This window comes from Bacillus sp. X1(2014), assembly GCF_007678255.1.
Map to the genome: position 1 here is coordinate 115,343 of NZ_VEED01000005.1, position 57,671 is coordinate 173,013.

Consider the following 57,671-nt stretch of genomic DNA (forward strand, 5'->3'; position numbering starts at 1 on the left):
GAATCTCACACTCGGGAGAAACACCTGAGGTTATTAAAGTCATGGCACTCGCGAAAGAACGTGGAGTGAACACGATAAGTTTAACGAAATATGGGCAATCAACGGTCTCTGCTCTAGCAGATATTAAGTTGTTTACTGCTGATTCTGGAGAGGCTCCTTTCCGAAGTGCAGCAACTTCCTCACGCCTGGCGCAGTTATATATCATGGATATTTTGTTTTTATCGATGGCCACCGTCCAATATGAGGATACGATTCAATCCATTGATAAAACAAGAGAAGCGATCCGGTTTATCAAACAAGGGAAATAGCCATTTTTGGGAGGTGATGTGAACACTTTCCATTCGCTGACCTTAGGGAAATTAGTTCACTTTTACAAATAAACAACGGAGAGAGGGGAATGAACATGGCTGGAGAGAACAAAATTTTAGCAGAAAAGATTCTTGAAGAATTAGGCGGACCAGCAAATATTGAAAATTACACGCATTGTATGACGAGACTTCGTGTGACACCAAAGGATAACTCGATTGTCAACCAAGCGGCCATAAAGAAAATTGAAGGAGTCATGGGAGTGGTGGAGGAAGAAACCCTCCAAATTATCCTTGGCCCTGGAAAAGTAAATAGAGTCACAGAAGAGTTTGGCAGATTAATAGAAGATGCTGGCGGGATCGATTTGAAAGAAAAGGCAGCGAGCAAAAAGGCAGAAATCAACCAAAAGAATGCGACACCGTTTAAGTTGTTTTTACGAAAAATCTCTAGTATTTTCATTCCATTAATCCCGGCACTTGTTGCCTCCGGATTGATTACAGGAATCACCAAAGCGATCGTCCAAGCGGGCTGGTTAGCAGCAGATTCTCAACTGGCGACCATCTTGTCGGTTATTGGAAGCGGTTTATTTGGGTACCTTGGCATCTTAGTTGGTACCAATGCAGCGAAAGAGTTCAGCGGTTCACCCGCACTCGGGGCAATTGCCGGTATTTTAATCATTAACCCAGCGGTAGCAGGGATAAAATTGTTTGATACCGCCTTACTTCCTGGTCGCGGCGGCTTAATCGGCGTATTATTTGCCGCTATCTTTATTGCCCTTGTCGAAAAACGCGTTCGTCGTTATGTTCCACAATCGCTTGACCTATTTATCACGCCAACGGTTGCTTTATTGATTACTGGTATTGTAACTTATCTTGTCTTTATGCCGCTTGGTGGTTTTGTTTCAGATGCGATTACAAAAGGATTAACTTCACTGCTTGATGTGGGTGGTGTCGTGGCTGGATTTGTTCTTGGGGCCACCTTCCTGCCGCTCGTTGTCACTGGTTTACATCAAGGATTAACACCGATTCATCTCGAGTTAATTAATACACTTGGAAATGACCCGCTTCTGCCAATCTTGGCTATGGGTGGTGCCGCACAAGTTGGAGCAGCATTTGCAATTTACGCTAAAACAAAGAAAAAACGTTTAAAAAGAGCGATTGGCGGGGGGCTGCCTGCCGGAATTCTCGGAATTGGCGAACCGCTCATTTTCGGGGTAACCTTACCATTAGGCCGTCCATTCTTAACGGCTTGCTTAGGTGCAGGTGTCGGCGGTGCGTTCCAGGCTGTCTTCCATGTGGCAACCTTCGCGGTTGGGGTTTCTGGTTTACCGCTGGCATTTTTAGTAGTAACAGGGCAAGTTCTGCTGTATCTGCTTGGTGTGTTAATCTCTTATGGAGCTGGATTCTTGTTCACTTATTTATTCGGCTTCAATGATGACATGGCCGGTGAGTTTGATTGATCGGTATTAGTTTCTATTTAAATGACCCTTTAGCAGAAGAACGGATTAGATTTGCTGGAAAAATGAATGTGAGGCGGGCATTTACATCGCTTCACATCCCTGAAGAGTCTGGGGATCTAGCGGGCCGTGCGAAAATGCTGCTGCATGCAGCAAAAGAAGCTGGAATCGAAGTTTATGCAGATGTATCGGCACGAACACCTGCCCATTTAGGATTGGATAGTTTATTTTCGTTAAAATCCTTAGGCGTTATCGGTTTGCGGCTGGATGACTTTTTTACGAATGAGACAATTTTGGAACTGGCTAAGGACTTCAAACTTGCGCTTAATGCCAGCATTATGTTTGAGGAAGATGTGCGGGTGCTGCTTGAAGGCGGGTTACAGGCTAGTCAGCTGCTGGCATGGCATAATTTCTATCCAAGACGCGAAACGGGATTAGCTTATTCATTTTTTCAAGAGCAAAATGAGCTGTTTAAACGCTATGGTATTCCGGTAAGTGCGTATATTCCAGGAGATGGTGAAAAGCGCGGCCCTTTGTATGAAGGGCTGCCAACCTTAGAAGATCATCGTGAAGTTGATCCATATCGGGCTGCGCTGGAGTTGTTCCGAGCAGGGCTAGAGGATGTCTATATTGGCGACCCCGAGGTTAGTGAAGACCTGCTTAAGCGACTAAATGATTTGGACTGTCATCAGCGTGTTTCGGTTCGAATTGAAGGGTTCCAAGATGGAGAATTCCGGCTCCGCCCTGATTTTTCCCGTGACGTGATAAGGCTTATGGATACGAGAAGCTCTGATTCGGTGGTCGCTGCGAATGCGGTAGCGCGGCCGCTGGGGACGATTACTAGAGATAATGACCGCTATGGACGCTATCGTGGAGAGGTACAAATTACGCTTCATGACCTTCCACCCGATGAGCGAGTCAATGTGGTCGGAAGGGTCGTGGAAGCGGATTTGCCGTTGCTTTCCGTACTGCAGCCTGGTCAACTTGTAAAGTTGATTCGGCCTTGATTCTCGTGTTTGTCGACTTAAGTCCAAGGGCTTTCCCTAACGGGTTCTAATACCTGTCACAAAACCTTAATTAACTCTTAAATGAATAAAAATATGTACAACAAATTGCATCGCGTATTGCGGTGCTTTTTTAATACTCCAACAAAAAAAGCGCAGTTCTATTAACTTTAACTCTTGCATCCGTTATTTCAAGAAGCGGGGATATGCTCAATCAAAATTAATGTCACCTTGTTGTTTTGCCTTTTTCTTAATGACCCAAGCTTGAAAATCTGCCTTTTATTATTTTACCAGAACAAAAAATTACATATATATACCATATTCTGGGGATGATAATGGAAACATTTTGATAATGGAGAAAAAAAATGAAATTCATTTACCTTGCTTTAGAAAAATTCATGAAAAGGGATATTCAACCAGTTGCTTCAAATCAGGACTCTATATCCTTTAAAGAGGTATTCCATACAATCGATGAAAATATTTCTTTTTTTAAATATACATTTTCTGATTCAGCAGATTTAATGATTATGGAATTACATGAAGGAAATAATCGGGGGATTTTGGTTTTCTTAGATACGATGGCAGATAAGGATAAGATTCAAAGAGATATTGTAAAACCAATGATGGAAGCGGAGGCGGAGGGTGCCCAGTTCGAACGTGTACTTCCTTCTAACTTTCTTAAATCAGATAACTTATTCAAAGCTCAAGAAGCACTTTTAAATGGATCCTGTATCATGTTCTTGGATGGTGCCAAAGAATTCTACCTGGTGGAAGTTGGCCTCTCCAAAGAGAGGACCATTATGGAACCTAGTAATGAACAGGTCATTCAGGGATCTCATGAAGGTTTTATCGAAAACCTTTCAACCAATCTTCATTTAATTAGGAAATCGTGTAGAACCATAAACCTTACCATGGAATATTTAACATTGGGTGACCAGATTCAATCCAAAATAGCCATGGTTTATATGAAAGACCTTGCCGATCATGAAATGATCAACGAATTCAAATGGAGGATCCATCATATTTCAATGGATTATATACCCAGTACTGGAGCTCTTCAGGAATTGATCGAAGATTCCACATGGTCACCCTTTCCTCAGATTTTAAGTACAGAGAGAATAGATCGTGTAGTAGGTCATTTGAATGAAGGAAGAGTGGCGGTGTTGATGGAAGGGTATCCTGCTGGTTTAATTATTCCCGTTACTTTTTTTGCATTTTTCCATTCACCTGATGATTATAACTCACGCTGGATGATCGGAACCTTTATCCGTTCCCTGAGACTCGTAAGCATTTTCATTGCGGTTAATTTACCTGCTATTTATATTGCGGTGATTGGTTTTCATTTTGAAGTACTGCCGGATGATTTAGTTCTCCCGGTTGTAAGTTCAATCAAAAATATACCTTTTCCTCCGCTAATTGAAGCACTTGTCATGGAGTTGACCATTGAACTAATTCGTGAAGCGGGGGTACGCCTTCCATCAAGAATTGGCCAAACCATCGGTATTGTCGGTGGTTTGGTTATTGGTGATGCGGTTGTCCGTGCAGGTCTCATTTCGAATACCATGATTGTGGTTGTAGCGATTACGGCCATTGCAGCCTACAGCATCCCGACCACTGAAATGAGTGATGCCGTACGATTTTTGCGTTTTCCCCATATGATTTTGGCGTCAACCTTTGGATTTGTAGGGATAGTTTTTGGGTTTATGTTTACTTTAGCTCATTTATGCAGGTTAGAATCATTTGGTACAGCCTACTTTGCACCTTGGGCACCATTTCGATTAAAAGACATTAAAGATACGTTTGTCCGTTTGCCCCTATGGAAATTTAATACACGCCCGCTTGATTCAAAACCGAACGTCCTGAAAAAGCAATCTTTGGCAAGGGGCTGGGAAAGTAATGAAACAAAACAAGAATAGAATTACGAACAAACAGCTTGTCTTTATGATTATCCAGGCCCAAATTGGTGTAGGAATCTTATCGTTGCCCCATGATGTTGCATTGGTAGCCAAACAGGATGGCTGGATTTCCACTCTAATAGCAGGAGTCATCTCACAGGCGATTATTTTTGCCCATTGGGGACTAAGCAAAAGATTTCCTTCGCTATCCTTGTACCAAATACTACCAAAATTACTAGGGAAAGTTGTCGGGAAGCTACTCATTCTCTGTTATGCACTCTATTTTATGGTTACAGGGAGCTTAGTTTTAGCAAGATATAGTGATATCCTGGATAAATGGATCTTACCCCGTACCCCTAATTGGATTACAATGGTTTTAATCCTCATCACCTGCATTTACATCGTCAGTGCCGGTTTAACCAGTATTGCGAGATTTTATGTATTGGTATCCCCCATTCTGTTTGTATTATTCGTGTTGATTGTGTATGCAATGAAGGATGCGAACTTCCTGTATATCTTTCCAGTAGGGGACCATAGCATTCTAACGATATTGAAAGGTTCAAAAGAAGCTGCTTTCTCTATGTTGGGCTTTGAACTGTTTCTTTTTATCCATCCCTATGTGCAAGCTTCCGGAAAAGAGAAGCTGATCGCCATGACAACAGCGAACATTTTTGTCACCTTCTTTTATACCTTTTTAGTGTTTGCAGCCCTTGTCTATTTCGAGCCCAGTATGGATATCGCTCTGACTCCAGAGCCATTATTATATATGATTAAAGCCTATTCGTTTCAAGTTCTCGAAAGGACGGATTTATTTTTCTTATCGCTCTGGCTAGTAGTCGTTGCAACTTCGATTGCGAACTGGCTATTATTATCCTCAATGGGGTTGGCCAGTCTTTTTAGAAAAAAAAACTATGCCCACTTACTGCCAATTGTTGCAGGATTCTATTTAATCTTGGCTCTTCTTCCTGACCAAGGAAGAGACTTTGAACATTTTAATCACTTTCTTGGGCCGACGCACTATATTTTTATTGGGGTCATACCTGTACTTCTACTCATTCTCTCGTGGGTTTTGTCGAAAAAAGAAGTGGTGAATAAGCCATGAAAAGCAAAAAGCCTATCCTTGTACTTTTATGTTTATTACTTACTGGATGCTGGGACCAGCACCTGTTGAAAAATGCGGTTCTGGTACAAATATTAAGTTTAGATTTGACAGATAACGAGGATCTGTTGTTAGGGGTTTCCATCCCCATTATCGAGGAGGCCGCAGGGGGACCGCAAGCTTTGGTAAAAAGTGAAACATTCTCTGCAAAAGGTCATACACCAAGGGATAGCCGACGTAAAATCGACCGAGAAATATCTGGAATATTAGATACATCTAAAAATAAACTGATTCTGTTTGGCGAACAAATGGCTGCTTCAGGTATTTATCCACCGTTAGATGTTATTTGGAGAGATCCCCGAAATTCATTGGGGGCGGCACTTGGGGTGGTGGAGGGTGAAGCGGTTAATCTGCTTAATATTAGACCGAAACATGAGACAAACGTGAGCGAATATATACAAGACGCTCTTACAAGCGCAGAAGAAAACTCCATTATTCCGAATCAAACCATCCAGACACTCGCTTCAGAAATGCTTGATCCTGGAGAAGATATCGTCCTTCCTTACCTAAAAATAAATAACAAGAAAAGCGCTGTAGTGGTCGGCTTAGCACTCATGAATGAAAAAAAATATGTGCGAAGTATTTCACCACAGGATTCAACCCTCCTTCTTTTATTGAATAACAAAAAGGGAAAATACGCGCGATTTACAAAACAGGTAAATAACGATGAGGAGCAGAAATTAAAAAACTATATTACATTTAATGTTCACAAAATGAAAAGAAAATTAAAAGTACAAGTAAAAAATGGAGAGGTTTCTGTTTATATACATTTACATTTAAAGATAAACGTAGAAGAATATCCCAAAGGGGATGTTCCGAAGGAAATAGATCAACTAAACAAGGCTTTATCGAAGGAGCTTACAAAAGAAGCAAATCAAGTCGTTACAAAATTACAGCAGTCGAACTGTGATGTTTTTGGAATTGGAAGGAGACTGATTGCGCTTCACCCCAAAACTTGGGACATGCTGGATAAGAAGGATTATTTTAAAAATATAAAGTTTAAAACAAATGTGAAAGTTGAAATCATCAAAAACGGAATTGTCTTGTAATGTAAGTAATCAAACATGGGCGCTAAGAAAGTGAGTAGCGGAAGCTTCAAAATAGCCTTACTGTGTTAACAGTAGGGCTTTCCCAGTGCTCCATTGGAAGTTATTCAGAGTTTACTCGGTGATGAGTAAATTGAAACTACAAGAAAAAGAAATATTTCTCTAAGCAGCAAAAAAGATTAGGAATCCCACCTAATCTTTCATTATTGCCTATTTATTTTCCATCAGCCATTTTGTAACAATCTCTGATTTTTCTTCATCTAATAGATTTCCAGGCATTTTTTTCGTGCCTTCATTGACGATTTTCAGGACTTCCGCTTCTGAATATTTATTTTTCATATGTGTGACTGCCGGACCGACAGCCCCCTGTAATTTATCGCCGTGACAAGCGGCACAACTATCTTTATAGATTGATTCTCCGTCCATAGCCGTACTTGTTTTACCCGATGAACAGCCAGTTAATAATATAAGCACTAATGCAGTAATAGCCCAAAGTCGTTTCACGATGTCTCCTCCAAACACATGTTAATAGTGGAAATGCTCCATAAATCTATCTTAATAGAGTTTGAGTGGGAAAATTCACCTTAAATATGAACAAAAATGTAAACTTCGGCGTTGTAATGGACAAATCGCTGGAATGATAGGTCATCATGGAATTAGCAGGCGCTTTAAAAGGAAAAAATATTTCCTATGTCGAAATAATTGAAGTGTAATTATTGAAACTGGGGGGAACGAGGATGGCAGGTAGCAAGGGAATTGTAGCAGACGATTTATATCGATTAAAGTCAGTGGTGAACCCACAGTTATCACCTGATGGTCGGTCATTTGTTTATGTACAGACCACGATAGATCAAGAGAATGACGAATATCAATCACAGCTCTTTTTTCAAACGCTTGAAAAAGGCGCGGAGTCTGTTCAATGGACGTTTGGAAAAGGAAAGAATACTACCCCCCGCTGGTCACCTGATGGGACTAAGCTTGCATTTGTCTCCAATCGGAGCGGAAAGAATCAACTATATGTGTTGAGTGTAAACGGTGGTGAGGCACAGCAAGTAACCTTTCTGCCAAGTGGAGCGAGCAATCCTGTCTGGTCTCCGGATGGAATGAAGCTGGCTTTCAACACTTCCTTACCATCTACTAAAACGATTTTCGATCCAGAGGAGAAGAAACAAGAGAGACCCGTGCCGCTGGAAGTGACGAAAATGAGATATAAGTCGGATGGCGAAGGATTTTGGCAGGGGCAATTTAAACAAGTGGTTGTAGTGAATGTTGGTTCTGGTGAATTAAGGCAACTTACCACTGGGGCATATGATGTAAGTTTATATTGCTGGTCACCGGATGGGAAGTACCTTGCTGTAGGGGCAGATGTAGCCGAAGTGGCTGATTTATCATTTAAGAATGATATTTATCTATTAAATATAGAAAAGAAAGAACTCACTCCTGTAACGAATGGAACCGGCTATTTTGGAAACGTGTCTTGGTCCCAAGATGGAAAATACCTTGCGATGATAGGGCATGAGCGAGAATATCAAAATGCCACACTCTCAAAAATCTGGCTTTATCAAATTAATACAGGCACATTTACATGTTTTACACCTGACTTGGATGTTCCTGTCGGTGATTATATGGTGGTTGACTTTCAACAAGGTGCATCTTCCCCAGGGTTAATTTGGGATGGGAACAGCCAAGGTTTTTATTTTATTACCTCAGAGCAGGGAAGTACGAATATTTACTTTGGTCAACTGAAAGATGGGATAAAGCCAGTTCTTGTCGGCGAGCAGCATGTTTATGGATTGTCCGTTGATTCGAAATCAGGACAAGCGATTGCAGCAATCAGTACCCCGACAGAAATTGGTGATTTATACTTATTAGCATTAAATGGGGAGCGGCCGCTTGAGAAGCTGACTACAGCGAACAATATCCAAGACGTGGTTCTCTCTAAACCGGAACCAATTGAATATGAAGGAGCAAATGGAAGGAAGATTCATGGCTGGCTCTTGAAGCCGGTTGGTTTTGAGGCGGGGAAGAAATATCCATTACTACTTGAAATTCATGGCGGTCCTCATGCGATGTATGGGAATACGTTCATGAATGAGTTTCAAATTTTGGCAGCGGAAGGGTACACGGTGTTGTACGTGAATCCACGCGGCAGTCATGGATATGGGCAGGATTTTGTCAATGCAGTACGCGGTGATTACGGTGGGGGCGATTATCAAGATTTAATGCTCGCTGTGGATTATGTGCTAGCAGAATTTGATTTTATTGATGAAAACCGTCTTGGGGTCACTGGAGGGAGTTACGGCGGCTTTATGACGAATTGGATTGTCGGGCATACCAATCGTTTTAAAGCAGCTGTAACACAGCGTTCGATTTCGAACTGGATTAGTTTTTATGGAGTCAGTGATATAGGCTATTATTTCACGGAATGGCAGATTGATGGGGATTTCCGCGATGTGGATAAACTGTGGAAACATTCCCCGCTTGCTTATGTAGAGAACGTAGAGACGCCATTATTAATCCTTCATAGCGAAAAAGATTATCGTTGCCCGATTGAGCAGGCGGAACAACTATTTATTTCTTTGAAGAGATTGGGGAAAGAAACCAGATTTGTCCGTTTCCCTGAGGAAAACCATGAGTTATCCAGAAGTGGCAAGCCAAGCTTACGTAAAAGCCGGTTAAATTACATTGTGGAGTGGTTCAGGGAGGAGATTTAATGATATTAGATGATCCCATTCGGAGGATATGAAAATGTTAATAGACAAAATAATAAATTTCGAAAATAATTTTGCAGAGATTCAATCGAAGGTAATAGAAAAACCTTATGGTAGAATCTTTTATGATCAAAATAATCCTTTATCTTATGATAGTAATCATGCATTCATCCATGAGGATTCCGACTATGAATTCGCGATTAAGGATATTGTGACTTTTTATCAATCAATAGATATCATTCCACGAGTGTATACATTCGCAAAAAATGAAAGTTCAGTTGGTCAATATTTAGAAAGTAAGGGATTTAAGAAATCACTAGATGAAATTTGTTTCTTTGTCCAAAAAAATAAAAAAAGAATAGATATTCCTCAGACCCTTCATTTTAAAAGGTTACATCGTATAGATGAAACCATAAATGAATTACTCAGCTCTGATCAAGAACAAGGTGAATGGGGGTTTAAATCACTGTTAAAGTCGATTGATAACGAAAATTTTTATTTGTTTGGTGGATTCGCTGATGAAGAATTAGTTTGTATAGCTTCCTTATATAGCAAAAATGATATTTCTAGAGTAAATGATGTATTTACTAAAAAAGATCAAAGAGGAAAAGGATACGGCAGCCAATTAATCAACTTTATGACTGATTTTAATGATAAGACACTAAACACAACCAGTTATTTATATGCCCACAATCCAAATGCAATAAAAGTATATAATAAAGCTGGATATGAAGAAATAAATGCAATTGTTAGAGGTTGTTACTGGTTAGAATAATACCCGTTCCACTCCTGCCCAAAAGTTTGATAGAAATTCAATAAAGTGAGGTTTATAAATGATTTTCACCTATGCTATTTCACAAGAGAACCAGTTGATAAAAGATGTAAAGATGGAGGACTTAAGGTCAGATCGATTCAAATTTTATTGGGTGGATTTTGAGGAACCAACTGATGAGGAAACAAAGTTGTTAAGTGAATTTTTCCACTTTCATCCCTTAGCGATTGAGGATTGTCTACATTTTATCCAGCGCCCCAATATGAATTATTATGGTGAAGTACTTTTCTTTGTTTTACATTCATTAGGTAAAACAATAAGGTGCGAGGAGATAGATGTTTTTGTTGGAGAAAACTATGTCGTTTCTTTTCATAAGGAAAAGGAAGAGGCGATAGACGTGGTAAAGCAAAAATTATTTGCTAGTAAGGAAATGGAAATGGTTGGACCGTTATATGTTCTTCATCGCATTATAGATGAATTAGTAGATTGCTATTTTCCGATTTTGCATCAAATTGAGGACAAACTAAATGAATATGAAGAGAAGGAATCAAGCAGCAAAAGAATTATCGAAGAGGTTTATGAGATTCGCAGAGATCTGATTCGTTTGCGGAAAACGATCATTCCGATGAGAGATTTGTTATACCGAATGATAAACTCTAAGCGGATTCAGGACACAAAGCAAATTCACCATTATTTTGCTGATATCTACGATCACTTGCTGAAGTTAACGGACATGGTTGCTTATAATCAAGACGTTACTTCTGATATGAGGGAGAATTATATGTCCATCCAATCCAATCGAATGAATTCCATCATGATGACACTTACAGTTATAACAACCATTTTTATGCCACTTACATTTATTGTGGGCGTATACGGAATGAATTTTGATCATATGCCAGAGTTACATTGGAAATACGGCTATTTTTTCACTCTAGCGGTTATGGCGATCATAGTAACTGTAATGATTTTATGGTTTTACAAAAAAGGCTGGTTATTTAAAAAGTAACCATCAACCAAACAGCTGATAAAATTCTGAAATATTGAAATGGTTAGCTTGAAAGGCAGAGAGTTGATATCTCTCTGCCTTTTTTTATGCACTTTTTAATTTAGTAGATACCTTGTGTAGGCAAAACTCTTTTTTTTGGGAGCTCCTTTTTTTGTTTAAATTTTCTTTTTCAGGTAATCCTTTCGATACCAAGCAGGTGAAACGTTCATCACCGAAGTAAATACGCGTGTAAAGTAATGTACGGATCCAAAACCGGTAACATCAGCGATTTCTTTAATCGGAAGGCTTGTCATTTCAAGCAGACGGGCCGCCTCTTTTACCCTTTCCTTGCGAATAAAAGTGGAGAAACTTTCACACAGTTCATTGGAAAACAGCCTTGATAAATGACGACTGGATATGTGAAGGTAGTCGGCGACATCTTCTAGCTTCAAGGGTTCTGATAAATTATCACGAATAAATAGTTTTGCTTGATATAAATGGGTTGGGGAACTATTCGAAAACATCTTTTCAGGACTTCGGTTTTGCTGATTTGCTTCGGAAAATAAAGAATTAAAGGATAGTATAAGTGTGTGTGCCATATTTGTAATGAAGATAAAATCTTCCGCCCTGCTGTTTGACGTGTAATCTACCAATGCCCTCCAGATTAGGGCCGTTGGGGAATCATCCGCCACACTGACACAAATCCTATTGGTTTTCGCCAGTTGATTATACTTGCGGATGGCCTCATCAAATGATTTTTCATGTAAAATCTCAAATGCGACAAATACAAGAAACAAGCCTGTTTCACTTAATATTTGGTGATGAATGTTTGGACGAGATAAAAATAATGTCCCTTTCTTTAACGGATATTGTTCATCCAAGTCTTTATAAAGTCCTTCTCCATTTAGTACGTAACACACTTCAAAAAAAGAATGCCTATGTATGGGATTGTTGAAATGTTTCGGGTTGACTCCCCAATAATTCACCTTAAAGGCAATTTCTTCTCCAAGCGGCCCCAGGGCATATTGATTTAAAATACCTTCACTGTGTTTACATGATTGGACGATCAATAATATCCCCCCAATGTCCTCATAAGACAAAAAAACAGCCTAATTTGATAAAGACAGAAATCTATTATTTTCTTAAAATTATAACAATTATACGATCAACCTTAAAGGAGGATATGGAATGATTACTGTAAAGGATGCAGAATTTTACAAAGAAAATGGATACTTGCTTGCTAAAGGGGTTTTTTCGAAAGAGGAAGTAGAGATTATGAAGACGGCGGTAGAACGCATTATTCAACGGGCAGCCAATACAAAACATGATCGTAACCATGCATGGCAAGGGGAGTACATCCCGGCAAACGAGTTAAAGAAACTGGTGTTAAAAGGGTTTCATGATGTTCATTATCATGATGCATCCTTTTCCAGGGCCGTCATCCATCCGAATATGGTGTCGATTTTGCAAAAGCTGATCGGACCGAACGTTCAATTACATCATTCCAAAATGCTGGTTAAGCCACCTGAAAAGGGAGCAGCATTTCCCATGCATCAGGATCATCCCTATTTTCCTCATGAAAGTCATACCATGTTGGCTGCTAGTGTTCATCTTGATGATGCAGACTTGGAAAACGGATGCCTGAGGGTCATCCCAAAATCTCATAAAGAAGGTCCCATCTCTCATGTAGGTCGTCACTACTTAAATCATAAGGAATATCCGATTTCCATAGGGACCCCGTGCCCTGCCGAAGCAGGCGACGTTTTGTTTTTTAATTATTTAACTATACACGGTTCTGATAGTAATCGAAGTGACCGGCCGCGTAGAAACGTATTATTCCAATATCGTGATCCAATGGATAAACCGACTGCCGATGTACATGTAAACTGGGGGCAGGGCTTGATGGTCTGTGGAGAAAATCCAACCTTCCGTGATTATCATGCTGATTTTGCCTCAAAAGTAGTGAATTGATGTAGAAAGTTAAAAACGGAAATTAACTAGGAAAGCGTAAAGAATCCCTAAGGGTCTTTACGCTTTTTTATTGTTAAAAAACTGCCACAATCTAGTGACATTTGAAACAGTCAAATTCCGACATTTCCTTTATGATATACGGTATACAGATAATAAATAATGAGTAATTATGCATAAACCATTGAGAGGAGTCCTCTATGAGAAATCAAGGCCTAAAGTCGGATTTAAGTTTGTTTATTCAAACCTTTAAATCCGTTCTGCTCAATCTGCCTGTGCCTTGCTCTATTCTTGATCTTGAAGGTACAATTGTCTTTTCAAATGATGCAATGATCCAGTTAACTGGGTATCAACGTGAAAAAGATTTCAAAAGGAGTTTTCTCTCTCAATTAGATGATAAATATATCGATAAAACAATCGAGCACTTTCAAACCGTCCTAACGGGAGAAAGCCCTCAGTTTCTGTTAGAAATCAGGCATTAGAACGGGAAAAATATTCCGGTAACTATCGTCTCGATCCCGCTTGAGATCCGTGGATTGGTTCTAGGAATATGCAGCTATATTTTGGACCGTTCCAATAAAGGGGCTGTTTTCCGTCAACTCTATGATCCGAGCAAGTGGGATCGTATTTTTAACGAAATTGATATTTGTTTATGGTCTATTGATGCAAAAACGATGGAGACCATTCAAATATCCTCATCCTGCCAGCGCATTTTGGGTTATTCCGAGGAGGAATTTATCCAGAACCCTTGTTTGTGGATGGAAGTTATCCATCCGCATGATAAAACGGACGTCCTAGCGCAACTGAATTTATTGGAAAAGGGGCAGTCTGCTAAACTTGAATACCGGATTCGCACCTTTCATGGGATGGAGAAATGGGTTTTTGATTATATCGTACCCATTTTTGATGAGCAATCCAATGGCCCTGTGAGATTTGATCGTGTTGTGATGGATATTAGTCAGCGGAAAAGAAACGAGGAAGAATTAACCTATTTAGCCTTTCATGATCCATTAACGGGCTTGCCGAATCGCAGGAAATTTGATGAACAGCTTTGTACAGCCATTATAGAAGCGAAGCGAAATAACCAGTTTGCAGGGATCTTATTTATCGATATTGATCGATTCAAGGATATCAATGATTCACTGGGGCACAAAATGGGTGATCGATTGATTAAAATCATCGCGTATCGGTTAAAAAGTCATATTCGTGCTGAAGATGTCATTTCACGTCAAGGTGGAGATGAATTTGTCATTTTATTAAAAAATCTGCCGAATGCACAAGTGATTGGTGAAATAGCCGCAAAAATAAGCAAAGTGGTTGAAGAGCCGATCAGACTGCTTGAACATGAGTACAGGATAAGCGTCAGTATTGGAACAAGTATTTTTCCGGATCATGGTAATGATGGCGATGTACTCATGATGAGAGCCGATCAGGCGATGTATCTGGCAAAGGAGAATAGGACGGGCATTCAGCAATATCAACTAGGTATGTCTACTAGTCTGTCTCGAAAAATGCTCCTTGAACAATATCTTCATCAGGCTATTGAAAAAAATGAGTTGTATTTAGAATATCAGCCCATTTTTGATGTATATACCAAGAAGGCTATCGGTTTGGAAGCCCTCCTCCGTTGGGAGCATCCTGTCTTGGGAAGTATTTCACCAGGTGAATTTATCCAGATTGCTGAGGAATCCGACCTGATTATTAAACTGAGCAATTGGGTTTTGGCGGCGGTTTGCAGACAGCGCCGGTTATGGCTGGATAAGAATTTACCGCCTTTTTATATATCTATTAATGTTCCTGCTCGGCAAATCCATCAGGAAGATTTTATTGAAACGATTAAACATTCATTAGAAAGGTATGACTTACCGCCTGAATTAATAAAAATTGAAATAACCGAAAGAACGGCGATGACAAATGTCGAGAGAACTTTGAAAACAATTCAAGAATTACAAGAATATGAGGTTGATATCATTCTTGATGATTTTGGAATTGGTTATTCATCAATAAGTTATCTTGTTCAATATCCATTTAATACGATCAAGATTGATAAATCGTTTATCCAGGGTTTAGAACATAAAAACCAAAAGTCCATTTGCCGGGCGCTGGTGGCCATGGGCAGAAACCTGGGGATGAATGTGGTCGCTGAAGGTGTCGAGACCATGGAGCAATACCATTATCTATGCAGTATTGGCTGCCATAAAATGCAAGGATACTATTTTAGCAGACCCACTTCTGTCGAGCTGGTGGAGAAGTTTTTTTAAACAGGGATTTCCCGCATATGCATTTTATAGAGCGGGTAAGTCCTTGTTTTCATCTGTATAAATCTGGAACTTTTTTCATAAAGTGTTTTAAAGGGGTGTGATCAGAATGAACTATACGAAATCAATAATTAGCGGACTCGTTGCGCTGGTGATTATCGTGGTTGGCTTTTTTTCTGGTACTACCGTGGATTCTGGATATCGAGGGGTTTTGTTACAATTAGGTGCCGTTAAACCGACGATTCTAACGGAAGGATTTCATTTTAAGATTCCATTCATTCAAACCGTACAGCCGATTGAAGTCCGAGTCCAAAAAGAAGAAAGTTCACAAACAGCGGCCTCAAAGGATCTGCAAATGGTCACTGCGATGGTGGCTGTTAACTATTCTGCTGATCCGGAAGCCGTGAATAAGCTTTATCAAGAGATCGGCTTGGATTATCGCACCCGAATCGTTGACCCAGCCATTGCCGAATCACTAAAGGCAATTACCGCCCAGTACACCGCAGAAGAATTAATCTCAAAACGGCCGGAAGTATCGGCGAAAGTGAAGGATATGCTCGCTGGTAAATTAACAAAATATTATATGATTCTTGAAGATATTAATATCAAAGAATTTGCCTTTAGTGATGAATTCAATAAGGCGATTGAATCGAAACAAACCGCCGAACAAAATGCATTACGTGCAAAAAGAGATCTTGAACGAGTCAGAATCGAAGCCGAGCAGAAAGTGGCTCAGGCGGGTGCAGAAGCAGAAGCTTTACGATTGAAAAAACAAGAAGTAACCGAGGAACTGATCCAATTAAAACAAATCGAAGTCCAAGAAAAGGCGTTGGAAAAATGGGATGGACACCTGCCAAGTGTTACAGGTGGAGCTACTCCGTTTATAGATGTAGAGGGACTTTCGAAAAAATAATTTAATTTAGTAACACCCATTACTTTCATTTGTTTTCATATAAAGTTTCTTATATAATTATCCTATTCAATAGGCGATGGAGTTCGCCATAAACCGTCTTTTTGACTAATGGCTCCTACTAGTGATTGCATTACTGGTAGGAGTCTGTTTTATTTTATAGAGAAATTTTATAAGGGGTCGTTTGATATGACTATTTTCGCGGTTGGGATAGGCGGCTTTTTTGGAGCAATCCTTCGTTATTTGATAGGGAAATTGATTTCTCCAACCAATGGATTCCCATTCGGTACCTTGACCATTAATCTATTGGGCTGCCTATTTCTTGCGTGGTTTTTTACCATTATAGTAAATCGAAGGGATATTAATCCGAATTTAAAATTAGCGATTGGAACAGGATTTACAGGTGCCTTTACCACGTTTTCAACCTTTTCCGTTGAAACATTGAATTTAATTAAAAATCATCAGATGAATGTGGCCTTGCTCTATGTACTTTTAAGCGTTTTAGGAGGAATCACTCTGGCCTTAATTGGTGTAAAATTGGCTGGATTTCAGTCCGAAAATCAACGGAGTAGAGGAGCGAGATAATGCTATTTGTCGGTATTGGGGGCATATTTGGTGCAATTTTGAGATTTCAGCTGGGGAAATGGATTACGAGCAAGACAACATACAAATTCCCACTTGCCACATGGATCATTAATATTAGTGGTTCTTTTGTACTTGGGCTTCTGGCTGTTTTACATCTAGGTAAGGGAATGCCCGAATGGTTATGGTTGTTGTGTGGAACAGGTTTTCTCGGAGCATATACCACCTTTTCCACCTTCGGTTACGAAACGATCCAAATGTTGCAGAAGTGGGAAATTAAACATGCCGTATTTTATGTAAGTACTTCGGTCCTTTTAGGTATTCTTTTTGCGTGGATAGGAAGTATAGTCGGCACCCATGTTTGATGTGTTTACAAGAGATGAAAGACACCGGTAAAAGAAAAGCTTTAGAAAAAAAGAAAGAGTTTTTCCAAGCTGCGGTAAACTCTCTCTTTAGTTGTGGATTTAATTAGGTTCAACATGGACATGTACATCATAAACATGATGCTCTTTAATCAATACATTTTCAACCTTGGTTGCAATATCATGGGCTCCACGAATATCTAAATCAGAATTTACCAGAATCACAATATCCACTACTACGTTATTACCGTAATTGCGAGCTTTAATGTCTTTAACCCCTTTAACCCCGTGACAATCAATGATCGTTTCTTTATATGTCTCTATTTGTTTTTCATCAAATCCATCGGTCAAATGATGGGAAGCATCCCTAAAAATCTCCCAACCTGTCTTACAGATGAGTAATCCAACGATTATCGCCGTAATCGGGTCGAGCCATGGAAGATTGAACTGGGCACCAACGATTCCTATAAAGGTACCGACACTGACCCATGCATCTGAAAGATTATCTTTTGCTGCTGCCATAACAGATTGGCTATTAATTTTTCTAGCTAATTTTTTATTATATCGATAAACCAAATACATAACCAGAGCACAAAAGAGACCGGTCCATGCAGAAACTAAATCTGGGGTTTCATTTCTTCCATAAAAAAGACTCGAAATCGCTTCGTATGTTACTTGTATTCCCACAGCAATCATAATAAATGAAGCGACCATGGAGGCAACTGTTTCAGCTTTCCAGTGCCCATAAGGATGATCATCATCGGGCGGCCGCTGTGATAATTTAAGACCAATCAATACAGCTATTGATGCAATAATATCTGTGACATTATTTAAACCGTCTGCTTTTAAGGCTTCAGAGTTAGCTATAAAACCGACTGATAATTTTATTGAAGATAAGACTATGTAAGCAATAATGCTTATAATCGCTCCACGTTCTCCTCTTCTCAAATCCAAATATCCCTGTTCGTTCATATTTCAATCCCCCGCCATTCTTCTATTTTTATTATGGGATAAAAATAACTAGTGGGTCTAGAGAAACCTTTTGTCATCCTTCAAACTAAGTAATGGCAGTGAAAAAAAGTTTCACTAGGGAAACTAGCAATATCTCTTATCCTTTCACTACAACCTTTAAAAAATTAACTATATTGCCCTGTCCAAAAAAGTTATTTTGCATAATTTATTTTGTGAGAAATGTTTTTAGGGGATGATCATTTGAATGAAATGAGCAATATGCAGCCTTCTAACCTCTGCAGGCAATTTGCTGATATCCTTGGTGCTACACCGTCTGTTATTAATGGAGTTTGTACAGCGACTAAATCTCGGACAAACCTCCACCCAGTTGTGTTGGGGCGTAGAGCAGAATCGTTTATGTTTGTGCCACAAGCATTTTCGTTTGAGAATATTGATAGCGAGGGAAGAGCATTGTGTCTTGGGGAAACTGTTATTCTTCAAGAGGAGATTAATCCTTTTATTTCCCGTTTACGGGCAAACGGGATTATTGTAACGGCTCTCCACAATCATTGGCTATTTGATGTACCACGCTTGATGTATATCCATTTTGAATCAATCGATGAACCACTTTCTTTTGCAAGAAAAGTTAGAAATGCTCTTGAAGTTTTGACTACTCGAAATGTGGGAAGGGTTCTAAATGGTAGAGCACGTGTAAATAGTCAAGCAGAAGAGTTGTGCGAAGAATTTCATAGAATCCTTGATGGTATGCATACGTTCGAAAATGGGATCTGTATGATTATGAGATCGCGAACAAATATTATGCCGCAAATTTTGGGGAGACGAACTAGGTCTTTCCTAGCTATTCCTCAGATGTTTACATTTGAGTCTTTAACCTCATCTGGTAGAGCACTTTGTAGTGGTGAAACAGTTATTTTGCAAGAAGAGATTAACCCGTTCATTGACAGGCTCCGTGAACACAATATTATTGTGACCGCTTTTCATAATCACTGGCTATTTGAAAATCCGAGATTGATGTATATTCATTTTGAAAAGATAGATAATCCAGTAAGGTTTGCACTAGCTGTTCGAGATGCTTTACAGGTATTAACAAATGAAGAAGTAAGACCTTCTTAATTGTTTGTTTTTAAGAATAACAATTACACTTAACTTAAAAAAGCCCGTTAAGGGCTTTTTTGTTTGAACTATCCCTCATTAGTGTTTATGTTCCATCCATGGATTTCCTATCATTGCATCAGAGATTTTGAAATAAAATATGGAACCATCTTGTGGAAAGGTGATCGTTTTTACTATTTTTGAAATTAGTGAATATTTTGTTACATATATTAATTTTTATTGACATTGATAATCATTCTCTATTATAATTGAAAATGTGAATGATAATCATTATCAAATAGAACGACAAAACAAACAAAACAAAACCGGGGGAAAACAAAATGTCGATTAGATTTAAAATGCTAGCAGCCTTGGCAGCCCTTTCATTAATATTAGGGGCTTGCGGAAAAGCAGAAGAAACAGAAAGCAAACCAAAAGTGGAGAACAAGGAAAAAGCTTCTGAGAAGAAAGAAGTTGAGGAAAAAGAGGAAGCAGCGTATGCTGATGTTTTTACAGAAGCATTAACAGAGCTTGATAAAGCTAAAGAAGGTAAAGAAGTTGATTTTGATAAAGTTACTTCGTTATATAATGAAAATTTAAAAGAGTTGGTTAAAAGCCGAGACTCAGAATTTGAAGATACAATTGATGATAAAATCACAACAGCACTTACTGCTGGTAAAGACGGAACTATGGATAAAGTTGTAGTTAGACAAATTTTTGATAAATTAATGCAAAAAGTATTTTATACATCAGTTAAACACGATTTTACAGAAGTAACAGAACTATGGGGTAACACGGACGAAGTTAAAGGTGAACTTGAAGAAGCAAAAGAGTACTATGCAATCCTAAAGACAACTGTTGAAAAGCGTGATGCAGCGTATGGAACAAACCTTGTTAGTGTTATTGATGGCGGATTTAACGAAATTGATGAGGCCGTAAAAAATAATGATCTACTTAGCTTTAACTTAGGAAAACAAGTTGTTGATAAAACGTTAATGAAAACATTCTATCTTGCAACTGGGGCTCTTCCTAATGGATATGCTACAAAGACAGCTGCTGAAGCAAAAGTGGATGCTGTGGCTGCTAAGGTAGAGCAGGCAGAAGGCTGGGCATTCTTCCAATCTTTATACGGATATTTCAGTAAGAATGCTGCAGATGAAACTGCCTTTATCGATAAATCATTTTCACTTGAATCAGATGTAAAAGCTTTAGATCCAGCTGCTGTAAATAAAGCATTTGTTCGCGGCTTTGCAAAAATTGCGATGGGTGAATATGAGGAAAGTAAAGAACTAATTGGCAAAGATGATAAAGCCGTTGTTACTGGTTTAGAAGGTGCATTATTTATTGACATTATCGGTGAAGATATCAAGACCCTTCTGGGTGAAGATGCTTATAAATCACTCAATGAAAAAGCACAGAAATATGTTGAAACTGCAAAAGCGAAAGATAAAGCGGCTGGTGAAGCGCAAGTGAAAGAACTTATTTCCACTCTGAATACAATCGTAGAAAAAGCGAAATAATGCAGAGGAAAAACCTTGTTCTAGTGACGCAAGGTTTTTCCTTTTTTCTTGTATATGAGAGAATAGGACTTAATGAACTATTTAGAGGTGTTTCTGATTGAAAATAATCGTAACTGGAGGGGCCGGATTTATTGGTTCCCATCTTACTAGAAGATTGATAAAAGAAGGACACGAAGTACTAATCCTTGACGTACTTCACCCGTATTACTCAATTGAGAGAAAAAAGCGCCATCTTGAATTTGTTAGTGAAGCAGGGAAGTTTCATTTTTATCAAGAAAGCCTTATACATAATGAAGATAAAGTCAGAGAAATATTTATTTCTTTCAAACCGGAAATAGTCATTCACTTAGCCGCTATTCCAGGAGTACCTCACTCTATTGCTGCTCCGAATGAGTATGTAGATTACGATATCAAAGCGACGATTAATGCTCTTCGTTTTGCTGGGGAATCCAATGTAAAACAGTTTATTTTCGCATCTTCGTCATCGGTTTACGGTGAACAAAAAAATGTTCCTCTTAAAGAGGAGATGGCAACTGGACGAGTTGTTTCTCCTTATGCAGCGGCCAAGTTTGGTGCGGAAGCGTTTTGTCATGCTTATTCTTCCTTATTTGACTATAAAGTCTCAATCCTTCGCTTTTTTACAGTATATGGACCATGGGGCAGACCGGATATGGCGATTACAGGGTTTATCAAAAAGCTGATCGATAAAAAGGAAATTACCCTTTTTGGAAATAGGACGGCGAGGGATTATACCTATATTGATGATTGTATTGCTGGAATCATTAGTGCTTTTAACCAACAGGAAAAAGTGGGCACATTTAATATTGGCTCTGGGAGTCCTATTTTCCTTGAAGAACTAGTAGATCACCTCAGGCTGTATTTTCCGGATATAGCAGTAAGGCAGGCTGAATTTCGCCAAGGTGATGTTCATTCCACTTGGGCAGATACTTCAAAGGCAAGGGAGCAGCTTGGATTTCAACCATCTGTTTCTTTTTCAGAAGGCCTTTCCAAGACGATAGAATGGGCAAAAAAACATGAGTCAGAAATCAGTTAATCGTTTACTGATAAGGCTAATGGGGTTGATTCTGGCAGGGATATTTATTGTTCTATCACTGCGCTATTTGCATGTTGAAAAGTTATTTAATGCAATGCAGGAGTTTTTTGTAGGAAACCCTTTTATGATTGTAGCTGTGACGATTTCTTACCTATTATCTTTTATTCTAAGAGCTGAAGCATGGAGATTATATTTAGGAAAGAAAGTAAGATTCTATAGCTGCCTGCAGGGGGTGCTCCTAAGCCTTTTCGTGAATCATATTACTCCAATTAAGGTGGGGGATGCAGTTAGAATTGGCGTTCTATCCTGGAGGGAAAAAAACATAAGTCCGGAAATTTCAGCCCATTCTGTTATTGTCCTTCGAGCAATAGATATGTTTTTTCTCCTCATGTTTTCATTTATTGGACTCGTTGCCTTTTCAAGGCCATTTGTCTTTCGTTATTCACTAGGTTTGTTGTTTATTTTAGTAATAATGATTTTAATTGGATCCTTTTTCGTCAAAAAACATCGTCCGCGGTTTGTGGAAAAGCATATACAATTAGTAAAAACAAGCTTAGCTGGAAAGAATTTTGTTTTAATTATGCTCTTCATTGCGTTTAGTTGGGCACTTGAAGGAGCTGTTGTCTGGAGTGTAACCGCATCGATAGGTAATGGTCTGCCGCTTTACAAGGCCATTTGGGTTAACTCGATCACGGTAGGGGGACAGATTTTTCAGATTACGCCTGGTGGAATTTCAACCTATGAATCCGTCATGACTGCTGCACTAGCAAGTTTTCATTATCCAATCAAAGATGGGTATATGGTGGCACTTATAAGCCATAGTTATAAATTTATTTTTTCCTATCTAGTTGGATGCCTATTATTAATCCATTCACCGGTAACGAAAATAAGACAAATAAGAGAGATATTATTAAGGAGGGGAAGACCTGAATGAAAAAAGCATCATCATTTGAAAAATTTGCCGCCAGGTGCTGGAACCTTTTAAACGAGGGAAAGCCATTTACACCGATTTTTACCATTGGAATCATGCTGATCTATTCCATTTCAAAGCTTGGCAATCCTTCATTTTTAGGAGATCTAGCCCTTGGGTTCCTCGCAATCCTGCCAATGCTGATTATTTACTATTTGTTCGATTACCCATTATTCTTAAGAAATTATTTATGGATTCCATTTACGGTATATCTTATTATCTGGGATCAAGTGAATCTCAGTTTGCTGCTTACAGCAGTGGGATTATATTTCTTCTTTACCGTGTTTTTTTGGGGAACGTTTTATTATCATCTGCGAATTGGTACTTCATGGCTTAATTTTACACGTTTCTGGAAGCTTGTGCTAAAAAATAGCGATTCAACAAGCGGAAATGCCCAAGAGCAATTGCCTAAGTTTCTTTTATTATTGTCTCTTTGGAATTTAGTCACTTCGGAGCCGTCATGGACTGGCAGTGAAGTTGGAGTACTAATCCTTTTTTATGCAGGTATCCTTTTATTCTCATGGATTCTCCATAAAAACCTATTTGATTGGAAGCCGAAAATTATTCCAACCTATACGTCAAATATAGAGGAGCGGACATCTGCCATTAATGAAAAAGTGATTGTTATGGTCATAGATGGTATGCGGAAAGAACGCTTTGAAGAAGCCAATACGCCGTTTCTCGACTTTTTGAGGAAAAATGGTACAGAGTATACGAATATGGAAACCGTTTATCCTGCACGAACCGTTGTATGCTTTTCCTCTATGTTTACAGGAACGTATCCCTTTGAACATGGTATAAAGTCGAATATGGTTTGGAAGCTTGGGATTAAAGTCGAAAGTGTTTTTGATAGTCTTCGAAAAGTAGGGAAAAAGGGTTCTTTATTAGCTGTAGCGCATCTCGTCGATTCCTTTGGTAAGGATGTTGAGACATTTACTGCTGTTATGAAAAATAATTTAGTGGATCGCGGCATTATTGAACGAGCTAAAAATATCATGGAAGAGCAGGATCCAGACCTACAAATTGTTCAATTAATAAGTACAGACCAAACTGGACACAGCCGTGGTGTTTTATATGATGAATATATTCAAAAGATTGAAGAAGCCGATTCCCTGGTAGAAGAATATTTTCATTGGTTAAAGGATAGAGGAAAGCTTGAAAATTACACGTTTATTGTTTGTGCTGATCATGGTCAGGCAGATGGTATCGGCGGGCATGGGCATTTGGATGAAGGTGAAAGATTTGTTCCCTTTTTCATGTATGGCCCTTCTATCGAGAAAGGAAAGAGTGTGGAGGAGAAGCATAGTTTAGTATCCCTCGCATCTACCATCTCTTACTTACTGGGTGCACCATTCCCTGATAAATCCCGAGGCCCAGTATTAATTGATGCAGTAAGGAAGGATGTTATTGATTATGAAGCACCAAAAAGTAATAGTTTTTCTGCCAGCATATAACGAAGAAGACTCAATTACAGAGGTCATTCGAAAAATACCCAGAAATTTCAATTCCCATGTGTGTGTAGAGGTTCTAGTGGTAAATGATGGTTCTAGTGATCGGACTGAAGAACTATCGTGGGCAGCGGGAGCAAATTATGTTCACACGTTTGATAAAAATCGAGGATTAGGGGCAGCAGTGAGAAAAGGGCTGGAACTGTGTGTTTTATATGGAGCAGATATTGGTGTTATGATTGATGCCGATAATGAATACCCAGCTGAACAAATTCCGGAATTAATTGAACCCATCTTATTGGGAACTTTTGATTATGTGATGGGATCCCGTTTTCTTGGATCGATTGATGGTATGAAATGGAACAGAAGAATCGGAAATTACTGTTTTACCTTTCTACAAGCGCTTCTTCTCCGGAAATGGATCTATGATGGTCAATCTGGTATGAGAGCATTTTCTAGACAGGCCATGGAGGAAGCAGAAATTATCCATGATTACAATTATGCCCAAGTGGTCACATTAAATTTAATTCGAAAAGGGTTTCGTATGCAGGAAATTCCCATTCGATATCAGGTTCGTAAAACAGGTGAATCATTTATTAAGTTTCGTTCTTATATGACCTCGGTCTTACCGGCTATTTTAAAAGAAATGAGAAGGCCAGTGAAAAAAGTACACACTACAAAGCAGACCTATAGGACGCAAGGCGGCAGGGTGTTTCCTATCTTAGATAGAAAACAGGATTAATTTGTCAGATAAGTATGATAAATATGTGACATTCTTCATTGCTATATTGACAGCGAGGATGATAATCATTATCATTAACCACAGGAGGGAATTTAGATGAAAAAACTCTCAGTTTTATTTTTTATTGTAGCAATAATTGTTAACAGCCTTTCCATTAGTGATGCCCATGCTTACTCATATGGTGACCCGAATGAAGAAAAGGTTGCTGAAGTATATAAGGAAATGGTCACTAAGCTTGATGAGACCCCTCCGAATTTCACATCTGCTAAAAAGCTTTTTGAAACCGTTAAAGAAGAAATCGATATGCATATGGGTCCTGAGCCTGCAAAGTTGATTTTGAAAAATATCGAAGCAGAAGATAAAAAAGCTACTTTAGAAAATATGGAAAAACTTCTTGTTTTAAATATTGCCAGACGTTTGGAAAGTATTGAGAATAACTTTAAGGAATATGACACAACGAAGCGACTACTTGCGAAAGGATTTGCTACATACGAAGCTATATCCCCGAAGGTTGAAGCTGAAAACCCTGATAATGATAAAAAAATCCGAACTGATTTTGATCAGGCTCTGGTAGCATTGGGGAACCCTGGCTTGTTTGGGGTAGGAAAAAAAGAAGCAAATTTAGAGGCCTTTAAGGAAAATAAAGCAGAAATTCTAGATAGCTTAAAATCAGAATTTAAATTAAAAAGTCTTGAAGTAGGGCATTTTTCTGAAAGTGCCACAGAACAACAAAGCACTGGGAAAAAGGATTGGACGGATATATCAAATATCCGTAACTGGATCCCGCTAATTTTAATAGTAGGAGTTATTATCGCTGTTATTATCTTTGTGATCCGCAAAAGAAGAAAGTAAACGAAGGCACCATGGGGGAGGAGAAGGACTGTGGAAATTCAGGCATTGTTAATCACATTCCGGGAAGTGTTAGAGGCCTTATTAATTGTAGGAATCATTACAACCTATCTTAAAAGAGTAGATCATAAGCAGTACACAAAATATGTTTGGATGGGGGCAGGTCTTGCCGTATTGGCAAGTATCGGAGTAGCCCTATTATTCCAAATTGTATTTACAGGTTTTGCAGCCATGGGAAGCGAAATGTATCTAAAAATAGGAATTATGCTTGTATCTACAGTTTTACTTACCCAAATGGTTTTCTGGATGGCTAGTCACAGTCGTGATATAAAAGGGAATATGGAAGGAAAAATGAATAAGTTTATTTCCGCTGGAAATGTTGTGGGTATGGTCGTCCATTCCTTTCTTGTTGTTCTACGAGAAGGTGTGGAAACGGTATTCTTCTTTGCCGCCATTACTGGAGGAAACATCGGTGCCGCCATGGAAGGCTGGGGTGCGATTACAGGTGTAGTCATAGCTGTTATCGTTTCCTATTTGTTCTTTAAAGGAACAATGAGGATTCCATTAAGCAGCTTCTTTAAATTAACAGGAGCTTTTATTATTCTTATTTCAGCCGGACTGTTGGTTCAAGCTATATCCATGATGCAGGATATTAACATCATTGGAAGTGTCCTGCCGCATGTGTATGATCTTACCTGGTTTTTGCCGGAGCATCCTATTGATTATACTCATTATCTTCGTGATACTGGGACAGCACCCATACTTTCAGGAGATATTGGAGTTTTCTTGAAAGCATTATTTGGTTATTCATCAATGCCTTCGCTTGAAGAAGTTCTGGCATATATCGGATACTTTGTAGCCATTTTTCTGCTAACCTCCTCCAAACCAGTAGCAAGTCAGCGGAAAAAAGAAAATGCTTCACAGAATGGCCACATTCTTAAGACACAAGTTAAATAACCCTTAAACAAAAAGTACAAGGCTTTTGCCTTGTACTTTTTCTCTGAAAAGGAGTGTGAATGAATGAAATTATCTAATCCGTTAAAAAAAAGCCTAATAGGATTAAGTATTACAGCTATAATGATTGTTTTTCTATCACAGCTTCTTTATGTAAATCCTTATACTTCCTCATGGGACCAGGTTGATTTTTCTCTTGCTGTTACAAGATTTGATTTAATGGCTATGCAGCCGCATTTCCCTGGTTATCCTTTGTTTATTTTAGGAGGCAAATTCATTCATCTATTTGTGAATGATCCATCAGAGGCACTGACTATGTTTAACATTCTTTTTTATGCCAGTTCTGTGTTTCCAATTTATAAATTATGCAGGAGCTTTTTAAGCGGCAGTTATTCATGGCTATCGGCTGCAATCATTTATTCTAGCAGTTTTTGCATCGTCATGGTTAACCAGCCAATGTCTGAAGGGGCGGCACTTGCCGCCTTTTGGTGGTATTTGTGGAGTTTGTTTTTTGCTTTTAAGAAGACGAATTCAACATTTATTTTGATCCCCTTAGCCATGTTAAGCCTTATGCTGGGAATTCGCCTTTCTTATCTGCCATTTTCCATCGGTATTCTTTTTCTTTTTTACCTTAAAGTTAAAGATAAAACGATTTCCAAAGTAGATTTAATTTATTACTGTCTGTTTGGCATCGCCTTTCAGGCCTGTTGGATCGTTGCTCTTATTGTTTCAGAAGGTAGTTTGATTGGTTTTATTAAGCTATCATTGGCCTTTACATCGGGGCATTTTAATGATTGGGGCGGTGCAATAGAAACATCCAAAATAAGTTTTTTGGAGAGGCTGACGAAATTCTCATGGGGGAATATTGTCTGGACTGGCATCGCTGGCAAATCTATTATCACTGTAGTTATTTTTATTTATTTTCTGATGTTTATCCTATTTCGCAGCTATAAAAAGCAGGAACCAAAACCTAATCACCCCATTATGAATCTACTTTACCTAATGTTTTCCTGCTATTTTGTTTGGGGATTGCTTGGACAAAACATTGAAAAGGCTCGGCACGTACTTCCATTAATCATTCTGTTAATTTTCTTCATTTGTATCAATCTTTTTTCAAAAAGGGCATCATATCTGATACTAGGACTAGCGTTAATCCTCTTAGGTCATCAAGTTTGGAAAGATGTTGTATTATTAAAAGCAGAAGGAACAGAAAGTCCAGCTATCTATAAGATGGATGAATATATATCGAAAATGGATCAGCCTGTGATTCTTTATACATGGGAAGAAACAAGGGTACTCCAGTATTTAAATGCATCTTATACACATAAAAGACTCGAAACGTTTGATTTTTTTAAGTCAGATTCAAAATATTACAGTGGAAGAACGATACTTCTAACGGATAAAGTAGTAAAAGGATTCCTCACACAAGGTCATTCATTGGATGGCAAAATAATAAAAGTAGCAAGCTTTCAATCAAATGAACTTTTTGATCCAGTTTATCATGATATTACTTTATTTAAATGGATAGGAAATGAAGCAGTCCATTAAGAATTAGAAGATATTCATAAAGGAAGGGAAAAATGCTTTGAAAAAAATAGCCATTGCTGGTACAGGGTATGTTGGACTTGTCACAGGGGTGTGTTTAGCGGAGATCGGCCATGATGTCATTTGTGTGGATCGTGACCCTCAAAAAATAAATACACTTCTTAAAGGCGAAGCAACCTTCTATGAACCGGGATTAGAAGAGTTAATGAAAAACAATCTCGAGGCAGGCAGACTTTCGTTTACAACTAGTCCCTTTATCGGTTATCAGGATGCAGATATCATCATGATCACAGTTGGAACACCAAATGATAAAAATGGTTCTCTTGATTTACAATATATTGAACAGATTTCAAAAGAAATTGGCAGAACGATAACTAGAAATAATATTCTAATTGTAACGAAAAGCACGGTACCATTAGGAACAAATGAGAAAATTAAAGAGTGGATTCAGTCTGAATTGCGTTCACCCTATTGTTTTCATTTAGCTGCCAATCCAGAATTCCTTAGGCAGGGTGCTGCCGTTTATGATACTTTCCATGGAGACCGTATCATAATCGGATCCGACAGCAAGGAAGCGATCCATACATTGGAAGAGTTATATAAACCATTGCACATTCCTATTATTAAAACAGATACAAAAAGTGCGGAATTGATTAAAATTGCCTCCAATTCATTTTTAGCCTTAAAAATTGGCTATGTAAATGCTCTTTCTGGTATTTGTGAACAAATAGGTGGAAATATTGAAGAAATCAGCCGAGGGATGGGGATGGATACAAGAATTGGAACCTCATTTCTAAATGCTGGAGTAGGTTTTGGAGGCTCTTGTCTGCCAAAAGATACGAAGGAACTTATTCATTTAGCAAATGAAGTTGGAGAACCAATAAGACTTTTAGATGAGGTTATGGAAATTAATAAAAGGCAAGAATTAAGGCTAATCGACAAAGCATTAGATCGGTTTAAAAGCTTAAAGGGAAAAAAGGTCGCACTGTTAGGGCTATCATTCAAGCCTAATACTGACGATGTCCGTGAGTCTGTTTCTATCAAGTTGGCAAAAAGGTTGGTGATGGAGGGAGCAATCGTCACTGCCTATGATCCTGTTGCAATAATCAATGCAAAAAGAGAAATTGGAGAAATAATTTCATATTCTGATACATTGGAGCAAGCATTGATGAATGCGGATCTTGCGTTCATTGGAACGGAATGGGAAGAGATTAAAAATATTCCTATAAATATGTTTTCTGAATGGATGACAGAGCCAGTTATTTTTGATGGCAGAAATTGCTTTCAGCTTGATGCTATGAAAGGCTTCCCTGTTGAATACCATTCAATCGGGCGACCATGTGTGATTGGGAAAGAGAACATAATAAAAACATTCGGTTTCGGCCTTGGATAGAGATAAGGCTTGCATTGAAAAATTAAAGATTTTACACTACAATATGTAATGGAAGGGAGGATGTTAAATGACAGTCAATAATTTTCGTTTTGACCAAGAAGGGCTTAATCGTTTTTTCGGTCCGCTAGAATCTAAAATAATGGACATTCTATGGGACGGCAATGAAAAGAGTATAAAGGACGTTCAACAAAAATTAGAAAACGAAAAACCCCTCAACTTTAATACGGTCATGACCGTTATGAACCGTCTTGTCGATAAAAACATCCTTACGAAAAGATTGGAAGGAAGAACATCTCTCTTTAAACCAATAAAGACCAAAGAGGATTTTATTAGCGACCAATCAAAAAAACTAACAGATAACCTTTTGGACGAATTTGGCGGATTAGTGGTTAATCATATGCTCGATTCTTTAAATGAAGTGGATGATCATTTACTTCTGAAACTGGAACAAAAAATTGAACAATTAAAAAAGGGCCGAAAGTAATATGATCTGGAAACATAAATCAACTGCCGTTTTAGGATTAGCCCTTTTCTTTGCGATTATTTTGTTTGTTCAAATGGCTATGTTTCTAGTTAATATCTTATTTGGCCCATTAGAGCTATTTAATATCTTTAATTTTTGCATTAGCTTATTTGAAAAAGGTACGTTTGCCTACTATGCCATCTTAATAATTGTGAATGCGTATATTTTCTATACAGTTTTCATGATTTGTAAAAAGGTCGTACAGCAAATCCTTGTTTTACATTCATTTCAAAATAAAATTCAACTACTTATGAATAAAGATAAATCCAAACAATTGAATCAAATCTTTAACAGAAAAAATGATGATATCCTTGTGATCAATCACAAAGATCCGTTGGCATTTACATTTGGGTTTTCGAACCCAGTAATTGTCCTTTCTACAACACTAATTGAAATGTTAGATGCAAAGGAATTAGAAGCAGTCATTTACCATGAGACTTCGCACCAAAGGTATTATGATGGAATTAAGGTATTTATTTTACAAATGATCTCAGAATCGATATGGTATATCCCTCTTACGAGATGGTCCTATCAGAATTATCGGATTATGATTGAACTAGTTGCAGATGAGTATGCGATTAATCGAATGGGTTCAGAACTTGGATTAGGCAGTGCTCTTTTAAAGTTAATTAAGAAGCAGCTGAAGGTTAATTCAAATCTAACTCCAGCTATAGTCCATTTTGCAGATAGTACAATCGATTATAGGCTTCAGCAATTGATTAATCCGCAGCAATCAATTCCGGTTAAAGTAGAGACACGAACAATTGTCATCTCTTTAAATGTATTTATTTTAATATTATTGCTATTAGTTATTGCCTAATAAGGATTGGAGGTTAAGTCCAATCCTTTATTTAATTAAGTAGTTAATAGATTAATTGATAGAGAAGTATTATCACTTGACCATTTGCAACAGCTTACACTACAATGAGTAGTGTTAAATGGGTTTTTTTGTGTAAATGAGTGAATTTTTTACTCTTTTACACTACGATTTGTAGTGGTGAATAAACGAATGTTGAAAGGAGAAAGTAAATTGAAAAAATCAGAAGCAGGGACACTCATTCTAAGGATATTTTTAGGGTTATCTTTTTTTATTCATGGATTTTCAAAGTTTCAAAGTGGCATCGAAAATACTGTAGGTTGGTTTGATAGTATAGGAATTCCAGGTTTTATGGGGTACATAGTCGCTATTATTGAATTAGTTGGGGGTTTGTTGTTAACCATCGGATTTGGAACACGATATATTGCGGCCCTTTTTGTTTTCATCATGATAGGAGCTATTTTAAAAGTAAAATTAGCAGCCGGTTTCATGGGGAATGGACAAGGCGCTGGGTTTGAATTGGATCTTGCCTTTGCGGTCATGGCAGTATTTCTATTCCTAAATTCAAAATCTGCTCTTTCGCTTGATTCGAAATTATTCTCAAAAAATCCACAATAATGATTTTAATACTTAGAGAAATTAGAGGGTGAATAGATGTCTCCAGGAAAAAGGAAAACAACAAAACCGAATAATCAATCATCTAAATTTATTTTCTGGGTGATTGGGTTAATCGCAGTTTGTCTCGTCGGGTTAATTTTTTTATCAAATACGGCTAAAAAAGAAGCAATGGACTATGAGGGACAGCCATTTTTAGGGGAAAAGTCAGCCCCTGTAAAAATCGTTGAATTTGGTGATTATAAATGCCCTTATTGCAAAAATTTTAATGATACACTACTTCCAAATATCGAAAAGGATTTTATCGATACAGGAAAAGCTTCGTTTTATTTTATGAATTATTCGTTTATCAATGTTGATTCTACTCGTTCTGCCAAATTTGCAGAAACCGTCTTTAAGGAACTAGGAAATGAAACGTTTTGGAAGTTTCATGAACTGTTATATAAAAAACAGCCTGATGATACGAAAGCGGAGCAAATGGATATCTATACGGAAGCCTTTCTTAAGGACACTTTAAGTGAAATTGTTTCTGAAGCTGAGGTAAAACGAGTGGTCAATGCCTTTGATAATGACCAATCAAAAGAGGCTTGGGAGAAAGATATGAGTGCTGCTAATAAGTTAAGTATTACAAGCACCCCTTCCATTTTTATTAATGGTGTGAAATTTGAAGGGAACACCTATGACGATTTCAAGAAAAGGGTAAACGAAGCAGCAACTGAAGAGTGATTTCTAAATCTGAAATAATTACCTAAAAAGAAGTTACAGTTGAACCATATTTGAAAATACAAATGAATTCAGGAATACATCAAAATAGGTGGTACATCGTCTTATCGATGAACCACCTCGTATTATTTTATTTATTTTCCTTATCGTGATCATCATCCATGATACCTTTTGTTGACTGTTTAAATTCTTTAAGAGTAGATCCCAATGCACGACCGAGCTCAGGCAGTTTTTTCGGCCCAAAAACAATTAATGCAATCATAAATATCAATAAGGCACCACCGATTCCTATGTTTGCCACCTTGACGCCTCCTAATTATTTTACGAAAAAAGCCGTAAAATACATGATTAATAGTCCAAGTGTAAATCCAGTAAAATTCATCCATGATACAACTGGTTCCTTATTCTTTTTTTGTTCTTCGATCAGCATTTTGGAGATAACAAATATTACCTGTAAAATGGCACCCGCACCAATTCCTAAAAATATTGCCCCCCAAATTGGTGAAAAGATAAAACCTCCAAACCATGTTCCCAAAATGGCGGGTGCACCAGCAATCGTTCCTAATAATACAAATGAACTAAATTTTGGTTTGCTTTTTAATAATGGAGCAGCAATCCCAATCCCCTCAGTAATATTATGCAAGGTAAAACCGATTACTAAAAAAGTACCCAATGCAGCTTCCCCGAGGGCAAAGGAAGAACCAATAGCCAATCCTTCACCAAAATTATGAAGACCAATTCCTGTTGCCATCAATAATGAAATCCCCAGCGGTGAATAACCCGTTCGTTTTTGTCTTTGATGTTGATATTGATCAAATCCAACTAGTAAAAGAAAAGAAAGGACCGTACAAATTATCACAATCATGTTGCCCTGGAATACAGACGGTGCTTCAGCTCCTATTTCAAATCCATCAAATAACGTGCCAAAAAATAAGAATAATAGAAGTCCTACTGTGAGGGCAAGAATGGAATTAATCCAGCTTTTTTTCAAACGTTTCATAAATGGATACCACAATAATCCTAGAGTAATCGGTACAATTCCGACATAGAAGCCAATAAATCCGTAGTTCAACACATTATCCCATGAAAATTCGGGAGTTAATGTGGCTGCATCAATCACGGCTTCCGTTATGATACCATTCTCCGAAATTAATAGAATTGTATGGGGGTCACCTTCAACCCATGGATAATTAATTGTTACTTTTCCATCTTCAAACCTATTCAGTGTGGAATCTGGAGTCATCGAAAAATTCCATACAGAATCATCCACAATCACTTGAGATATGGTCAATTTTTCTGGGCCGGTATTGCTGACATTTAACTCAAATCCTGATGGTACAATTTTTGTTTGTTCCACATTTAGCACTTCAATTGGAGCAGCAGGATCTCGTTCTACTCCAGCCCCATTTTTAAATACCCAACCCAACACAAGCACTAATAGAACAAGTGGAATAAGACCTGTAATCACCCATTTTGATTTCATGGTTTTCACTCCTTTCTATTCAACCTCAAAGAATCCCATCCAGCCTAGTTCCGCAAATTCACTGACATGAGCGTGAAACATATATTTTCCCTTGTATGGAAAACGAACTTCAATAATCCCGCGTTCCCCTTGGCACTGCATGATGGTATCCGTAAATTGACTTGGGTTGTCATTTCTACCTGTTGGTATATACGTAAAATAGTTTGCATGTAGATGGAAAGAGTTTAGTAAGTCAAATTCGGTTAAATTGCTTAAATAGATACGGACAAGTTCATCCTTCTTGATCTTTATTGGATGATTCATAAAGGCAAAAGCGTACCCATTCACCGTATAAAATTCGTTTGCTCCATCTAAATCCAAATCAAAGGCATTCATGACCATATTTAATTCAAGTGCTGGTTCCCTTGGTGTTTTTGGATCAATAATAAAATTTCCATATAAGCCTTTATGAATATGTCGTCGTAAAGGTAAAACATGGCAATGGTAAAGTTGTAATCCATACGGTTTTGCTTCAAATTCATACGTAAAGGATTCACCTGGAGCGATAGGGTCCAATCCATCCATTTCTGGTGGGTGAATACCATGAAAATGAATCGAGTGAGGATGACTCCCACCGTTAAAAAAATGAAATCGTAAAAGATCTCCTTCGGTACAGCGAAATGTTGGGCCAGGAATCGTGCCATTATAGGTCCAACCAGGGAACTTAATCGCCTTTGCAATTTCTATTTCTTTATCAACTGCAACGATTTGATATTCACGCAAAGTACGACCGTCTAATTGTTTTGTAGTTTTTCCATAATCAAACTCGGTTAAGAGACGTTTAGCCATTTTATAACCTTCTGTTTTCGTAGAATCATACATGTTTGAGTGATTTGCAGAATGATTATGGTGACTTGATGATGTATGATCCTCAGCATGGACTACTTTAGAAAAAGGTGCAACTTTATTTAAATAAATACTTCCTGCCATTCCTATTGCACCCGTCGTTCCGATCTTTAAAATATCCCTTCGAGAAATCTTATTGTCTGACATGCTTTTACCTCCTCCTAAAAAGTTTACCTGATGCAACTTTATTGTCCTTGTCAATACTTTATGTTACGGACATTCTTCTTGTCAATACAGAATTCGAAAAACATTCAAATAATTATTTGACCATTTAAACGAATTTACATATACTGATAATCAAATGGGCGTTTGAATAAGGAGGTTAATTTTTTTGAAAGAAAATGATATATGTGAAGTTACCTGCGTGGATGGAGAAAAGGTAAAAAGGGTTAAAGAATCTGTTTCTAAGCAAAATACAATGGCAGTTTCACAAATATTTAAAGCGTTATCTGATGACACTAGAATAAAGATTGCTTATTCGTTAAGTGAGGAAGAGGAATTATGCGTATGTGATGTAGCAAATATTGTGGGATGTACTACGGCAACTGCCTCTCACCATTTGCGGCTTCTTCGTAATTTAGGATTAGCGAAATATCGAAAAGAGGGAAAATTAGTTTTCTATTCATTGGATGATGATCATGTAAAACAATTGATTCAAATTGCATTTGAGCATCAAAAGGAGGTGAAATCATGAGTGACTCTTTGGAAAAATCCAATGAAAAAACCGTGTACCGTGTGCAAGGATTCACCTGAGCAGGCTGTGCGACAAAGTTCGAAAAGAACGTACAGCACCTGGATGGTGTTGCTAATGCGAGTGTAAATTTTGGTGCTTCTAAACTTACCGTTTATGGCGAAACGACAATAGAGGAAATAGAAAAAGCAGGGGCGTTTGAGAATATAAAAGTCATCCCTGAGAAAGAGCGTTTTGATGAGAAAAAAGAACCGTTCCTGAAACAATATTCAACGGTTATCGCCTCATTTGTTTTCTTGCTTATTGGATGGGTTTCATCACAAACTAATGGTGAAGAAAGTATTTCTTCGATACTGCCCTATGGGGCTGCCATCTTAGTAGGTGGTTATCGTCTTTTCACCACGGGATTGAAAAACTTATTTCGACTTGAATTTGATATGAGAACCTTAATGACAATAGCTGTTATCGGAGCAGCGATTATCGGTGAGTGGGGAGAAGGTGCAACGGTTGTCATCCTGTTCGCTATTAGTGAGGTTCTAGAGTCTTACTCGATGGATAAAGCGAGACAATCCATTCGTTCCTTAATGGATATTGCTCCGAAAGAGGCCTTAATTCGTAGGGGGAATAAAGAGTTTACAGTAGAAGTAGACGATATTCGAATTGGTGATATTTTAATCGTAAAGCCTGGACAGAAAATCGCTATGGATGGAATGGTTGTAAAAGGATTATCGTCTGTGAATCAAGCTGCGATTACTGGAGAATCTGTTCCAGTTTCCAAAACTGTGGATGATGAAGTATTTGCTGGAACTCTTAATGAAGAAGGACTTCTTGAAGTCAAAGTTACCAAACATGTGGACGATACTACGATTGCAAAAATCATTCATTTGGTGGAAGAGGCTCAAGCAGAAAAGGCCCCGTCACAAGCATTTGTTGATCGGTTTGCGAAATATTATACGCCTGTCATCATGTTGATTTCGCTTTTAGTAGCCGTACTGCCACCTTTATTATTTGAAGGGGATTGGAGTAAATGGATCTATCAGGGTCTGGCCGTTTTAGTGGTAGGTTGTCCTTGTGCACTCGTTATTTCCACTCCTGTGTCGATTGTAACAGCTATTGGGAATGCGGCAAGAAATGGTGTCTTAATCAAAGGTGGGATTCATTTAGAGGAAATGGGAGCACTTAAAGCCATTGCCTTTGATAAGACAGGGACTTTAACAGAAGGAATTCCTGTTGTAACCGATTATCTTCCACAAGAGAATGCAAATCCGAATGAACTTCTTTCCATTATCGCTGCATTAGAAAATGGTTCACAACATCCTTTAGCTTCAGCAATCATGAAAAAGGCTGAACAAGAACAATTACCTTATCAAGACCTTGCTATTGAAGACTTCTTTTCCATTACAGGTAAAGGCATAAAAGGTAGAGTTAAGGATCAAATATATTATGTGGGAAGCCCTAATTTATTCGATGAACTCTTAACCAATGGAATACCAGCAAATCTTAAGGAGTCGATAACTGAACTCCAAAATAAAGGGAAAACAGTTATGGTGACTGGGACTGATTCAGAAATATTAGCCCTACTAGCAGTTGCAGATGAAGTGAGAGGAAACAGCCGATCAGTTATTCAGAAACTTCACTCATTAGGTATTCAAAAAACGATCATGTTAACGGGCGATAATAACGGGACGGCAAATGCAATTGGCCAACAGGTAGGGGTTTCTGATATTCAGGCTGATCTTTTACCTCAAGATAAACTTGCCTTTATTAAAGAATTAAGAAATAAATACGACCGTGTGGCCATGGTTGGGGACGGTGTGAATGATGCACCAGCTCTTGCAGCATCGACTGTCGGTATTGCTATGGGAGGTGCTGGAACGGATACGGCTCTCGAAACAGCCGATATTGCTTTAATGGCTGATGATTTAGGAAAACTGCCATTTACGTTAAACCTAAGCAGAAAAGCCTTATTTATTATCAAACAAAACATCACGTTTTCATTAGGAATTAAACTCTTCGCACTATTATTAGTGATCCCAGGCTGGTTAACCCTATGGATTGCGATATTTGCAGATATGGGAGCGACACTTATTGTGACGCTTAATGGTTTACGACTTCTCAGGATAAAAGACAAATAAGCTATGGCTTCCCAACAGTTTGGGAAGCCATTTTTTGATTTTAATGCTGGTCCTTCATAGTTTGTAAGTTTTTTATTAAGAGGATATTAAATAAAACAAGACAAAATGACTACGGAAAATCGATAAAATTTACCGTTGATTGGAAAAAATATAGTTTACTCATTTGAATTTTTATCTCTATTTAGTTCTAAATTACTGTTATTGATTTACCATCTATTGGTCGCCCTATTATTTTACTATTTACAATCTTCACAATCTATTAATAAACACCCTTTATAATCAGAGTCGTATTTAAGAAATGTAAAATCTGAGGGGGAAGAAATCATGACAAATGAGAAAACTTTGGACGAATTAATTAGGAATTTTACCGAACGAAATTTGAAAAAGAATGTAGATCGTCGCAGCTTTCTTTATGGCGCTGGTAAGATTGCAGGACTGTCCCTCGGGTTGGCCATTGCTCAGTCAATGGGAGGATTTAAAGTTGATGCGGCTCCGAATTTTAGCGAATATCCTTTTACACTTGGTGTCGCTTCTGGAGATCCGTTATCTGATAGTGTCGTTTTATGGACAAGGTTGGCTCCGGATCCGTTAAATGGCGGAGGGATGCCATCTCATATCGTTCCAGTCAATTGGGAACTTGCAACAGATGAAAACTTCCGAAAAGTAATCAAACGAGGAACAGAACATGCCTCGCCTAACCTCGCACATTCTGTCCATGTAGAAGTGAGCGGGCTGAAGGCGAACACTGTGTATTTTTACCGATTTAAGACCGGAAATGAACTAAGCCCTGTTGGAAAAACAAAAACCCTTCCAGCAGCAGGTGCCAGCGTAGCAAGCATGACGTTCGCATTCGCTTCCTGTCAGCAATATGAACACGGCTATTATACGGCGTACAAGCATATGGCGAAAGAGGATCTCGATCTTGTGTTCCACGTCGGCGATTATATATATGAATACGGTACGAATGAGTATCTTTCTGCAACGGGCAATGTCCGTGCACACAAAGGAGATGAAATTATCACGCTTGAAGATTACCGTACACGTCATGCCCAATATCGTTCAGATGAACACCTAAGGGCTGCACACGCTGCATTCCCGTGGGTGGTTACATGGGATGACCATGAAGTGGAAAACAATTACGCAAATGTCATTCCAGAAAAGGACCAGTCTGTTGAAGAGTTTATCAAGCGCCGTGCCGCTGCTTACCAGGCATATTACGAGCACATGCCGCTCCGCATGTCGTCATTGCCTCACGATGGCGGGATGCAATTATACAGGGATTTCACTTATGGTGATTTGGCGAACTTCTATGTTCTTGATACACGCCAGTACCGGGATGACCAGGCGAATGGTGATGGTACGAAAGCTCATACACCGGAATCATTAGATCCAAAGCGTACACTTCTCGGTGCTGAGCAAGAACAATGGTTGGTTAACAATCTAGGAAATTCAAAATCTCATTGGAACGTCCTTGCCCAGCAGATTTTCTTTGCACAGCGCAAATCTGGAACCAGCACGACTCCAAAATTCAGCATGGATTCATGGGACGGCTATCCGGCACAACGCCAGCGTGTCACAGATTTTATTGCTGGCAAGAACATGGACAACATTATCGTTATTACGGGAGATGTCCATGCAAGCTGGGCTTCTAACCTGACGACTGATTACAACAATCCAGCCGCTCCGATTTTTGGAGCAGAGTTTGTGGGAACATCGATTACAACAGGAGGAAATGGATCGGATTGGCGTGCAGACACAGCCAAATCTTTAGCGGACAACCCGCATATTAAATTCTTTAATAATTACCGCGGCTACGTTCGATGCCAGGTCACACCAGAACAATGGCGTGCAGATTACCGTGTTGTTCCGTTCGTAACCGAGCCGGGAGCTGATATTTCGACACGAGCATCATTTGTTTATAAGAAAGATCAGACAGGGATCAAGGAAATAGCCGCTACTACGGTGCCTATGGGTGTCAAAATGTCTGAAGAAGTCGAAGAAGACCGGCACAGAGCCCACGCACGAGCGCATGAAAAGCAAATGGAGAAAAGGCGCAAACGCGGAGCCGTAACTAATTAATTTAGTTAAAAGGCTTGGTTTAAAGACATTATCGAATCACCCCTACTGACATTTAGAGGAGATGAACTTATATGCTTTCCAATATTGGTATTCCAGGGTTAATTTTAGTACTCGTCATTGCTCTAATTATTTTCGGGCCATCAAAGTTGCCGGAAATCGGTCGGGCATTTGGTCGTACCTTAACCGAATTCAAAGGAGCTGCAAAGGAATTAGTATCTGATGATCACAAAGAGGAAGAGAAAAAACCTGCGCTTTCCGCTGTGAGAAAGGAAAACTAATAGAAAGGAGAGCAGGCGGACTGCCCGTCAGCTCTCTTTCTATGTGTGCGGAGGAATGTTGGAGCAATTTTCACCTAACCACGTAAGAATAAAAGGAGGTTTCTAGTATGGACACCAAAGAGATGCATCTGAAAGATCATTTAGAGGAGTTTCGCCGGCGTTTAATTATGACGGTACTGGCTTTTGTTACTTTTCTGATCGCCAATTTTATTTTTGTCCAGGACATTTATAAGTGGCTTGTGAAGGATCTGGATGGAAAACTGGCTATCCTTGGTCCGAGTGATATCCTCTGGGTCTACATGATGATCGCGGCAGTATTTGCAGTAGCTGCAACTATTCCAGTAGCTGCCTACCAGACGTGGCGCTTTGTGGTACCTGCGTTGAATCGTGAAGAAAGTAAGGTGACTTTAAGGTTTATCCCTGGGTTATTCCTGTTATTTATAGGAGGGATTTCATTTGGGTATTTCGTGCTGTTTCCGATTGTGCTCGGATTTTTAACGAGCCTTTCAGCAGGACAATTTGAAACGATGTTCACAGCTGAAAAATATTTTCGGTTCATGATCAGCCTAACACTGCCATTTGGCTTTCTGTTTGAAATGCCGCTCGTGGTGATGTTTTTAACAAGATTAGGTATTCTCAATCCAATTAGGCTAGCCAAGGCGAGGAAACTCTCCTATTTTGGTCTAATTGTTGTATCCATTCTGATCACTCCGCCTGATTTTATTTCAGATTTTCTGGTGATGATTCCATTGATTCTACTATATGAAGTGAGCGTATCCTTGTCTAAGATTGTTTACAGGAAGAAATTGCTGCTTGAAATGGCTCTACAGAACGATGGTCTAGCGGAAAGCGGATGATTCACGACAAATCAACAGTGAAAAGAATTAGTATAGTTTTAAAATACTTAAGGATGATACCGAAATGGTTTCATTCTTTTATTTATGACTGAAATAATCAGTTAATCATTTCTGAAAAGGGTACGAATAAAGAATACTTTGATGTGTTTATGATGGGTACAAAGAAATTGAAAATCTGTGGGTTTTGATTCAAAATGATGATGTTATAATGAATAGAATGTGTAGAAAATATTGGCTATCAAGAAAGGATATACAAAATGAAAAAGTTGCTTTTCTTACTAGTTGGCATGTTGGTAATGCTTCCTTCCATTGCCAGCGCCCATACTGAATTAACCACATCCAATCCAACTTCTGGACAAGTTGTGAAAGAGGACCTTAAAGAAATCGTTCTTACATATGAAGGGAAGATTGAATCGTTAAGCACGATGAAATTGGTGAAAGAGGGGAAGGAAGTCCCTTTAGTTAGTGCTACCCCAAAAGAAAATCGATTAATAGGTACATTACTGGGACCACTAGAAAATGGCTCCTATATGATTAAATGGAGCATTGCAGGTGAAGATGGTCACCCTATATCTGGTGAAATTCCATTTACAGTGCAAAAGGTAGTGAAGGAAGCACCGAAGGCTGAAACAAAACAGCCGGTTACTCCAAAAAAGGAAGAGCCTAAAAAAGAGAATTCAAACCAGGAAAAATCAAAAAATGATTCGACGGATTCCACATCGAATCTGAAGAATATTATTATTAGTGTGGTAGTCCTAATATTAATCATAGGAGTATTCCTATTATTTAGAAGGAAGCGTTAAAATGGGGTTCTTAATTCCTATCGCAGAATTCGGTAATTATTTGTTGTATTCTATTCTTGTCGGACATGTGGCTTTGCAGTTTGTACCTGAAGCAAATAAACCGAGAGTTAATATTCCAATACCAGTTTTACTGCTTTCCACACTTGGAATTATTGTTTTCTCATTAGGACCTGTTGTTCAGACGGTTTCCTATTTTCAAGGCGGAGTTGGTCTTCCCTTAGCCATAAAATCTGTTTTATTGGACTTCCAAGTAGGAAAAGCTTGGATTTTTATAGGGTTTATGGCTACATTCTTATATCTAGCAATTTTGCTAAAAGGCTCCAAATATGTGCAAACTATCTTGCTGCTATTGATGATATTAGCAGTTGGATATTCCAGCCATTCTGCTTCACTTTCATTTTGGCCTGGGCTGCTGTCTCATAGCACTCATTTTCTAATCATAACTTTATGGACAGGGATCCTTATTCATGTTGCTTGGTTCTCAAAAGAGTGGTCAAATTGGTCTAAATTTTTATTTTGGTTTACTCCCTTTGCCGTTTTCTGTATCCTCATAATAATTATTAGTGGAATTTATCTAATGTTATTTGTGGTTGAACCTAGGGATTATGTAAAAACTTGGGTCTTGCCGTATGGACAAATGCTTCTTTTAAAGCATATTAGTATCGTTCCCGTATTAGTTTTTGCCTTAATAAATGGTGTGCTTTCAAGAAAAGCATTAAAACTCCCTACCTTTAATCCTAAACCCTGGGTAAAAGCTGAAAGTATTATTTTATTGATCGTTTTCTATTTTACAGCCGTAATGGGAACGTTATCGCCGCCACATGAAGTTGAATTCACTGTGAAGTCAGAAGGTGCATCTAAGTGGGTGGAATGGTTATTGGGGAAAAATATTCTTTCAACCTTACAACTGGATATAGTACTGTCTTTTCAAACGGGATTACTAATCATTGTTGCTATACTCTTTTTATTAATGATTATCATTAGTTTTAAAAGGGTGAAGCCTATTCTAGGAGTTGTGTTTGGTGTTGGCTTTATCGTAGCATTGTATTTTGGTTTACTACTGTCCATAGCCATATAAGCCCTGATAGACGAATATTAACAAACACAAAAAAGGCTGAAATTTTTCAGTCTTTTTATGTTATTTAACAGCCATTCAGACCGGCTAATATACTACTTAACAAACTGAAAGAAAAATACTCCAATTAGAAAGAAATTTCTGATATTATAGTTTCATATTTATAGAGGAGTATGGAAGGGTGCGTGATTCGTTTGAAGAACTACTACGATGTTGTAATTGTAGGCGCGGGGTCGATGGGTATGGCAGCAGGGTATTACTTATCAAAGCTAGGAAAAAGAACATTATTAATAGATGCAAATGATCCTCCCCATAGCTTAGGCAGTCACCATGGAGATACTAGAATCATTCGTCATGCTTATGGAGAAGGAAGGCAATATGTTCCTCTTGCGCTCGGAGCTCAAGAATTATGGCGGGAATTAGAACAAGAATCAGGTATGGAGTTGTTTTCTCCAACTGGTGTTTTATGTGTAGGTGCAGAGGGCTCTCCATTTATCGAAGAGGTAATCAAAAGTGCTAAGGAATTTTCTTTACCGCAGGAAGTCCTATTAAGTGATGCGATTAATGCTCGCTGGCGAGGGATTTCTTTGCCAGGGGGATTGGTTGGGTGTTTAGAAAAGAATTCAGGCGTGCTATTTAGTGAAGAATGTATTCGAGCGTATCGCCATCTAGGTTTAGCAAATGGGATGACCCTTGTACCTAATACAAAAGTGGAGAAAATAGACATTTTTGCTGAAGGTGCCATTGTCACCACAAAAAATGAACAATATGCTGCTGATTTTGTCATTGTTTGTTCAGGAGCTTGGACAGGAAAAATCCTTGAAGGCACGGGAGTAGACCTTCCTCTTCAGCCGACACGGAAGACCGTCTCATGGTTTGAATGTGATGAACTTCTCTATGATTCTAGTCATTTTCCTGCTTTCAGTATGGAAGTTGAAAATCAACATTATTATGGCTTTCCCTCTATGAATGGGAGCGGGGTGAAAATCGGAAGACATGATGGAGGAGAAAAAGTAGATCCTGATTGTTTCAATCGGGAATATAGCGTGAATTCATCTGATGAGTATGAGGCCCGAAGCTTTATGAAGAAGTATCTACCGAAAGCCAATGGTCACTTGATTAAAGGTAAAACATGTCTTTATACACTTACTCCTGATGAACATTTTATTATCGACCATCACCCTATGTTTTCAAATGTCATTATTACGGCTGGTTTTTCTGGACATGGGTTTAAATTTGCAAGCATCATAGGAAAAATTATTTGTGATCTAGTGACAGACGGAAAAACTAATTATGATATCTCCATGTTTTCACTTCATCGTTTTTCAAATGAATTCACTAATTAATAAGGAGGGGAACCTTAAGTCAGGTTTCCCTCTTTTATTTATTAGACAGATCATCACTTTACAATAGCAATATTGTGCTAATAGTTCGAATGATTATCTAGAGCCTTCTTTATTTCAAAACATTATAATTTAGTTAGCTAAAGTGTAAACGCTTTAAAAAACGGTGAAAGGTAGAGAGTTATTTTTTTGGGAATATTTATCTGAAAAATTAAAAAACATTGAAAAGGAGTTTTTTATGAACAATCAAAAGTACTTAATGGATGATGCCCCTCTTAATAAATTTCATCTTCGAATTACCGCCCTTACTTTCGGTTCTAATTTTTCGGATGGTTATGCTCTAGGTATTATTGGAATGGCCCTTTCTTTATTAGGTCCACAAATGAAACTAGGAGCAATATGGGAAGGATTAATCGGAAGCTCCGCTTTAATTGGTCTCTTTTTTGGCAGCCTGTTACTAGGAGGATTATCCGACCGTATTGGCAGGCAAAAAATCTACTTAGCTAATTTTCTGATTATCGGGATTGCGTCCGCTTTACAGTTCTTCGTACATGATCCATGGACGCTATTCATTTTACGCTTATTGATCGGGATTGCATTAGGAGGAGATTACGCGGTTGGATCGACTTTACTAGCAGAGTTTGCCCCTAGAAAATATCGAGGATTATTGCTTTCTTCTTTAAATGTACTCTGGACCGTTGGGTATGTCGTTGCAAATATCGTAGGTTTTTATTTGCAAAAATCAGGCCCGGATTCTTGGCGCTGGATGCTTGTGAGTGCTGCCATTCCCGCTTTCATTCTAGTAATTTTACGTATCGGCACTCCAGAATCGCCACTTTGGTTAATTAAAATGGGACGTGTGGAAGAGGCTCGTGCGATCGTAAGAAAATATATTGGACCAAATGCGATAATGGATGAAACGATTAAAGAGACTTCCAAAACAGCTTTCCGTATGGTCGATCTTTTCAGTAAACATCTATGGAAGCGGACTACATTTGGATCATTATTTTATGTATGTCAGGTTGTCCCGTATTTTGCCATCTATACTTTTCTTCCAACAATATTAAGTAAAATGGGCTTTGAAGAAACATTTAGTATTGATATGCAGCTTAATCTTTTCTTGTTAGTTGGAGCCATTGTTGGGGTTTGGTGTACGGAAAAGCTTACGCGAAGAGGTTTCACCATTTATACGTTTGTCATTCTTACCGTTTCGTTATTTATTTTAAGTATATTGCCTAAAGAATCGCATACTACTGCGATCATTATCTTTGCAACTTTTACTTTTGTGATGTCTGCTGCTTCCAACCTTACGTTAATTTATCCTGCAGAGCTTTTCCCGACAGAAATTCGTGGAACGGGTGTTGGGGTCACGACTGCTGTCAGCCGCATTGGTTCGGCGATTGGAACATTTCTGTTACCTGTAAGTGTTAGTTCATGGGGAATGGGACCATCGATGATTGCGATGAGTGTGATTCTATTGATTGGAACGATTGTCTCGATCGCATGGGCACCAGAAACAAAGTATCTATCGATGACTGAAGTCGATAACCCAGAACTTGAAACGGGGAGCTCTCCAATCATAGATTCTGAGCTTCCAAGTAAAAGAAATTTATCATAAGCTTGATAAGAGGTGTTTTAGATGACCAAGAATGAAAACTTACACCCAAGAGATATAAAAGAGGTTATTCTTGGGGATCAAGAGCTTTCGATTCATGAGGTGATTGCTGTTGCAAGATATTCAGCAAAAGTTTCCTTTACAGAAGCTTATTGCAACAGGGTAAAAACATCACGTGGATTAATCGAAAAGTTTTTACAAGAAGAGCGCGCAATTTATGGAGTGACAACCGGATTTGGCAGTAATGTCACAAAAGTAATCTCGAAGAACGATGCTGAAATCCTGCAACGAAATATTGTTCGTTCTCATGCTGTTTCGGTAGGTGAGCCGCTGGAAAAAGAAGTGGTTAGAGCTATTCAGCTAATGATCCTAAACCATTTAGGGCAGGGATTTTCAGGCGTCAGTTTAGCGGTTTTAGAACTTATGGCCGGATTATTGAATCATGATATCTTACCGGTTGTACCAGGTGATGGTTCAGTGGCCTATCTTGCTCCTGAAGCACACATCGCCTTAGTATTAATGGGTGAAGGAAAAGCGTGGTATAATGGTGAGCTCCTTTCAGGTTGTGATGCTTTAGAAAAAGCGGGATTAATACCAGTTGTACTTGGCTGTAAAGAAGGACTGGCCCTTTTAAGTGGCACGACTTCCGTTACTGCTTTTGCCTCTCTCGCCTTATATAATGGGATTCAAGCTGTGAAGACAGCAGATATTTCGGGAGCAATGTCGTTTGAGTCGTTAAAAGGAACGATAAACGCATTTGATCCGCGCCTCCATTCCGTAAAAAAACACGCGGAACAGGGTAATACAGCTCGTAATTTAGTAAGAATCCTTAATGGCAGTAAAATTGCCGAAGAGTACAAGGATTATCGATTACAAGATGCGCTAAGTCTGCGCTGTATTCCACAAGTCCATGGTGCGGTAAAGAAGGTATTGAAAAATACGTTGGAAAACCTCATGAATGAAATGCAGTCCGTAAGTGATAATCCAATCATCTGGCCTGAAGGCGATGATGGAATTGCTCTAATGGGAGGAAACTTCGACAGCTCCTTCATAGGAATAGATGCAGATTCGATGTGTATCGCGATGGCGAACTTAGCCAAGATAGCAGAACGTCGGATTGATCGCTTAGTGAATTATCATGTAAGTGAACTGCCCAACTTCTTAGTAGCCAATCCGGGTTTGAATAATGGCTATATGATTCCCCAATACACAGCTGCCGGATTATTAAATGAAATCAGAGTTCTTTCACATCCCGCCACCATTGATAATGTCTCCACTTGTGCAAATCAAGAGGATGTGGTGAGTTTTGCTTATTTTGCTGCTAAGAAAGCCTATCAAATTTCAAAGAAGCTTCAATATATTTTAGCGATTGAATTGATGCTTGGCACGCAGGCATTGGATTTTTACGGATCATTGAGTCCATCGCCAGTTACCGGAAAAGTTCATCAGTTTATCCGAGCGAAAGTACCAACAGTACAAGAGGACCGATTTTTCTATCCTGATATCGAAAACATTTTCCAATATATTCAAGAAGGAGAAATCGTCACACTAGTCGAAGAGTTAATTGGAGAATTAGAATAATGATAATTTAAGGAGGAAGCTACTAAAAAGCTTCTTCCTTTTCATTAACTTAGAAGACAGGATGAACGAGGGGAATTATTATGAAGCAAGATCCAAACCGCGCTGCTTTTTCACATCTGCTACTCTCGGGAACGCTTGTCCATGAAGGGACATTTGCAGAGTTACAACAAAAATTTGGGATTTCTATTCATCCACATTTAGTGATGGTTATTTCAATCGATCGTTATCCTGATATTGCAAGCGCAAGCGGGAATTCTTTGGAGTGGAGAAAAAAAGTGGGTCAGCAGCTAGTGGGGAAAATTGAGGAAACCGTACGAATACCTTTTCTTTGGAATTGGATTGAAGAGGGGGTTCTTGCTCTTCTCTTAGAATTGAAAGAACAGGATTCAGTAAATGAGTTTAATAGAAAAATGGTGAATATGGCAAAAAAAATTCAACTTGCTACGCATTCTATTGACCTTTCTGTATCGATAGGGATTGGTAGATATTATCAAGATCCTTATGCGCTTTACCAATCCTTTCTAGAAGCAAGGAAATCGATGTCTGGCCGCTTTTTCCAAGGGAATCAATTAATCTTTCATTGCGAAATGAAACGAAATAATGAGGAGCCAGTCATCAATACGTTTAATGAAGAAAAGGCAGAGCTGCTTGCCCTTGTTAAAATTGGCGATGTAGAAGGGATTATTCTTCATTTGAAACGCCTTATGGAAAAATTAGCTATGGCAAGTCAATTTAATGAGGATATTTTCAAAACAGAAGTAGTTTCCATTGTCTTATTATTGTCTAAACGGGTGATCGATTCAGGAGCAAATGCAATAACCATTCATTCAAATAATACAAATTTTATACAAAATTTGTATCATATTATTCGATACGATAAATTTGTTAATCAGGTTCTTGACTATGCAGTTTGGTTGACAGAGCAATCTGAAAACACGAATCTTAATGAAGTAAGTCCTGTCATTCAACAAGCTATTGGTTATATTAAAGAACACCATCAGAAGAGTATTTTTCTAAATGAGATAGCACAATATTGCTGCTTGAGCCGGCATCATTTTAGTCATTTGTTTAAAAAAGAAGTAGGGATTAGTTTGATTGATTATTTAAATCGAATGAGAATTGACATGTCTTTGTCGTATTTAGAAATGACTGATTTGCCCATTAGTGAGATTGCTGAGAAAATAGGTTTCCAGGATGCCAATTATTTTAGCCGTATGTTTAAAAAGTATATGCAGTTAAGGCCTTCAGATTATCGATTAGCAAGAAATTGAATTGTACAGTATATTTTCATTTATTTTTCCCCATAATGCATCAAGGCCGAAATGCTTCTCAAAAGTGGTTCGGCCTTTTTCTCTGTTTACAGTGCTTCTAGCAGCAACACGATTGGTTCGTGAGAAACTGTCTGTGCACAATAGTTACATAAAAACTTCAAATTTAAATGGGATAGGCAATCAAGCCTATCCCATTTTTCAAAAGCTAGTTACAATAATACGGTTTGTAATGCCACTTCTATATTCCCTTTCGTTGCCTTCGAGTAAGGGCAAACAGTATGCGCTTGAGCGACTAAATCCTCTGCTTGTTCCAATGAAATTCCTTTAACGGCAACAAACAGTGCAACTGCTAGTTTGAATCCTCCATCAAGATCCTTCCCAATTGATACTTCGGCTGTAACTGTTGATTCAATCCGCTTTCTCGATTGTCTTGCCACTAAATTCAATGCACTATCGAAACAAGCAGCATATCCAGCTGCAAATAATTGTTCTGGATTTGTAGCATTTTCTTTTTCTTGTCCACCGAGTGATTTGGGCATGGATAGTGCCAAGTCTAGTGTTCCGTCACTACTTTTTACTTTCCCTAATCTGCCGCCCTCTGCCGTAGCTTTCGCTGTATATAATGATTCCATTTTAACAACCTCTTTTCAATTTTGTGAAATTAAATTTTGTACAATTGAATATTACAAAATTATCTTACCTCCAATAATTATAGAAGTCAACAATTATATTGTGTAAAATTAAATTGTGTTAATTAAGTGGCGAAATGTGTATGATATAAATTAGGAAGAAAGTGAAAGGAACTTAGAGATGGATAATCAGAATTTAAAGCTTGAAAATCAAATCTGTTTTAAAATTTATACAGCCGAACGGGAAATCACAAAGCTATATAGAGATTTACTTGAAGATCTCGATGTCACATACCCGCAATATCTTGTCTTGTTAGTATTATGGGAGAAAAATTCAATCACTGTAAAAGAACTGGGACAAAAGTTATTTTTAGATTCCGGTACGTTAACTCCTATGCTCAAACGGATGGAGGGAAATCATCTTTTAGAGCGCAAGCGATCCTTAGAGGATGAAAGAAGTGTGATTATTTCACTGACAAAAAAAGGGGAAGAACTGAAACAGAAAGCCGAATGCATTCCTTCGCAATTGTTACAAAACCTATCAACGGATTATGAAGAATTGAAGAATTTAGATCACACCCTTACCACCATTCTTCAACGTATTCAAAAAGTAAAAGAAAATTAGAATATGCATAAAGCGGTAAAGTGAGGCGAGAGCGCATGCTCTTGTCTTTTTTGCTTTTATAATGGTTAATCAATCCATTAAGATTGCAGTAACTTCTGAAAATTCAGTTGACTTATTTTGCAGTTGTTTTAATATAGAAAATATAAAACAATGTTTTACTTATGAAACAGATAAAATAAGGAGGGGGAAGCATGCCATTTTTGCAAGTAGAAGATTTACAGATTCATTTTGAAATCGAGGGAGAAGGACCTCCATTAATGATCCTGCATGGAATGGGAAATAACTCTCAGTCATGGAAAAAACAATTACAGGGCTTATCCAAGCAATTCACGGTGATTGCATGGGATGCGCCTGGATATGGGAAGAGTTCGGATCCAATAGTAGAATTGAAAGAATTTAGCCAGTTTGCTGATGTGTTGAAAGGATTTATCGAAGAATTAAACTATCCATCTGTTACACTCCTAGGACATTCCATGGGTTCGGCAATTGCACTCGACTTTTGTTACCGCTTTCCTGAAATGGTAGATGCATTAATTATTTCAGATGCAACTAGAGGAGCAGCGGCTCTAAGTCAAGAAGAGAATGAACGGAGATTAAACAACCGCCTTCATAACATTGAAACACTAGATCCCAAAGAACTAGCGAAACTACGTGTACAGGAATTGTTATCTCCACAACCGGATCCTGAAATAAAGAAAGAAGCAGAAAGAATCTATTCGCAAATCAGACCGATGGGCTTCCGTTCTGTGGCCAATTCGCTTTTTTCTCTGAATCAAATGGAAATCCTCTCTGCTATTTATGTTCCTACACTAGTTATTTGTGGGGAATTAGATCGAGTGACACCTGTTAGTGAATCACAGATATTTCATGAGGGTATTAAGGGATCCACGTTTGTAACGATCCCTGGAACCGGACATTTGTGTTATCAAGAAGACTCTGCTCGTTTTAATGGAATTGTCCTTGACTTTCTAATCTCTTTACCGATAAATCAATAAGGGAATATCTTTCTTTGCTTAAATTTTGATAAAATAGTAGTATAAGTAAATTAACAATGAGATGGTGAATTGCTATGGCAAAAGAAGAAAAGGACAGATATAATGCCAATTCGCTCGTAAGGGGATTGGAGATTTTAAAGTTATTTAGTGAAGAGCGTCCGACATTATCCTTAGTAGAAATTGCGAAAGAACTCGATGTGAGTCGAACCGTTCCGTTCCGATTACTGTATACGCTCCAAACACTTGGATATCTCGACCAGGATGAACACACGAAACGCTATAGTTTAACTCCAAAAGTGCTAGAATTAGGATTTGCCTTTTTAAGTACATTAAAGCTCCCGGAAATTGCGCAGCCATATTTAGAAAAGTTAAGGGATGAGACAGGGGCGTCTTGCCACCTATCTATATTGGATGGTCAAGAAGTCGTTTATGTCGGAAGTGCTCCTATAAGGGGAGTTTCTGCGGTCAATGTGAATATCGGATTAAGACTGCCCGCGCATGCTGTCGCTAATGGAAAGGTGCAGCTGGCTTATCAGCCTCAAGAAAAACTAAACCAAATATTATTTGGCTCGAATTTAAAACCCTATACAGAGCGAACGCAAACCGACTATATGGATTTCGGGCAGGAGTTAGCGACGATTCGGCAAAAGGGGTATGCCATTACAAAGGGAGAATTCCACCATGGAATTCAGTCCGTGGCTGCACCTGTTTTTGAGCGGACAGGTAAAGTATTGGCTGCAATAAATTTGGTTGCAACGGAGGCTACGTTCAACCAAGATTTTATTGAAAAAATAGCTGTACCTAAAGTGCTGGAAACTTCCGAAATTCTATCCGGTTTTATGGGCTACCATACTAAAGTGAACTAGAAAGCTTGCGAACAATCGCAAGCTTTTTTTGATGTGTGTTTTACATGTAAAACATTTTTTATCAAATAAAACAAATTGCACTATTACGGTTGACACAATTTTCTCAAAACTTTAAAATAAACTTAGTAGCAAACTTTGTTTTGTATATAAAACATACTCGTTGCTGCTGGAAAATATTAAAGGAGGGATAAAAGTCCGTTTGGGGCAATGAAATATTATATAATAAATAATAAAATCTTATGGAAGCGTATTCACTGGGATTCAAAACAAAAAGGGGGCACTTTTCTTGCTGAAAACGAATAAACGTTGGATTTATATTGCCATGCCTATTTTCTTTTTTTGGTTTTTTGGACAAATTGATAAATTAGGGATTTCGATTATCCAAACCGATCAAGGTTTCTTAACTGATCTAGGATTAACTGGTGCCGATAAGAACGCAAAAATTGGAATGATTACTTTTATCTTTACGATTTCTTATGCCTTATCCAATATCTTCTGGGGTTTTATCATAGACAAGCTTGGGGCAAGGAAGACAGGTATCATCGGTCTAATTGTTTGGGCGATTACGATGGTGATTGGAGGGTTATCTACTTCCTACGAGATGTTTATCGTGAGCCGTGTCATTCTTGGTATTGGTGAAGGAATGATGATTCCAATTTGCGGAAAGTTTATCTCCAACTGGTTTCACCAGCGCGAACTTGGCCGGGCCCAATCTTCTTGGCTGGCAGGAAACTATTTAGGACCTGCATGTGGAGCCATTATCTTAACTCTTGTGATTGCTACCTTCCATTGGCAAGCTGCCTTTTTTGTTTTAGCAGCGTTTAATATTTTGATTGTTCTTCCTATGTTTATCTTCCTTACACGTGATACTCCTGAAGAACATCCACGTTTAGATCCACAGGAATTAGCGTATATTCGTCAGTCAGATTCCAAAGCACCAACGAAAAAACAGAACTTTGCTCAAGACTACCGTTATTGGATTGTTTGGTTCGGCATGTTAGTGTCATCGTTCTTATTTTTTGGAATTAGTATTTGGCTTCCTACTTATTTAGTTGGTGCGAAAGGATTCTCAAGAGAGGCTATGACTGGAATCACCTCGTTATCTTGGCTGTTTGCCTTGGGATTCGTTCTACTTTGCGGGTATTTGGCGGATAAAACAAAGCGTCCTAGTTTACTTGCGACGATTCTATTTCTTTTGACAGCCACTTTTTTAACAGCAGCGATTCTTTCGCCGCAGCCAGTGATGGCCGGGGTTTGCATGGGCTTAGCGATGGGAACACAAGGGGGCGTATTCCATTTAAGTAACTTATTTATGGTTAAATTCTCGACACCTGAAACAGCCGGCCGTGCAGCTGGATTAATGGGTTTCACGAATATTCTAGGCGGGTTTTCTAGCTATATTATGGGCTTTATGGTTGATATCGCTGGCGGGGACTTCGGACCGTCGATTGTGATGTTGATTATCGCAGCTGCGCTCGGATTCGTTGCGTACTTGTTTACATTAAAAAGAGAAGCTTCTGAGCTCAAGATTGAGAGCGTCCCTCCCAATCGGGTGACGATCTAGTATGTTAAATGTTACCTATATAAAACATAGTTTTAAATATTAAATTTTCTCAATATTTTTAATTGACAATTATAATATTGGGATTTATTATTGGTTTATAAAGAAAACAATGTTTTGTATATAAAACAAAGAGGAGTGTTGAAAATGTCTGAGGAAAAATTTTCGGTAGAAGCTTTTGAAAAGAAATATGTGGCGAGGTTACAGGATCGCACGCTTGATTGGAATGTGCTGAAGTTCCAGGAAGAAATTGATCCAGCTTACCGCCGGGCACAAATGAGATATATCGGCCGAGGTGCTACAGCGAATAATGATTCAAATGTAATTGCAGCGGAACACTTTACCTTAAGCACGATGGTTTTACCAGCAGGGTGTATGGGCCCGCTTCATTTACACGATGATGTCGAAGAAGTATTCTTTGTAATCAAAGGCAGTGTAACTGCTCTTATCCAAGAAGAGGGCGAAAGTGAAGTCCATGAAATTGTCTTAAATGAAAGGGATTGCATTAGTTCTCCTCCAGGTGTCTATCGCGGCCTTCGTAATGATACGGAAGATGAGGCATTAATGCTTGTCATGTTAGGTGCAGTCAAGCCGAATTTACCGACCTACCCAAAAGGCAGTGCTTTAGAAGAACTTCGCATCCAGCGTGCTAAGGAAAGACAAGCAATTATTAACGGAAAGTAATTAGACAATTAGGCAGATGTTTTAGGGAAACATACTCCCTGATTACTTTGTTGACAGGGATGGTCCTCTTACTTTTTAACGGATCATCCCTGTTTACTTATAGGGCTGTGTTAAACTTGTCTGTTGATTTCCGCTCCATGCGCTTCGCTTTCCGCGGGCGTGCCGGGGAGCCTCCTCGGCGCTGCGCGCCTGTGGGGTCTCCCCTGCCCCGTACTCCCGCAGGAGTCTCGCGCATTCCGCTCCAATCAACAGAGTGTGTAAAATCAACCTTTGCTTTAACACAGCCATTATTAACAATTGGAGGCGGCGAGATGTTAGGTATTACTCATTTACGGCATATCAGCTTAATTACCCCCGTTCTAAAGGAACAAGCTGATTTTTATGAAAAGATCTGGGGATTAGATAAAGTGGCACAAGATGAACATTCGGTTTATTTTCGCGGCGCAGGCCCTGAAAACCATATATTAAGTTTGCATGCAGGTGAACAAAGAGGACTACATCATATTGCGTTTGGAATGGTGGATAAAAATGCTGTCGATCGTGCAGCGGAAATCCTTGCTTCAAAGGGTGTCAAGATTGTTTCCCCACCAGGATATTTAGATGAAGAGGGAAAAGGATATGGCTTGCGCTTTGTTGATCCGGAAAATCGCTGCATTGAATTATCCGCTTGGGTCGAAATTCATACCTCGATTTGGAACAAGAAAAACGTCGATCCGGTCAAACTGAACCACGTCGTAATGAACACGAAAGACCTGGATATGATTACTGATTTTTATACAAATGTCTTAGGGTTTAAGGTGACGGACTGGAGTGAACACCAAATGTCCTTCTTGCGCTGTAACCGAAAACACCATTCGATTGCCTTCAATCAAGATGCTCACGCCTCTGTTAACCATATCGCCTATGAAGTGGATACCGTGGATGAGGTAATGAGAGGAATCAGTAATGTAAGAAAAGCGGGCTATCAAGAGATTTGGGGCCCAGGCCGCCATGGTCCTGGTAACAATGTATTTTGTTACTTTCAAGATCCAGGGAAGTTCGTGATGGAATATACCTGTTATTTAGAAACAATTGAAGATGAATCCGAATGGAGAGCACGAGTCTGGAAGAGGGTACCGCATCTAATGGATCAATGGGGCATTGCCGGACCGCCAAAACCGGAAACGCGAGCAGCGATGGGTGGAGTGCCAGACCCAGGATGGGTTGATGTAAAAACATTGGTATAGCTAATAAAGGGGTGTCATGATGGATTTAGGATTAAAGGGTAAAGTAGCGGTCATTATGGGAGGAACCTCTGGTGTTGGCTTAAAAACAGCAGAGATGTTTCTTCAGGAAGGGGCCAGCGTAGCGGTTTGCGGCAGAAATAGTGAGCGCAAAGACCAAGCTTATGATCACCTCACGAAATTTGGACCAGCAGCCTCCATTTTTGCCGCAACCTGTGACGTCACCAATAAAGATGAAGTCAACGAATTTATCAGCGGTACAGCAGACTATTTTGGCGGAATTGATATTCTTGTCAATGCGGCAGGACAAAGTGTGATGGGTCATTTCTTTGATGTTACCGATGAACAATGGCAGCAGCAAATTCAATTGAAATACTTTGCGATTATTTATGCGGTGAAAGCAGTTCATCCTTATTTGGTTAAACGAGGCGGCGGCCGCATCGTTAATATTAATGCAACTTTAGCAAAAGAGCCGGAAAGACATATGATTGCCACGGCGGCAACGAGAGCAGGATTATTAAATTTAAGCAAGACATTATCGCAAGAACTTGCGTCCGATAATATTTTAGTCAACTCAGTCAGCCTAGGTTTAATTCGTACTGATCAATGGGAACGGAGAAGATTGAAAAATGCTCCGGATATGAATGCTGAAGACTATTATGCAGACTTAGCGAAAAAGCGGAATATCCCTCTAGGCAGAGTAGGAGAAGCAGAGGAAGTAGCTAGTGTGATCTTATTTTTAGCCTCAAATAAAGCAAGTTATGTATCAGGTTCAACAATTGAAACAGCTGGAGCGCTCGGGAAAGCGCTTTAATTCATAGATAAAGGCAGGAATGAATGATGAGTGAAGTGAAGCAATTAGAATTTACAACAGCTGACGCAGTGGTCCAAGAACTTGTTCGTGCAGGTGTCGAAGTAGCGTTTGGAATTGTGAGTATCCACAATATGCCGATTTACGATGCGATTCTCCGCGAAGGTAGTATCCATTTAGTTTGTTCCCGCGGAGAGAGTGGAGCGGCCAATATGGCAGATGGCTATGCCAGAGCAACAGGTAAATTGGGCGTCGTGATCACGAGTACAGGAACAGGGGCGGGAAATGCAGCTGGCTCATTAATTGAAGCATGGGCCGCAGGTGTACCTGTTCTGCATCTTACCGGTGAGGTGGCCTCCTCTTACTTAGGGACAGGCAGAGGATATATCCATGAATGTAAAGACCAGTTATCAATGATGGAAGGCTCTTGTAAAAAAGCCGTTCGGTTAAGAAGACCTGAGCAAGCAGGTGCTGTCGTTAGACAAGCGATCCAAGACGCGTTTGCTTATCCAGCAGGACCTGTAACACTTGAAATCCCCATTGATTTTCAATCGGCTATTATTCCTAATCTTTCAATTGAGGCAATCAGCGTAATAGCTCCATCCAATCAAACCATTCCACCCCTACCAGAAGAGGTAGTAAGCAAAATTAGTCATGCTCGCCGGCCGGTTATTTGGGCAGGAGGAGGGGTGATTACTTCTGGCGCATCCAAAGAGGTGACAGCGCTTGCCGAAAAGATTGGGGCAGCTGTAATCACCAGCCAATCGGGTAAAGGAAGTATACCTGAAGATCATCCACAATGTATCGGCCACTTTGCTGCGAATGAATTAACGAAAAACCTCTTGAAAGATGCTGATTTGTTGATCAGTATTGGCGTGAGATTTAGAGGAAATGAAACAGCGAACTGGAAAGTCCCTGCTCCAAATGAACATATCGCGATTGATGCTGATTGGCAGGCGATGAATCGAAACTATGAAACTAGCTATGGACTTGTCGGCGATGCCAAACATATTTTACAAGGTTTAAATCAAGCATTAGCTCAAACGACAGTGGTTCCGGATCCTTCTTATCTTGATGAAGTGCAGTCCGTTCGCGAAGAATTGCGGACCCAGTTACGAGCGACGCTTGGTCCTTATGAGCAAATCCTCGATGGCATGCGAAAAGCATTGCCTAAAAACACAATTTTAGTCCGGGATGTAACTGTTCAGGCAAATGTATGGGGAAGCCGGTTATTTGAAATCTATGAGCCAAGAACATCGATTCACGCATCAGGTGGGGGAATTGGTCAAGGGCTGCCAACGGCGATTGGTGCGCAAATGGCCAATAAAGATCAGTCTGTTGTGTTAATGGCAGGAGATGGCGGATTTATGGTTAATGTCGGTGAAATGGCCACCGCTGCCCAAGAGAAACTGCCTTTGATTGTCGTTCTATTTGATGATGCTGGCTACGGAGTGCTCCGAAATATTCAAGATGCGGCATATGGTCGTCAGGTAGCGGTTGATTTAATGAGTCCTGACTTTGTATTATTAGCGCAATCGATGGGATTT

Annotated in this window: 56 protein-coding genes and 1 riboswitch (2 of these 57 running past the window's edge); of the genes, 48 read left to right on the forward strand and 8 right to left on the reverse strand. The window is 38.9% G+C overall.

Going from position 1 to position 57,671, the window contains the following annotated elements; genetic code table 11:
• From FS608_RS12105 to FS608_RS12130, 6 genes are all read left to right on the forward strand, one after another.
• Positions 1 to 308, forward strand: partial view of a MurR/RpiR family transcriptional regulator gene (locus FS608_RS12105; protein WP_144550276.1) — the 3' end only. Its footprint begins 547 nt before the window's first position; the window shows 308 of its 855 coding nt (coding positions 548-855); the start codon falls outside the window, past its left edge; its stop codon occupies positions 306 to 308.
• A gap of 95 nt (positions 309 to 403) precedes the next feature.
• The gene (locus tag FS608_RS12110; RefSeq protein WP_144550278.1) at positions 404 to 1,765 is read left to right on the forward strand and encodes a PTS transporter subunit EIIC; all 1,362 of its coding nucleotides are present in this window, start codon (positions 404 to 406) and stop codon (positions 1,763 to 1,765) included.
• Positions 1,762 to 2,769 (forward strand): MupG family TIM beta-alpha barrel fold protein, encoded by a 1,008-nt coding sequence (locus FS608_RS12115; RefSeq protein ID WP_144550280.1) that lies wholly within the window; start codon positions 1,762 to 1,764, stop codon positions 2,767 to 2,769. The genes FS608_RS12110 and FS608_RS12115 overlap by 4 nt, the downstream gene beginning before the upstream one ends.
• A 362-nt stretch (positions 2,770 to 3,131) precedes the next feature.
• A complete protein-coding gene (locus FS608_RS12120) occupies positions 3,132 to 4,682 on the forward strand; it encodes a spore germination protein (RefSeq protein ID WP_144550282.1) in 1,551 nt (516 codons plus the stop codon).
• Positions 4,663 to 5,763: a GerAB/ArcD/ProY family transporter gene (locus FS608_RS12125; RefSeq protein ID WP_144550284.1), complete on the forward strand. Its 1,101-nt coding sequence runs from the start codon at positions 4,663 to 4,665 to the stop codon at positions 5,761 to 5,763. Before FS608_RS12120 ends, FS608_RS12125 begins: the two co-directional genes overlap by 20 nt.
• Positions 5,760 to 6,869: a Ger(x)C family spore germination protein gene (locus FS608_RS12130; protein WP_144550286.1), complete on the forward strand. Its 1,110-nt coding sequence runs from the start codon at positions 5,760 to 5,762 to the stop codon at positions 6,867 to 6,869. The genes FS608_RS12125 and FS608_RS12130 overlap by 4 nt, the downstream gene beginning before the upstream one ends.
• 207 nt (positions 6,870 to 7,076) lie before the next feature.
• On the opposite strand, the gene FS608_RS12135 is transcribed toward FS608_RS12130, so the two are convergent.
• The gene (locus tag FS608_RS12135; RefSeq protein WP_144550288.1) at positions 7,077 to 7,370 is read right to left on the reverse strand and encodes a c-type cytochrome; all 294 of its coding nucleotides are present in this window, start codon (positions 7,368 to 7,370) and stop codon (positions 7,077 to 7,079) included.
• A gap of 233 nt (positions 7,371 to 7,603) precedes the next feature.
• Here FS608_RS12135 and FS608_RS12140 point away from each other — a divergent pair, with 233 nt between their 5' ends.
• Genes FS608_RS12140 through corA form a run of 3 tightly spaced genes read left to right on the forward strand, consistent with a single transcriptional unit; the run spans position 7,604 to position 11,358 of the window.
• On the forward strand, positions 7,604 to 9,580 hold the full coding sequence (locus tag FS608_RS12140; protein WP_144550290.1) for a S9 family peptidase: 1,977 nt from the start codon (positions 7,604 to 7,606) through the stop codon (positions 9,578 to 9,580).
• 34 nt (positions 9,581 to 9,614) lie between these two features.
• A complete protein-coding gene (locus FS608_RS12145; protein ID WP_186328697.1) occupies positions 9,615 to 10,352 on the forward strand; it encodes a GNAT family N-acetyltransferase in 738 nt (245 codons plus the stop codon).
• Positions 10,353 to 10,410: 58 nt separating this feature from the next.
• Positions 10,411 to 11,358 carry a magnesium/cobalt transporter CorA gene (corA, locus tag FS608_RS12150; RefSeq protein ID WP_144550294.1) on the forward strand — a complete coding sequence of 316 codons (948 nt, stop codon included), beginning with the start codon at positions 10,411 to 10,413 and terminating at the stop codon, positions 11,356 to 11,358.
• Positions 11,359 to 11,513: 155 nt separating this feature from the next.
• Here corA and FS608_RS12155 read toward each other — a convergent pair whose 3' ends face one another.
• Entirely contained in the window at positions 11,514 to 12,407 is an 894-nt protein-coding gene (locus tag FS608_RS12155) for a helix-turn-helix transcriptional regulator (RefSeq protein ID WP_186328698.1), read from the reverse strand.
• 118 nt (positions 12,408 to 12,525) lie between these two features.
• Here FS608_RS12155 and FS608_RS12160 point away from each other — a divergent pair, with 118 nt between their 5' ends.
• From FS608_RS12160 to crcB (FS608_RS12185), 6 genes are all read left to right on the forward strand, one after another.
• A complete protein-coding gene (locus FS608_RS12160) occupies positions 12,526 to 13,308 on the forward strand; it encodes a phytanoyl-CoA dioxygenase family protein (RefSeq protein ID WP_144550298.1) in 783 nt (260 codons plus the stop codon).
• Positions 13,309 to 13,505: 197 nt separating this feature from the next.
• Positions 13,506 to 13,787, forward strand: coding sequence for a PAS domain-containing protein (locus FS608_RS12165; protein WP_144550300.1), 282 nt, complete (start codon positions 13,506 to 13,508; stop codon positions 13,785 to 13,787).
• A gap of 54 nt (positions 13,788 to 13,841) precedes the next feature.
• The gene (locus FS608_RS12170) at positions 13,842 to 15,566 is read left to right on the forward strand and encodes a putative bifunctional diguanylate cyclase/phosphodiesterase (RefSeq protein WP_144550302.1); all 1,725 of its coding nucleotides are present in this window, start codon (positions 13,842 to 13,844) and stop codon (positions 15,564 to 15,566) included.
• A 106-nt stretch (positions 15,567 to 15,672) separates the two neighbouring features.
• Positions 15,673 to 16,476: a prohibitin family protein gene (locus FS608_RS12175; RefSeq protein ID WP_144550304.1), complete on the forward strand. Its 804-nt coding sequence runs from the start codon at positions 15,673 to 15,675 to the stop codon at positions 16,474 to 16,476.
• 63 nt (positions 16,477 to 16,539) lie between these two features.
• A riboswitch (Fluoride riboswitch) is annotated at positions 16,540 to 16,601 on the forward strand.
• Positions 16,602 to 16,662: 61 nt separating this feature from the next.
• Positions 16,663 to 17,058, forward strand: a complete 396-nt coding sequence (gene crcB, locus FS608_RS12180) for a fluoride efflux transporter CrcB (protein ID WP_144550306.1) — start codon at positions 16,663 to 16,665, stop codon at positions 17,056 to 17,058.
• Entirely contained in the window at positions 17,058 to 17,420 is a 363-nt protein-coding gene (gene crcB, locus FS608_RS12185) for a fluoride efflux transporter CrcB (RefSeq protein WP_144550308.1), read from the forward strand. The genes crcB (FS608_RS12180) and crcB (FS608_RS12185) overlap by 1 nt, the downstream gene beginning before the upstream one ends.
• Before the next feature lie 99 nt (positions 17,421 to 17,519).
• Here crcB (FS608_RS12185) and FS608_RS12190 read toward each other — a convergent pair whose 3' ends face one another.
• Positions 17,520 to 18,389 carry a cation diffusion facilitator family transporter gene (locus tag FS608_RS12190; protein WP_144550311.1) on the reverse strand — a complete coding sequence of 290 codons (870 nt, stop codon included), beginning with the start codon at positions 18,387 to 18,389 and terminating at the stop codon, positions 17,520 to 17,522.
• A 249-nt stretch (positions 18,390 to 18,638) separates the two neighbouring features.
• Between FS608_RS12190 and FS608_RS12195 the strand changes: the two genes are divergently transcribed.
• The 14 genes from FS608_RS12195 (at position 18,639) to FS608_RS12260 (ending at position 32,637) form a co-directional block, all read left to right on the forward strand.
• A complete protein-coding gene (locus FS608_RS12195) occupies positions 18,639 to 19,502 on the forward strand; it encodes a DUF1259 domain-containing protein (RefSeq protein WP_144550654.1) in 864 nt (287 codons plus the stop codon).
• Positions 19,503 to 19,822: 320 nt separating this feature from the next.
• Positions 19,823 to 21,001 carry a hypothetical protein gene (locus tag FS608_RS12200; protein WP_144550313.1) on the forward strand — a complete coding sequence of 393 codons (1,179 nt, stop codon included), beginning with the start codon at positions 19,823 to 19,825 and terminating at the stop codon, positions 20,999 to 21,001.
• A 97-nt stretch (positions 21,002 to 21,098) separates the two neighbouring features.
• Positions 21,099 to 22,055, forward strand: a complete 957-nt coding sequence (locus FS608_RS12205; RefSeq protein WP_144550316.1) for an NAD-dependent epimerase/dehydratase family protein — start codon at positions 21,099 to 21,101, stop codon at positions 22,053 to 22,055.
• Complete coding sequence (locus tag FS608_RS12210) at positions 22,036 to 22,989, forward strand: lysylphosphatidylglycerol synthase transmembrane domain-containing protein (RefSeq protein ID WP_144550317.1); 954 nt, start codon at positions 22,036 to 22,038, stop codon at positions 22,987 to 22,989. Before FS608_RS12205 ends, FS608_RS12210 begins: the two co-directional genes overlap by 20 nt.
• The gene (locus FS608_RS12215) at positions 22,986 to 24,479 is read left to right on the forward strand and encodes an alkaline phosphatase family protein (protein ID WP_144550319.1); all 1,494 of its coding nucleotides are present in this window, start codon (positions 22,986 to 22,988) and stop codon (positions 24,477 to 24,479) included. The genes FS608_RS12210 and FS608_RS12215 overlap by 4 nt, the downstream gene beginning before the upstream one ends.
• Complete coding sequence (locus FS608_RS12220; protein WP_144550321.1) at positions 24,439 to 25,215, forward strand: glycosyltransferase family 2 protein; 777 nt, start codon at positions 24,439 to 24,441, stop codon at positions 25,213 to 25,215. The genes FS608_RS12215 and FS608_RS12220 overlap by 41 nt, the downstream gene beginning before the upstream one ends.
• Before the next feature lie 96 nt (positions 25,216 to 25,311).
• Entirely contained in the window at positions 25,312 to 26,067 is a 756-nt protein-coding gene (locus tag FS608_RS12225) for a hypothetical protein (RefSeq protein ID WP_144550323.1), read from the forward strand.
• Between the two features lie 30 nt (positions 26,068 to 26,097).
• Positions 26,098 to 27,021 carry an FTR1 family iron permease gene (locus FS608_RS12230; RefSeq protein WP_144550325.1) on the forward strand — a complete coding sequence of 308 codons (924 nt, stop codon included), beginning with the start codon at positions 26,098 to 26,100 and terminating at the stop codon, positions 27,019 to 27,021.
• Positions 27,022 to 27,084: 63 nt separating this feature from the next.
• Positions 27,085 to 28,566 (forward strand): hypothetical protein, encoded by a 1,482-nt coding sequence (locus FS608_RS12235; RefSeq protein ID WP_144550327.1) that lies wholly within the window; start codon positions 27,085 to 27,087, stop codon positions 28,564 to 28,566.
• 37 nt (positions 28,567 to 28,603) lie between these two features.
• Positions 28,604 to 29,956, forward strand: a complete 1,353-nt coding sequence (locus FS608_RS12240) for a UDP-glucose dehydrogenase family protein (RefSeq protein WP_144550329.1) — start codon at positions 28,604 to 28,606, stop codon at positions 29,954 to 29,956.
• 67 nt (positions 29,957 to 30,023) lie between these two features.
• Entirely contained in the window at positions 30,024 to 30,440 is a 417-nt protein-coding gene (locus FS608_RS12245) for a BlaI/MecI/CopY family transcriptional regulator (protein WP_144550331.1), read from the forward strand.
• Position 30,441: 1 nt separating this feature from the next.
• Entirely contained in the window at positions 30,442 to 31,299 is an 858-nt protein-coding gene (locus FS608_RS12250) for a M56 family metallopeptidase (protein ID WP_144550333.1), read from the forward strand.
• A gap of 210 nt (positions 31,300 to 31,509) precedes the next feature.
• Positions 31,510 to 31,914: a DoxX family protein gene (locus tag FS608_RS12255; protein WP_144550335.1), complete on the forward strand. Its 405-nt coding sequence runs from the start codon at positions 31,510 to 31,512 to the stop codon at positions 31,912 to 31,914.
• Positions 31,915 to 31,950: 36 nt separating this feature from the next.
• The gene (locus FS608_RS12260; protein ID WP_144550337.1) at positions 31,951 to 32,637 is read left to right on the forward strand and encodes a DsbA family protein; all 687 of its coding nucleotides are present in this window, start codon (positions 31,951 to 31,953) and stop codon (positions 32,635 to 32,637) included.
• Positions 32,638 to 32,764: 127 nt separating this feature from the next.
• Here FS608_RS12260 and FS608_RS12265 read toward each other — a convergent pair whose 3' ends face one another.
• The 3 genes from FS608_RS12265 to FS608_RS12275 are packed head-to-tail and all read right to left on the reverse strand — an operon-like array spanning position 32,765 to position 35,149.
• Entirely contained in the window at positions 32,765 to 32,935 is a 171-nt protein-coding gene (locus FS608_RS12265) for a twin-arginine translocase TatA/TatE family subunit (RefSeq protein WP_144550339.1), read from the reverse strand.
• Positions 32,936 to 32,950: 15 nt separating this feature from the next.
• Entirely contained in the window at positions 32,951 to 34,117 is a 1,167-nt protein-coding gene (locus FS608_RS12270; protein WP_144550341.1) for a ZIP family metal transporter, read from the reverse strand.
• Between the two features lie 15 nt (positions 34,118 to 34,132).
• On the reverse strand, positions 34,133 to 35,149 hold the full coding sequence (locus FS608_RS12275; RefSeq protein ID WP_144550343.1) for a multicopper oxidase domain-containing protein: 1,017 nt from the start codon (positions 35,147 to 35,149) through the stop codon (positions 34,133 to 34,135).
• A 184-nt stretch (positions 35,150 to 35,333) separates the two neighbouring features.
• Between FS608_RS12275 and FS608_RS12280 the strand changes: the two genes are divergently transcribed.
• The 11 genes from FS608_RS12280 to FS608_RS12330 all read left to right on the forward strand — a co-directional run bounded on the left by FS608_RS12280 (position 35,334) and on the right by FS608_RS12330 (position 48,730).
• Positions 35,334 to 35,696 (forward strand): ArsR/SmtB family transcription factor, encoded by a 363-nt coding sequence (locus tag FS608_RS12280; RefSeq protein ID WP_144550345.1) that lies wholly within the window; start codon positions 35,334 to 35,336, stop codon positions 35,694 to 35,696.
• Positions 35,693 to 37,828: a heavy metal translocating P-type ATPase gene (locus FS608_RS12285; RefSeq protein WP_144550347.1), complete on the forward strand. Its 2,136-nt coding sequence runs from the start codon at positions 35,693 to 35,695 to the stop codon at positions 37,826 to 37,828. The genes FS608_RS12280 and FS608_RS12285 overlap by 4 nt, the downstream gene beginning before the upstream one ends.
• A gap of 324 nt (positions 37,829 to 38,152) precedes the next feature.
• A complete protein-coding gene (locus tag FS608_RS12290; protein ID WP_144550349.1) occupies positions 38,153 to 39,907 on the forward strand; it encodes an alkaline phosphatase D family protein in 1,755 nt (584 codons plus the stop codon).
• A 71-nt stretch (positions 39,908 to 39,978) separates the two neighbouring features.
• Entirely contained in the window at positions 39,979 to 40,185 is a 207-nt protein-coding gene (locus FS608_RS12295; RefSeq protein WP_026564126.1) for a twin-arginine translocase TatA/TatE family subunit, read from the forward strand.
• Positions 40,186 to 40,292: 107 nt separating this feature from the next.
• The gene (tatC, locus tag FS608_RS12300) at positions 40,293 to 41,042 is read left to right on the forward strand and encodes a twin-arginine translocase subunit TatC (RefSeq protein ID WP_144550351.1); all 750 of its coding nucleotides are present in this window, start codon (positions 40,293 to 40,295) and stop codon (positions 41,040 to 41,042) included.
• A gap of 257 nt (positions 41,043 to 41,299) precedes the next feature.
• Complete coding sequence (locus tag FS608_RS12305; protein ID WP_144550353.1) at positions 41,300 to 41,845, forward strand: copper resistance CopC family protein; 546 nt, start codon at positions 41,300 to 41,302, stop codon at positions 41,843 to 41,845.
• Between the two features lies 1 nt (position 41,846).
• Complete coding sequence (locus FS608_RS12310; protein ID WP_144550355.1) at positions 41,847 to 42,923, forward strand: copper resistance D family protein; 1,077 nt, start codon at positions 41,847 to 41,849, stop codon at positions 42,921 to 42,923.
• A gap of 191 nt (positions 42,924 to 43,114) precedes the next feature.
• The gene (gene solA / locus FS608_RS12315) at positions 43,115 to 44,266 is read left to right on the forward strand and encodes an N-methyl-L-tryptophan oxidase (protein WP_186328711.1); all 1,152 of its coding nucleotides are present in this window, start codon (positions 43,115 to 43,117) and stop codon (positions 44,264 to 44,266) included.
• A gap of 235 nt (positions 44,267 to 44,501) precedes the next feature.
• A complete protein-coding gene (locus FS608_RS12320) occupies positions 44,502 to 45,881 on the forward strand; it encodes an MFS transporter (RefSeq protein WP_144550359.1) in 1,380 nt (459 codons plus the stop codon).
• A 21-nt stretch (positions 45,882 to 45,902) separates the two neighbouring features.
• Positions 45,903 to 47,459, forward strand: coding sequence for an HAL/PAL/TAL family ammonia-lyase (locus FS608_RS12325; RefSeq protein ID WP_144550361.1), 1,557 nt, complete (start codon positions 45,903 to 45,905; stop codon positions 47,457 to 47,459).
• An 80-nt stretch (positions 47,460 to 47,539) separates the two neighbouring features.
• Positions 47,540 to 48,730 (forward strand): helix-turn-helix domain-containing protein, encoded by a 1,191-nt coding sequence (locus FS608_RS12330; RefSeq protein WP_144550363.1) that lies wholly within the window; start codon positions 47,540 to 47,542, stop codon positions 48,728 to 48,730.
• A 209-nt stretch (positions 48,731 to 48,939) separates the two neighbouring features.
• On the opposite strand, the gene FS608_RS12335 is transcribed toward FS608_RS12330, so the two are convergent.
• Positions 48,940 to 49,362, reverse strand: coding sequence for an organic hydroperoxide resistance protein (locus tag FS608_RS12335; RefSeq protein ID WP_144550365.1), 423 nt, complete (start codon positions 49,360 to 49,362; stop codon positions 48,940 to 48,942).
• A gap of 178 nt (positions 49,363 to 49,540) precedes the next feature.
• Here FS608_RS12335 and FS608_RS12340 point away from each other — a divergent pair, with 178 nt between their 5' ends.
• From FS608_RS12340 to FS608_RS12360, 5 genes are all read left to right on the forward strand, one after another.
• On the forward strand, positions 49,541 to 49,984 hold the full coding sequence (locus FS608_RS12340) for a MarR family winged helix-turn-helix transcriptional regulator (RefSeq protein ID WP_144550367.1): 444 nt from the start codon (positions 49,541 to 49,543) through the stop codon (positions 49,982 to 49,984).
• A gap of 191 nt (positions 49,985 to 50,175) precedes the next feature.
• Complete coding sequence (locus FS608_RS12345; RefSeq protein WP_144550369.1) at positions 50,176 to 50,979, forward strand: alpha/beta fold hydrolase; 804 nt, start codon at positions 50,176 to 50,178, stop codon at positions 50,977 to 50,979.
• A gap of 74 nt (positions 50,980 to 51,053) precedes the next feature.
• The gene (locus FS608_RS12350; RefSeq protein ID WP_144550371.1) at positions 51,054 to 51,845 is read left to right on the forward strand and encodes an IclR family transcriptional regulator; all 792 of its coding nucleotides are present in this window, start codon (positions 51,054 to 51,056) and stop codon (positions 51,843 to 51,845) included.
• Positions 51,846 to 52,131: 286 nt separating this feature from the next.
• Positions 52,132 to 53,409, forward strand: coding sequence for an MFS transporter (locus FS608_RS12355; protein ID WP_144550373.1), 1,278 nt, complete (start codon positions 52,132 to 52,134; stop codon positions 53,407 to 53,409).
• A 144-nt stretch (positions 53,410 to 53,553) separates the two neighbouring features.
• On the forward strand, positions 53,554 to 54,090 hold the full coding sequence (locus FS608_RS12360; RefSeq protein WP_144550375.1) for a cupin domain-containing protein: 537 nt from the start codon (positions 53,554 to 53,556) through the stop codon (positions 54,088 to 54,090).
• A 97-nt stretch (positions 54,091 to 54,187) separates the two neighbouring features.
• Here the strand turns inward: FS608_RS12360 and FS608_RS30770 are convergent, their stop codons facing one another.
• Entirely contained in the window at positions 54,188 to 54,325 is a 138-nt protein-coding gene (locus tag FS608_RS30770) for a hypothetical protein (protein ID WP_222127343.1), read from the reverse strand.
• Between the two features lie 76 nt (positions 54,326 to 54,401).
• Here FS608_RS30770 and FS608_RS12365 point away from each other — a divergent pair, with 76 nt between their 5' ends.
• The 3 genes in view from FS608_RS12365 to FS608_RS12375 are tightly spaced (at most 26 nt apart) and all read left to right on the forward strand, a layout consistent with a single transcriptional unit that may run on beyond the window.
• Positions 54,402 to 55,316: a VOC family protein gene (locus FS608_RS12365; RefSeq protein WP_144550377.1), complete on the forward strand. Its 915-nt coding sequence runs from the start codon at positions 54,402 to 54,404 to the stop codon at positions 55,314 to 55,316.
• 19 nt (positions 55,317 to 55,335) lie between these two features.
• Complete coding sequence (locus FS608_RS12370) at positions 55,336 to 56,127, forward strand: SDR family oxidoreductase (protein WP_144550379.1); 792 nt, start codon at positions 55,336 to 55,338, stop codon at positions 56,125 to 56,127.
• Between the two features lie 26 nt (positions 56,128 to 56,153).
• On the forward strand, positions 56,154 to 57,671 hold the 5' portion of the coding sequence (locus FS608_RS12375; RefSeq protein ID WP_144550381.1) for a thiamine pyrophosphate-binding protein. It continues 171 nt past the right edge of the window; the window shows 1,518 of its 1,689 coding nt (coding positions 1-1,518); it begins with the start codon at positions 56,154 to 56,156; the stop codon falls past the right edge of the window.

What these genes read in the sequence shown, in the direction of transcription:
- FS608_RS12110 (WP_144550278.1), top strand. Translation starts at nt 404, where the DNA reads ATGGCTGGAGAGAACAAAATTTTAGCAGAAAAGATTCTTGAAGAATTA.
- FS608_RS12120 (WP_144550282.1), top strand. Translation starts at nt 3,132, where the DNA reads ATGAAATTCATTTACCTTGCTTTAGAAAAATTCATGAAAAGGGATATT.
- FS608_RS12125 (WP_144550284.1), top strand. Translation starts at nt 4,663, where the DNA reads ATGAAACAAAACAAGAATAGAATTACGAACAAACAGCTTGTCTTTATG.
- FS608_RS12130 (WP_144550286.1), top strand. Translation starts at nt 5,760, where the DNA reads ATGAAAAGCAAAAAGCCTATCCTTGTACTTTTATGTTTATTACTTACT.
- FS608_RS12140 (WP_144550290.1), top strand. Translation starts at nt 7,604, where the DNA reads ATGGCAGGTAGCAAGGGAATTGTAGCAGACGATTTATATCGATTAAAG.
- FS608_RS12145 (WP_186328697.1), top strand. Translation starts at nt 9,615, where the DNA reads ATGTTAATAGACAAAATAATAAATTTCGAAAATAATTTTGCAGAGATT.
- corA (WP_144550294.1), top strand. Translation starts at nt 10,411, where the DNA reads ATGATTTTCACCTATGCTATTTCACAAGAGAACCAGTTGATAAAAGAT.
- FS608_RS12160 (WP_144550298.1), top strand. Translation starts at nt 12,526, where the DNA reads ATGATTACTGTAAAGGATGCAGAATTTTACAAAGAAAATGGATACTTG.
- FS608_RS12165 (WP_144550300.1), top strand. Translation starts at nt 13,506, where the DNA reads ATGAGAAATCAAGGCCTAAAGTCGGATTTAAGTTTGTTTATTCAAACC.
- FS608_RS12175 (WP_144550304.1), top strand. Translation starts at nt 15,673, where the DNA reads ATGAACTATACGAAATCAATAATTAGCGGACTCGTTGCGCTGGTGATT.
- crcB (WP_144550306.1), top strand. Translation starts at nt 16,663, where the DNA reads ATGACTATTTTCGCGGTTGGGATAGGCGGCTTTTTTGGAGCAATCCTT.
- crcB (WP_144550308.1), top strand. Translation starts at nt 17,058, where the DNA reads ATGCTATTTGTCGGTATTGGGGGCATATTTGGTGCAATTTTGAGATTT.
- FS608_RS12190 (WP_144550311.1), bottom strand. Translation starts at nt 18,389, where the DNA reads ATGAACGAACAGGGATATTTGGATTTGAGAAGAGGAGAACGTGGAGCG.
- FS608_RS12195 (WP_144550654.1), top strand. Translation starts at nt 18,639, where the DNA reads ATGAGCAATATGCAGCCTTCTAACCTCTGCAGGCAATTTGCTGATATC.
- FS608_RS12200 (WP_144550313.1), top strand. Translation starts at nt 19,823, where the DNA reads ATGTCGATTAGATTTAAAATGCTAGCAGCCTTGGCAGCCCTTTCATTA.
- FS608_RS12210 (WP_144550317.1), top strand. Translation starts at nt 22,036, where the DNA reads ATGAGTCAGAAATCAGTTAATCGTTTACTGATAAGGCTAATGGGGTTG.
- FS608_RS12215 (WP_144550319.1), top strand. Translation starts at nt 22,986, where the DNA reads ATGAAAAAAGCATCATCATTTGAAAAATTTGCCGCCAGGTGCTGGAAC.
- FS608_RS12220 (WP_144550321.1), top strand. Translation starts at nt 24,439, where the DNA reads ATGAAGCACCAAAAAGTAATAGTTTTTCTGCCAGCATATAACGAAGAA.
- FS608_RS12225 (WP_144550323.1), top strand. Translation starts at nt 25,312, where the DNA reads ATGAAAAAACTCTCAGTTTTATTTTTTATTGTAGCAATAATTGTTAAC.
- FS608_RS12235 (WP_144550327.1), top strand. Translation starts at nt 27,085, where the DNA reads ATGAAATTATCTAATCCGTTAAAAAAAAGCCTAATAGGATTAAGTATT.
- FS608_RS12245 (WP_144550331.1), top strand. Translation starts at nt 30,024, where the DNA reads ATGACAGTCAATAATTTTCGTTTTGACCAAGAAGGGCTTAATCGTTTT.
- FS608_RS12250 (WP_144550333.1), top strand. Translation starts at nt 30,442, where the DNA reads ATGATCTGGAAACATAAATCAACTGCCGTTTTAGGATTAGCCCTTTTC.
- FS608_RS12260 (WP_144550337.1), top strand. Translation starts at nt 31,951, where the DNA reads ATGTCTCCAGGAAAAAGGAAAACAACAAAACCGAATAATCAATCATCT.
- FS608_RS12270 (WP_144550341.1), bottom strand. Translation starts at nt 34,117, where the DNA reads ATGAAATCAAAATGGGTGATTACAGGTCTTATTCCACTTGTTCTATTA.
- FS608_RS12275 (WP_144550343.1), bottom strand. Translation starts at nt 35,149, where the DNA reads ATGTCAGACAATAAGATTTCTCGAAGGGATATTTTAAAGATCGGAACG.
- FS608_RS12290 (WP_144550349.1), top strand. Translation starts at nt 38,153, where the DNA reads ATGACAAATGAGAAAACTTTGGACGAATTAATTAGGAATTTTACCGAA.
- FS608_RS12295 (WP_026564126.1), top strand. Translation starts at nt 39,979, where the DNA reads ATGCTTTCCAATATTGGTATTCCAGGGTTAATTTTAGTACTCGTCATT.
- tatC (WP_144550351.1), top strand. Translation starts at nt 40,293, where the DNA reads ATGGACACCAAAGAGATGCATCTGAAAGATCATTTAGAGGAGTTTCGC.
- FS608_RS12305 (WP_144550353.1), top strand. Translation starts at nt 41,300, where the DNA reads ATGAAAAAGTTGCTTTTCTTACTAGTTGGCATGTTGGTAATGCTTCCT.
- FS608_RS12310 (WP_144550355.1), top strand. Translation starts at nt 41,847, where the DNA reads ATGGGGTTCTTAATTCCTATCGCAGAATTCGGTAATTATTTGTTGTAT.
- FS608_RS12320 (WP_144550359.1), top strand. Translation starts at nt 44,502, where the DNA reads ATGAACAATCAAAAGTACTTAATGGATGATGCCCCTCTTAATAAATTT.
- FS608_RS12325 (WP_144550361.1), top strand. Translation starts at nt 45,903, where the DNA reads ATGACCAAGAATGAAAACTTACACCCAAGAGATATAAAAGAGGTTATT.
- FS608_RS12330 (WP_144550363.1), top strand. Translation starts at nt 47,540, where the DNA reads ATGAAGCAAGATCCAAACCGCGCTGCTTTTTCACATCTGCTACTCTCG.
- FS608_RS12335 (WP_144550365.1), bottom strand. Translation starts at nt 49,362, where the DNA reads ATGGAATCATTATATACAGCGAAAGCTACGGCAGAGGGCGGCAGATTA.
- FS608_RS12340 (WP_144550367.1), top strand. Translation starts at nt 49,541, where the DNA reads ATGGATAATCAGAATTTAAAGCTTGAAAATCAAATCTGTTTTAAAATT.
- FS608_RS12345 (WP_144550369.1), top strand. Translation starts at nt 50,176, where the DNA reads ATGCCATTTTTGCAAGTAGAAGATTTACAGATTCATTTTGAAATCGAG.
- FS608_RS12350 (WP_144550371.1), top strand. Translation starts at nt 51,054, where the DNA reads ATGGCAAAAGAAGAAAAGGACAGATATAATGCCAATTCGCTCGTAAGG.
- FS608_RS12360 (WP_144550375.1), top strand. Translation starts at nt 53,554, where the DNA reads ATGTCTGAGGAAAAATTTTCGGTAGAAGCTTTTGAAAAGAAATATGTG.
- FS608_RS30770 (WP_222127343.1), bottom strand. Translation starts at nt 54,325, where the DNA reads ATGCGCGAGACTCCTGCGGGAGTACGGGGCAGGGGAGACCCCACAGGC.
- FS608_RS12365 (WP_144550377.1), top strand. Translation starts at nt 54,402, where the DNA reads ATGTTAGGTATTACTCATTTACGGCATATCAGCTTAATTACCCCCGTT.
- FS608_RS12370 (WP_144550379.1), top strand. Translation starts at nt 55,336, where the DNA reads ATGGATTTAGGATTAAAGGGTAAAGTAGCGGTCATTATGGGAGGAACC.